This is a genomic window from Shewanella sp. 0m-6 (assembly GCF_052977325.1).
Genome location: NZ_JBRIMD010000024.1, coordinates 1 through 57,671 on the forward strand (window position 1 = coordinate 1; position 57,671 = coordinate 57,671).

41 protein-coding genes, 1 tRNA gene and 1 pseudogene (1 of these 43 running past the window's edge) are annotated in these 57,671 nt (G+C 42.7%); 30 read left to right on the forward strand and 13 right to left on the reverse strand.

From position 1 onward, the window contains the following. Positions 1-106: 106 nt before the first annotated feature. Positions 107-191: transfer RNA gene (locus ACVBJC_RS15980), tRNA-Tyr, on the reverse strand. Between the two features lie 389 nt (positions 192-580). On the opposite strand from ACVBJC_RS15980, the gene ACVBJC_RS15985 reads away from it, so the two are divergent. The 3 genes from ACVBJC_RS15985 (at position 581) to ACVBJC_RS15995 (ending at position 3,840) form a co-directional block, all read left to right on the forward strand. Beyond that, the gene (locus ACVBJC_RS15985; protein ID WP_447161954.1) at positions 581-1,171 is read left to right on the forward strand and encodes a VC2046/SO_2500 family protein; all 591 of its coding nucleotides are present in this window, start codon (positions 581-583) and stop codon (positions 1,169-1,171) included. 74 nt (positions 1,172-1,245) lie between these two features. Next, positions 1,246-1,533 (forward strand): DUF406 family protein, encoded by a 288-nt coding sequence (locus ACVBJC_RS15990; RefSeq protein ID WP_447161953.1) that lies wholly within the window; start codon positions 1,246-1,248, stop codon positions 1,531-1,533. Positions 1,534-1,671: 138 nt separating this feature from the next. Next, positions 1,672-3,840: a sensor domain-containing phosphodiesterase gene (locus ACVBJC_RS15995; RefSeq protein ID WP_447161952.1), complete on the forward strand. Its 2,169-nt coding sequence runs from the start codon at positions 1,672-1,674 to the stop codon at positions 3,838-3,840. Between the two features lie 6 nt (positions 3,841-3,846). Here the strand turns inward: ACVBJC_RS15995 and ACVBJC_RS16000 are convergent, their stop codons facing one another. Further along, complete coding sequence (locus ACVBJC_RS16000) at positions 3,847-4,326, reverse strand: YchJ family protein (protein ID WP_447161951.1); 480 nt, start codon at positions 4,324-4,326, stop codon at positions 3,847-3,849. 23 nt (positions 4,327-4,349) lie between these two features. After that, the gene (locus ACVBJC_RS16005; protein ID WP_447161950.1) at positions 4,350-4,934 is read right to left on the reverse strand and encodes a YybH family protein; all 585 of its coding nucleotides are present in this window, start codon (positions 4,932-4,934) and stop codon (positions 4,350-4,352) included. A 165-nt stretch (positions 4,935-5,099) separates the two neighbouring features. Between ACVBJC_RS16005 and smrA the strand changes: the two genes are divergently transcribed. Beyond that, on the forward strand, positions 5,100-5,690 hold the full coding sequence (gene smrA, locus ACVBJC_RS16010; protein WP_447161949.1) for a DNA endonuclease SmrA: 591 nt from the start codon (positions 5,100-5,102) through the stop codon (positions 5,688-5,690). Positions 5,691-5,796: 106 nt separating this feature from the next. On the opposite strand, the pseudogene ACVBJC_RS16015 reads toward smrA, so the two are convergent. Next, positions 5,797-5,976 (reverse strand): annotated as a pseudogene (locus ACVBJC_RS16015) (M2 family metallopeptidase); the annotation flags it as partial. A 356-nt stretch (positions 5,977-6,332) separates the two neighbouring features. Between ACVBJC_RS16015 and ACVBJC_RS16020 the strand changes: the two are divergent. After that, positions 6,333-6,980, forward strand: a complete 648-nt coding sequence (locus ACVBJC_RS16020; protein ID WP_447161948.1) for a TetR/AcrR family transcriptional regulator — start codon at positions 6,333-6,335, stop codon at positions 6,978-6,980. 5 nt (positions 6,981-6,985) lie between these two features. Beyond that, entirely contained in the window at positions 6,986-9,268 is a 2,283-nt protein-coding gene (locus tag ACVBJC_RS16025) for an acyl-CoA dehydrogenase (RefSeq protein WP_447161947.1), read from the forward strand. A gap of 265 nt (positions 9,269-9,533) precedes the next feature. Here ACVBJC_RS16025 and ACVBJC_RS16030 read toward each other — a convergent pair whose 3' ends face one another. The 3 genes from ACVBJC_RS16030 to ACVBJC_RS16040 form a co-directional block, all read right to left on the reverse strand. Then, on the reverse strand, positions 9,534-11,660 hold the full coding sequence (locus tag ACVBJC_RS16030; RefSeq protein ID WP_447161946.1) for a hypothetical protein: 2,127 nt from the start codon (positions 11,658-11,660) through the stop codon (positions 9,534-9,536). A 362-nt stretch (positions 11,661-12,022) separates the two neighbouring features. Beyond that, positions 12,023-13,462 (reverse strand): pyruvate kinase, encoded by a 1,440-nt coding sequence (gene pyk, locus ACVBJC_RS16035; protein WP_447161945.1) that lies wholly within the window; start codon positions 13,460-13,462, stop codon positions 12,023-12,025. A gap of 184 nt (positions 13,463-13,646) precedes the next feature. Beyond that, positions 13,647-14,501, reverse strand: coding sequence for a MurR/RpiR family transcriptional regulator (locus ACVBJC_RS16040; RefSeq protein WP_447161944.1), 855 nt, complete (start codon positions 14,499-14,501; stop codon positions 13,647-13,649). Between the two features lie 315 nt (positions 14,502-14,816). Between ACVBJC_RS16040 and zwf the strand changes: the two genes are divergently transcribed. From zwf to ACVBJC_RS16060, 4 genes are read left to right on the forward strand one after another with little or no spacing between them, the layout of a single operon-like run. Then, complete coding sequence (gene zwf / locus ACVBJC_RS16045; RefSeq protein ID WP_447161955.1) at positions 14,817-16,289, forward strand: glucose-6-phosphate dehydrogenase; 1,473 nt, start codon at positions 14,817-14,819, stop codon at positions 16,287-16,289. Between the two features lie 10 nt (positions 16,290-16,299). Continuing rightward, complete coding sequence (pgl, locus tag ACVBJC_RS16050; protein ID WP_447161943.1) at positions 16,300-17,004, forward strand: 6-phosphogluconolactonase; 705 nt, start codon at positions 16,300-16,302, stop codon at positions 17,002-17,004. 10 nt (positions 17,005-17,014) lie between these two features. Then, on the forward strand, positions 17,015-18,841 hold the full coding sequence (edd, locus tag ACVBJC_RS16055; RefSeq protein ID WP_447161942.1) for a phosphogluconate dehydratase: 1,827 nt from the start codon (positions 17,015-17,017) through the stop codon (positions 18,839-18,841). 21 nt (positions 18,842-18,862) lie between these two features. Then, on the forward strand, positions 18,863-19,510 hold the full coding sequence (locus ACVBJC_RS16060; protein ID WP_447161941.1) for a bifunctional 4-hydroxy-2-oxoglutarate aldolase/2-dehydro-3-deoxy-phosphogluconate aldolase: 648 nt from the start codon (positions 18,863-18,865) through the stop codon (positions 19,508-19,510). Positions 19,511-19,589: 79 nt separating this feature from the next. Here ACVBJC_RS16060 and eco read toward each other — a convergent pair whose 3' ends face one another. Further along, positions 19,590-20,183: a serine protease inhibitor ecotin gene (gene eco, locus ACVBJC_RS16065; RefSeq protein ID WP_447161940.1), complete on the reverse strand. Its 594-nt coding sequence runs from the start codon at positions 20,181-20,183 to the stop codon at positions 19,590-19,592. 841 nt (positions 20,184-21,024) lie between these two features. On the opposite strand from eco, the gene dmeF reads away from it, so the two are divergent. From dmeF to ACVBJC_RS16085, 4 genes are all read left to right on the forward strand, one after another. After that, on the forward strand, positions 21,025-22,059 hold the full coding sequence (gene dmeF / locus ACVBJC_RS16070) for a CDF family Co(II)/Ni(II) efflux transporter DmeF (RefSeq protein WP_447161939.1): 1,035 nt from the start codon (positions 21,025-21,027) through the stop codon (positions 22,057-22,059). A 26-nt stretch (positions 22,060-22,085) separates the two neighbouring features. Then, a complete protein-coding gene (locus ACVBJC_RS16075) occupies positions 22,086-22,505 on the forward strand; it encodes a MarR family winged helix-turn-helix transcriptional regulator (protein WP_447161938.1) in 420 nt (139 codons plus the stop codon). 590 nt (positions 22,506-23,095) lie between these two features. Then, a complete protein-coding gene (locus ACVBJC_RS16080; RefSeq protein WP_447161937.1) occupies positions 23,096-24,715 on the forward strand; it encodes a phosphoethanolamine transferase in 1,620 nt (539 codons plus the stop codon). 92 nt (positions 24,716-24,807) lie between these two features. Then, positions 24,808-25,860, forward strand: a complete 1,053-nt coding sequence (locus tag ACVBJC_RS16085; RefSeq protein ID WP_447161936.1) for a GGDEF domain-containing protein — start codon at positions 24,808-24,810, stop codon at positions 25,858-25,860. A gap of 175 nt (positions 25,861-26,035) precedes the next feature. On the opposite strand, the gene ACVBJC_RS16090 is transcribed toward ACVBJC_RS16085, so the two are convergent. Then, on the reverse strand, positions 26,036-28,738 hold the full coding sequence (locus tag ACVBJC_RS16090) for a bifunctional acetate--CoA ligase family protein/GNAT family N-acetyltransferase (protein ID WP_447161935.1): 2,703 nt from the start codon (positions 28,736-28,738) through the stop codon (positions 26,036-26,038). Between the two features lie 381 nt (positions 28,739-29,119). Here ACVBJC_RS16090 and ACVBJC_RS16095 point away from each other — a divergent pair, with 381 nt between their 5' ends. The 4 genes from ACVBJC_RS16095 (at position 29,120) to ACVBJC_RS16110 (ending at position 35,779) form a co-directional block, all read left to right on the forward strand. Further along, positions 29,120-30,010, forward strand: a complete 891-nt coding sequence (locus ACVBJC_RS16095) for a LysR family transcriptional regulator (protein ID WP_447161934.1) — start codon at positions 29,120-29,122, stop codon at positions 30,008-30,010. Positions 30,011-30,100: 90 nt separating this feature from the next. Next, the gene (locus ACVBJC_RS16100) at positions 30,101-31,204 is read left to right on the forward strand and encodes an efflux RND transporter periplasmic adaptor subunit (protein WP_447161933.1); all 1,104 of its coding nucleotides are present in this window, start codon (positions 30,101-30,103) and stop codon (positions 31,202-31,204) included. A gap of 8 nt (positions 31,205-31,212) precedes the next feature. After that, a complete protein-coding gene (locus ACVBJC_RS16105; protein ID WP_447161932.1) occupies positions 31,213-34,287 on the forward strand; it encodes an efflux RND transporter permease subunit in 3,075 nt (1,024 codons plus the stop codon). A gap of 1 nt (position 34,288) precedes the next feature. Further along, positions 34,289-35,779, forward strand: coding sequence for an efflux transporter outer membrane subunit (locus ACVBJC_RS16110; protein WP_447161931.1), 1,491 nt, complete (start codon positions 34,289-34,291; stop codon positions 35,777-35,779). A 112-nt stretch (positions 35,780-35,891) separates the two neighbouring features. Here the strand turns inward: ACVBJC_RS16110 and yegS are convergent, their stop codons facing one another. Further along, positions 35,892-36,836, reverse strand: coding sequence for a lipid kinase YegS (yegS, locus tag ACVBJC_RS16115; protein WP_447161930.1), 945 nt, complete (start codon positions 36,834-36,836; stop codon positions 35,892-35,894). A 331-nt stretch (positions 36,837-37,167) separates the two neighbouring features. Here yegS and ACVBJC_RS16120 point away from each other — a divergent pair, with 331 nt between their 5' ends. The 5 genes from ACVBJC_RS16120 (at position 37,168) to prpF (ending at position 44,713) form a co-directional block, all read left to right on the forward strand. Beyond that, the gene (locus ACVBJC_RS16120) at positions 37,168-37,842 is read left to right on the forward strand and encodes a GntR family transcriptional regulator (protein ID WP_447161929.1); all 675 of its coding nucleotides are present in this window, start codon (positions 37,168-37,170) and stop codon (positions 37,840-37,842) included. A gap of 113 nt (positions 37,843-37,955) precedes the next feature. Continuing rightward, positions 37,956-38,834 carry a methylisocitrate lyase gene (gene prpB / locus ACVBJC_RS16125; RefSeq protein WP_447161928.1) on the forward strand — a complete coding sequence of 293 codons (879 nt, stop codon included), beginning with the start codon at positions 37,956-37,958 and terminating at the stop codon, positions 38,832-38,834. A 163-nt stretch (positions 38,835-38,997) separates the two neighbouring features. Then, a complete protein-coding gene (gene prpC, locus ACVBJC_RS16130; protein ID WP_447161927.1) occupies positions 38,998-40,167 on the forward strand; it encodes a bifunctional 2-methylcitrate synthase/citrate synthase in 1,170 nt (389 codons plus the stop codon). Between the two features lie 302 nt (positions 40,168-40,469). Continuing rightward, positions 40,470-43,106, forward strand: coding sequence for a Fe/S-dependent 2-methylisocitrate dehydratase AcnD (gene acnD, locus ACVBJC_RS16135; RefSeq protein ID WP_447161926.1), 2,637 nt, complete (start codon positions 40,470-40,472; stop codon positions 43,104-43,106). 359 nt (positions 43,107-43,465) lie between these two features. Next, positions 43,466-44,713, forward strand: a complete 1,248-nt coding sequence (gene prpF, locus ACVBJC_RS16140; RefSeq protein ID WP_447161925.1) for a 2-methylaconitate cis-trans isomerase PrpF — start codon at positions 43,466-43,468, stop codon at positions 44,711-44,713. Positions 44,714-44,875: 162 nt separating this feature from the next. Here prpF and ACVBJC_RS16145 read toward each other — a convergent pair whose 3' ends face one another. Then, entirely contained in the window at positions 44,876-45,532 is a 657-nt protein-coding gene (locus ACVBJC_RS16145) for a hypothetical protein (RefSeq protein WP_447161924.1), read from the reverse strand. A gap of 341 nt (positions 45,533-45,873) precedes the next feature. Between ACVBJC_RS16145 and ACVBJC_RS16150 the strand changes: the two genes are divergently transcribed. From ACVBJC_RS16150 to ACVBJC_RS16175, 6 genes are all read left to right on the forward strand, one after another. After that, positions 45,874-46,176, forward strand: a complete 303-nt coding sequence (locus tag ACVBJC_RS16150; RefSeq protein WP_447161923.1) for a YkgJ family cysteine cluster protein — start codon at positions 45,874-45,876, stop codon at positions 46,174-46,176. A gap of 901 nt (positions 46,177-47,077) precedes the next feature. After that, positions 47,078-47,911, forward strand: coding sequence for a class I SAM-dependent methyltransferase (locus ACVBJC_RS16155; RefSeq protein WP_447161922.1), 834 nt, complete (start codon positions 47,078-47,080; stop codon positions 47,909-47,911). Then, complete coding sequence (locus tag ACVBJC_RS16160) at positions 47,908-49,005, forward strand: HNH endonuclease (RefSeq protein WP_447161921.1); 1,098 nt, start codon at positions 47,908-47,910, stop codon at positions 49,003-49,005. Before ACVBJC_RS16155 ends, ACVBJC_RS16160 begins: the two co-directional genes overlap by 4 nt. 527 nt (positions 49,006-49,532) lie before the next feature. After that, the gene (locus tag ACVBJC_RS16165; RefSeq protein WP_447161920.1) at positions 49,533-51,638 is read left to right on the forward strand and encodes a hypothetical protein; all 2,106 of its coding nucleotides are present in this window, start codon (positions 49,533-49,535) and stop codon (positions 51,636-51,638) included. A gap of 497 nt (positions 51,639-52,135) precedes the next feature. Then, positions 52,136-52,639, forward strand: a complete 504-nt coding sequence (locus ACVBJC_RS16170) for a hypothetical protein (protein WP_447161919.1) — start codon at positions 52,136-52,138, stop codon at positions 52,637-52,639. Between the two features lie 170 nt (positions 52,640-52,809). After that, positions 52,810-53,583 (forward strand): hypothetical protein, encoded by a 774-nt coding sequence (locus ACVBJC_RS16175; RefSeq protein WP_447161918.1) that lies wholly within the window; start codon positions 52,810-52,812, stop codon positions 53,581-53,583. A gap of 557 nt (positions 53,584-54,140) precedes the next feature. Here the strand turns inward: ACVBJC_RS16175 and ACVBJC_RS16180 are convergent. Next, the gene (locus tag ACVBJC_RS16180) at positions 54,141-55,811 is read right to left on the reverse strand and encodes a glutathione synthase (protein WP_447161917.1); all 1,671 of its coding nucleotides are present in this window, start codon (positions 55,809-55,811) and stop codon (positions 54,141-54,143) included. A 767-nt stretch (positions 55,812-56,578) separates the two neighbouring features. Between ACVBJC_RS16180 and ACVBJC_RS16185 the strand changes: the two genes are divergently transcribed. Next, complete coding sequence (locus ACVBJC_RS16185) at positions 56,579-57,130, forward strand: DUF1090 family protein (protein WP_447161916.1); 552 nt, start codon at positions 56,579-56,581, stop codon at positions 57,128-57,130. Between the two features lie 172 nt (positions 57,131-57,302). Here ACVBJC_RS16185 and ACVBJC_RS16190 read toward each other — a convergent pair whose 3' ends face one another. Beyond that, positions 57,303-57,671, reverse strand: the 3' portion of a protein-coding gene (locus ACVBJC_RS16190; protein ID WP_447161915.1) for an AI-2E family transporter. It continues 714 nt past the right edge of the window; 369 of the gene's 1,083 nt are visible here — the last part of the coding sequence; the start codon falls outside the window, past its right edge — the gene reads right to left on this strand; it ends in the stop codon at positions 57,303-57,305.

Below are 57,671 nucleotides of genomic sequence, written 5' to 3' on the forward strand. Positions count from 1 at the left end.
GAGAAGGATTCGAACCTTCGAAGGCTGAGCCGTCAGATTTACAGTCTGATCCCTTTGGCCACTCGGGAACCCCTCCACGAATATCTTTCTATAAATTGTGCGCAAATGGTGGAGGGAGAAGGATTCGAACCTTCGAAGGCTGAGCCGTCAGATTTACAGTCTGATCCCTTTGGCCACTCGGGAACCCCTCCTCAATTGCGGCGGCAATAGTAGTCAGAAATATTTCTCCTGTAAAGCCAAAATATGAAATAAACCCTAAAGAACTGACTGTTTGGTTAATTAACTGACAACGAGTTGTTTTGCGGATGTATTCTTGCTCAATATGATTATTAATTAGCTCGCTACCAAAACAATCGCTATGAGTTTAAAAACGTATTAGCAAATAAGCAGGGGCAGCAATGAACTAAAGGTAGTTAGTAGTCATGTAACAGCAGTTGAAAAAATAGGCACGATGGGCCTATGACTGAGAGGGGTATCGTACAACGAAGAGTGTTGCTCATGTTTAATGTAATGAATTAGAAGCTCAATGAGCTTACAAGCTGATTGATGAGAAACAAGTAAACCAAAGGCACGATAGATAGTGATTAATGTCATTGAATATCAAAAAATGCCTAAAGTAATGACTCATGTAGTCGATAAAGTTTTAACAATATATTTCAGTGGTTTATTTTTGTGCAAAATGAGTGTTATGCAGGTAACTAGTGCGTTAGTTAACGAATCACAACTTGGTTCGAGGCTAAATCATGCCATCGGTTCAAACCGACGGGGTGAGTTTGGATTATTGCTGTCCATGTTATCTGCCGATGCTCGTGATATGGCGCAATTTCAAACCGATGCGCATCAATCTAGCGATCTTAGAGCTAAATTTGAGCTGCCTGAGCAACAAACACTACTCGCGCGTCTTGATATTGATGACGTCATTGTCGATAACAGTCACGTTCACCAATCAAGTGGTGCGATGGCCTTTCGCCTGGCTAATGTATTGAATGAAGAAGCATTAGTTATTCGAAGAAATGAAGCATTAGAGTTAGAAGAGGTTTTGGCCAATTGTGAGGTGACTACTCGTAATAGATACCAACAAGTCAACTCAAAGGCTAATATTACGTTGACGCATTTTGTCGATCAATTAGTTATGCAACGACAAATGAGTGAATTTATTGCTCAAGCTTGATGATGATCCTGCTCTATTTTGAATTGCTGATATATAATCATTAATTCATATTATCTTAGTAGAGACAAATCAAGATGAAAAATATTCAAAAGGCGCAGTCAAATTTGGTTAATGACACTTGTACAGACTGTGGTAGCTTTGTGGATGTGGGTGCAGTTATCGATGAGTACGATACAGTACTAGAGTTAGAGTTAAACGGTGAAAATTGTGAGCAATTGGCTGAAGAAGTGATTGCAAAAGCACAACAGCGCTTCGAAGGCGTAACTTTTGAAAAGCAGTTACAAGGCCAGAGCGTGAAAATCAACCTAACATTCTCTTTTAGTGCTGAAAAAATGATATTTCAATTAGAAAATGGCTTGTAATAGCTGTAGTTAAACTTGCTGATATTACGTTAAATCGTGTAACCTAGTACCCTATATTTAGTAGCCTATAAAAATAATTTTTTTGCTTTATATTTAAAGCCATTGGTAAGCAATTTGTTTGCCTCACTAGGATGACATGTGAAGAAACATCAATTTCAGCAATTGTTGGAGTACATTGTTAATTCAGAAGCAAAGCAGTTAGGAGATTTTAAAGCCACTGCAGACATTGCCGCTGAGTTACTCTCTCAACAGCTTAATGTTTCAAGTGTAGTGATTTCTGCATTGTCGGCAGAGACAAATACATTAGAGCAAGTTACACGCCTGAGTATGTTGCCTAATGTAGCCACTGACATCCGCCCTAAACCACAATCTTGTTCTAACTTTATTCTTCAGCTCAAAGATGAGCGCCATATCTCTTCAGAAAATGCGCTTGATGATAGTCGACTGGTTGAACTTAAGCCCTATTACCAAGCTCTGGGTATTGTGTCAGTTTTAGAAGTGGCGATTCGAATCAATGGGCATTTAGAAGGCACGTTAAGTCTTGAGCGTACTGAAATCTCAGAGCCATGGCATGATACTGAAATTCAGCTTTGCTCTCAGGTTGCAGACCAACTGGCACTCACACTCGCTACCCAATACGGCTATGACAAAGATGAGCGGTTAACGCTTTTTTTGTCAGCCGCAGAACAATCTGATCAAATTATGATGGTCGTTAATTTAGCAACCGACTGCATTGAGTACGTCAATAAGGCGCACGAGGCAGTAACCAAGGTACCTAAAGATCGCATTCTGGGACGTAAGATTCATTTTTTAGATTTTTTTAAGCAATATCCCGCGTTATCAGATGCTGTGTTGAAAAAAGCCCGTATTGGAGAGAGCTCTGAAGAAGAGGTCAGTCTTGAGCGCCATGACGGTACATCTTACTGGATGCGCTTTTCTGTAAAACGGTTTATCTCTGACAGAGGCAATCATTTTGCATTGGTTAATGCAGAAAACTGCACTGAACAGCACAATCATCAAACCGAGTTGCTCCGTTTAGCCTGGCGCTGTGGACTAACAGGTCTTTATAACCGTACGCATTTTAGCAAAGTACTTAAGAAAGCTCGTGCAGGGCATTTAATACTTATCGATCTTCGAGGCTTTAAGCGCTTTAACGATACTTATGGTCACGCTAATGGCGATATCATGTTAATCGAAGTCGCAAGACGAATGCGCCATTTTGCTGAGATTAACCAGATCTCTGATGTCGCTCGGATTGGCAGTGATGAGTTTGGTCTTTTATTTGAAACTGATCTCGATGAAGTACTTATCGAACAGTTAACAGAACGATTATACAAACAACTTGAAGCTCCGATTACCATAGGCATTGAGCAGATAGAGCCCAAACCCGCGTTAGCACGTGTTGCACTAGCCTCAATTGAACAGCAGTTGTCCTCTTTAACGTGTGCAGATATCGCGCTTCAATATGCGAAAAAAAAGCAAGGTAATGCCATACAGGTATTTAACTCAGCATTGCTGAATGCTTTTAAAGAAGATGCTCAGATAGAAAGAGACCTTGCCGTTGCGATTAAAGGTCGACAATTTGAGCTTTATTACCAACCGTTGAAAGACTTAAAGAAACAATCCTATATCGGCGCTGAAGCATTAATTCGTTGGCACCACCCAAAGAAAGGTGTGCTGTATCCTGGGGCTTTTATTGATATTGCAGAACAAACAGGGCTTATTAACGACATAGGTTCCTGGGTGTTAGAAGCGGCTTGTAAACAACTCAATTTATGGCAACGTCATCAAATAGATATCTCGATGCACGTAAATGTATCGGCGAGACAGTTTTTTAGTGGCTCACTATTTGAGCAAGTTTGGGAGTTGGTAACACGTTATAGGCTAAAACCGAATAGCCTGATCCTTGAGATCACCGAAACAGAGTTAATGGAAGATATTCGCTCAGCGACTAATTTATGTCATGAACTGGCAGAATTAGGCGTCGGTCTCGCTATAGATGACTTTGGCACTGGTTATAGCTCTATGCGCTATCTGAAGCAATTTCCGATTAGTAAACTTAAAATTGACCGTTCATTTATATCCGATCTGTCGGTGAGCCATGAGAGCCGTGAAATCGTCAGTGCGATTATCGCAATGGCATCGGCATTAAATATTTCGCTCACCGCCGAAGGCGTTGAAACAAAAGAGCAAGAGCAGTTTCTCGCTAAACACCTGTGTCATCAGGCTCAAGGGTTCTTATATAGCCCTGCGTTACGTGTCTCTGAGTTTGGCCAATTTTTGGAAAAAGCAGCCGCAGTTCATTAAAGCGGATTATTTACCACAGCACTGCTTAAACTTCTTACCACTTTGGCAGATACACTTGTCATTGCGTTTCGGAAAGACCACATCTTTGTGCTCACCTTGCGTGTAATACCATTTCTCATTCTGTTTGATAAAGCTTGAGCATTCATGAATGGCATCCAGTTCATCATCCAATTGATACCAAGCCTGAAAGGTTACTTTACCCTGACTGTCATGTTGCTGACTTGCAGCAATCTCTAAGCCCAACCATTGAGGTAGCGGCTCTTGTGCAAGGTTTTGTACTGTAAGCCCATTTAAATAATCGACATGGTGGGTTGCGATTAAATAATCAAATTGCTTTAGATAAAAAGCACTAAATCTTGAGCGCATTAATTGTTCTGGGCTCTGTGCAATTTGCGTTTTTAGGTGAAGTGGCTGGCAACAATCTTGATATACGTTGCCTGAACAGCAAGGGCACAGTTTATCGGTGTCTGAATTAAGGTTTGTCATGGTCATTGATTGTAAGTTACTGGTTACTGTTGGTTGTTGATATTGGTTATTGAGTTTTGGCTTAATGCTGGAAATTGGCGACCATAATAAAGGTTTGGACTTGGCTTGGCATTATAATAAAACGAAGCTTCGGCGCGGTTGTTGGTATCAACAGTCAAATACCACTTACCGTCACTTTTCTTGTTGGATACTCCAACAAACTTACCTGCAAATTCACTGCTTGGCTCTTCGTTATCAATGGGGGGGTGAAAACGAATCAGATAGTAACCGACATCTGTAGCACTCGCCCCTTCGATGTTACGTTCGATCACTCTAAAATCGACTTCAATTTTGGCATTCTTATGCTTAATCTTGCCAAAAAAAGTTTGGTAAAGGGCAACAATATTATCGCGTCCTAAAGTAATTTCTTCATCTTGGCTTTCGGGGATGTAGCAGGCATCTTCAGAGTAGATAGACTCCATGATACTTGCATCAAGTTCATTAAAAGCTTCACTAAATTGCCCATAGACGGCGTTAAGTGCTTCGTTATCATCTGCTAAGGCGACTTGGAAGAAACTAAGGTAAAGAGTACAGGTAAATGTGAGTGCTGTTGCAACTTTTTTAAGCATGTATTTGGGCGAAATAATAATATAATGAGTATCACTATAATAGATGGTTACTGTGAACTAAAGTACTAGATCTTTACAAGATGTGTAGAATTGGACTGCAAATCAAATCTGCATCTTCACGAGCCTATGTCAGTGTGTTAGGTGAACGCAGTAAATGGGGGATTTATGGGTGAAGAGGAAATGAATCTTTTTCTTCAAGAGATGACAGGTGTTCAGCCACTTAAAAATAATACCAATGCGACAATTGTTGAACAAAAGGTATCTACGCAGGCTCAAGATGCTCGGCGTAAACAGCTTGAAATGAGCGAGCAGTTGGCTAAGTTAACCACAGATATCAATGGGATTGAGCCTATCGCATCGGACGCTATAGTCGAATTTAAACGAGATGGTGTTCAAGAAGCCGTATTTCAACGCTTAAGTCGGGGAGGTTACCCGATTAAACGCGAGATTGAGCTGCAACAGCTAAAGGTAAAACAGGCGAGGGAAGTGTTATACCTGCAATTGCAGCACAGCAGGGATCGTGGTGAGCGCAGCATTATCGTGATCCATGGTAAAGGGGTTAACACCAAACCTATCCCCGCTTTGACTAAGTCTTTTGTTGTGGCTTGGCTTGCGCAGATTGATGAGGTATTAGCATTTCACACAGCCCAAAACCATCATGGTGGTACAGGAGCGCTTTATGTGATGCTGGCTAAATCTGAACAGCAACGAATTGAAACCAAAGAGGCTAATCATAAAGGGGTTAATATCCGCTAGCATTGATTCACTTTCTCGAGAAAAAAGCCATTTTGATGTGAGATAAAATGGTTTTTATTGATCGTGATCTAATACTTTGTCGTGCTTTTAAAAATCTAATTAATCATTAGCAACCACATTGACGGTTAGCGATAGTATTTTGCTCATCTAGCCAGGTTTGCAGTGGGGCAAAGTAATCGAGTACCGCCTTGGGGTCCATTTCTTGAATACCAGTAACAGCTGCCAACGCTTTTGGCCATGGCTTACTCTGACCCATTTCTAGCATGGTGTTCAGTTTGGCTCTCGCTTCTGCACTCTTATCGACTTATATCGGTGCGGTATTACTGTCTGTGTTGTTATAGGCTGCGGTGCTTAGAGTTAATGCTATCAATGCAGAAAACTTAGAAAACTTAGAAAACTTAGAAAACTTAGAAAACTTTGATTACATCGATACCTTTGAAGCTTTCGCTAAGGTCATAACCATCGTTGAAATCCCTTGTTGTTTTTGTGTTGTTTATTTTCTTATTTTGTTGCCAATTAACAGAGGAACAGAATTACCAATTCAATAAGCAGTCTGTTTTTACGATTAAGGGGATTTCGTTTGACAATAAGCAAGCGAATGTTTAATTTAAACGAGTGTTTAAAATAGAAAAAGGCAACGGAATGGCAAATCGCTCCGATACGAAAACAAGAATACTGGATGCAGCGGAAAAATTATTTGCAGAAAGAGGATTTTCAGAAACCTCGCTAAGACTAATTACAAGCAAAGCTGAAGTAAACCTTGCATCTGTTAATTATCATTTTGGCTCAAAAAAAGAGCTGATCAGAGCGGTATTAGCACGTTACCTCGATGTATTTATGCCTGCAGCAGCAGACGCTATTGTTTTGGTTCGTAAAAATAATGCGAATGCATCATTGGATGATATTTTTTCAACGTTAGTTGCACCACTTCTCGATCTTAATGCGCTGAGAAACGAAGGTACCACCACATTTCTTCAGTTGTTGGGTCGTGGTTACATTGAGAGTCAGGGACACCTTCGTTGGTTCATTACTACGCATTACGGCGAGTATCTAGGGCTGTTTGTTAAAGCCGTGGCTGAGAGCGCCCCTCATATTCCTCCCGCAGAGATGTTTTGGCGATTACACTTTACCTTAGGTACGGTTGTTTTCACCATGGCCTCAGCCGATGCGTTAACAGAAATTGCAGAAGCTGATTTTGGGGAGCACAATGATATAGAAGCAGTTATTAGAAAAGTTATTCCGTATTTATCTGCCGGGGTATCGGTCCCACTTACTAAGGATGTAATGTAAAAATTATGGCTACGACATTATTAATACTATTGATTGGCGCAATAGTTGTTGTATTCAGTGTTAAAAATATCAGGATACAGTTAGTAACTCGTCCTGTATTTAGCTTTTTTAAAAAAGTACTACCACCGCTTTCTAATACAGAAAAAGAAGCGATGGAAGCAGGCGATGTATGGTGGGAAGGGGAGCTATTTAAAGGCAAACCTAACTGGCAAGTTCTGCATAGCTACGGTAAGCCGACACTGAGCTCTGAAGAGCAGGACTTTATCGACAATCAGGTAATGACAGCGTTAACCATGATTGACGATTACAACATCGTTAATGAAAGAAAAGATCTGCCACCAGAGCTATGGGACTACTTCAAGAAAGAAGGTTTCTTTGCGCTGATCATCCCAAAAAAGTATGGCGGTAAGGCGTTTTCAGCTTACGCCAACTCTACAATCGTCAGCAAAATAGCCAGTCGCAGTGTGAGTGCTGCAGTAACGGTTATGGTTCCTAACTCACTCGGTCCGGGAGAACTATTAACCCATTATGGCACCAGTGAGCAAAAAGATTTTTGGCTACCGCAACTAGCTGATGGCCGTGCTATTCCTTGTTTTGCATTAACGGGCCCAGAAGCGGGCAGTGATGCAGGCGCCATTCCAGACTCTGGCATTGTGTGTCGCCAACAGTTTAATGGTGAAGAAACACTAGGCTTAAAACTTAACTGGAATAAGCGCTATATTACGCTAGCGCCAGTTGCTGATGTATTGGGGCTTGCATTTCAAATGTATGATCCTGATGGTCTGCTTGGCGAGACAAAAGAGATTGGTATAACCTGCGCTCTGATCCCAACCGATCATGCTGGTGTTGAAATTGGTCGCCGCCACAACCCATTAAATATGGCGTTTATGAATGGCACCACCAGTGGTGAAGATGTGTTTATTCCACTGGATTGGATTATTGGTGGTCCTCAATATGCGGGTCGTGGCTGGAGAATGTTGGTTGAATGCTTATCGGCTGGCCGCGGGATCTCATTACCTGCGCTCTCAACAGCATCAGGTCATATGGCAACCAAGACGACAACAGCATACAGTTTTGTTCGTCAGCAATTTGGTATCGAAATCGGCCATTTTGAAGGGGTACAAGAGGCGTTAGCACGGATTATTGCCAATACTTATCAGCTTGAAGCAGCAAGGCGTTTAACCACAACGGGCATTGACTTAAAAGTTAAGCCTTCTGTGGTCACGGCGATTGCAAAATATCACATGACTGAACTTGGACGTAAGGTCATTGATGATGCGATGGATATTCAATCAGGTAAAGGGATCCAGCTTGGTCCTAAGAATTATTTAGGCTACGGTTACATGGCGCTCCCTATCTCTATTACGGTAGAAGGGGCCAATATTTTAACCAGAAGCTTGATGATCTTCGGTCAAGGCGCAACACGTTGTCATCCATACGTGTTGGCAGAGATGGAAGCCGCTGGCATGGAAGATACCAATGAAGGTCTTGAGCGTTTCGACGATCTACTATTAGGCCACATCGGTTATGCGATCCGTAATGCTTTCAGTGCATTTGCTAATGCGCTAACGGGTAGTCGCCTTTCTCAATCACCCGTAAGTGGTGAAACAAAGCAGTATTATAAAGATATGAACCGTTTATCAGCAGGCTTAGCCCTGATGACTGACGTTTCTATGCTTATTTTAGGCGGCGATTTAAAACGTAAAGAAATGCTTAGTGCCCGAATGGGTGACGTATTAAGCCAGCTATATCTTGGTTCTGCAACCTTAAAGTTATTTGAAGATAATGGTCGTCAGTTTGATGATTTACCTGCAGTTCGCCATGTTATGGCAACGCGTTTGCACTTAGCAGCAAAAGCATTAGATGAAGCGATCCGTAACTTCCCTAACCGTGGTGTAGCCCTATTACTGCGCGCGTTAATCTTTCCGCTTGGAAATCGCTTTAAAAACGCAAGCGATAAGCTATCAATCGATCTGGTTAACTCGATGAGTAAACCTTGTCCTGCGCGTGAGCGGTTAACCTTCTTGTGTCCAGATTTTGATGGTGACACTGGCGGTATTGCAGAAGTTGAGAAAGCATTTATTGCCAAGCATTCATGCAAAGCTCTGTATAAGAAACTTAAGCAAGCACAAAGGGATGGCAGTTTACCTGCAAAACTACAACCTATTGCCTTATTTGACTCGGCGCTCGAGATCTCCTTGATTAGTTCTGATGAACATCAACAATTAGTTAAGGCGAATGAGTTACGCTTAGCGGCAATCAACGTGGATGACTTTGAGACTCTTTAGTTGAGACTCTTTAGTTGAGACTCTTTAGTTGAGAGTTGAGAGTTGAATGTTGATGTATTCGGTTAGCACTAGCATTTATTGTTAATGAGCTGCCTAATAAAATGCCGCCTTACTATGTACGTAAACGAGTACTTAGTAAGGCGGCATTTTTGTCTTTTAAAAAAGGCTGTGTGCTTTTTGATTGGTAATAATTGAACGCGCTCTATTTCACCGCTATTAACCGTATTTTTTTCTATTTCCTGTTGAGGTCTAAATTCCTCTCTTATTAAAAATATCGGCTTCTAAACGTATTTAACTCTGTGCCTGCTATCGGGGTAAGGGCGTTATCTATCGTGATGAGTTGTTGATACTCTTCTGGCAAGAATTTCTTTATTCTTGCTACCCTAGCGTAATGACTGGCACGAAATTTTGGGTAGAGCGAGATAAGTTTTGGCAAACTCTCGTGTAACTGACCATTTTCAGAGCTAAGCTCTAATAGTAAGTCGAGGGCATCTAATCCATATTTATCTGAATTTAATTTAAAATTGTTGTCGACTAAAAATTGGATAGCTTGTGGTGAGTGTAAAGCCGCAGCCATAAATACATCATTTCCTGATTGGTCTATTATCGAAAAATCAAAACCTTGATGTAATAAGTCTTGCCATTTCTCAATTGGAAGAGCTTTGAGTGAGAGTAAATTTGATGGCATTTTAGGAGAAATTCTTACATTCCATGCTGACAGGAATTCGATATCGACATGAAGCATATAATGAAATAGGGCATCTGTTTGTGATTGTGTCAGTGGGGTTTGCTCATTGTATTCAAGCGCTTGCTCTGTTTTTCCGTCTGCTAATAAACGTTTGAACCTATCACTAGAGTCTGAATTTAATGGCGCACGTTTATAGTTAAGTTCAAGCTCTTGCCAAATACCGACAAGTACAGGATCAATTTCATGTAGTCGTTCTTTTATGTGCTCGGGATCCTTCTTTATCTCATCAATGATGTCATAGGCCCTATCCCTTCCTTCAAAACTTTGTTCAGCAAGTAACTGCTGCTTTACTGATGCGCATTGCTCTGACTTTCGCTTCATTGTCATTTGTTTATTTTTTGCTTCAACAATGGCAAGCGAGATAACGGAGTCATCTACCTCACGCTGTTTTACATTAAAGCTTTTATCTATGAGGGGGATGCTATTAAGAAGCGATTTTAACTTAGCATTAGAAACCATGTCGCTATGAAAGAAACCTTTGGGCGGCGGGCTAAAGCTTATGCCTGTGCCGTTCAGGCTAATACTACCGTGGGCTTTATAACCTTGAACTTTCAGGTAACTCAGCGTGTCGAGCATTTTATTTGCATCGGATTTGAGTTTAATGTACTCAGCATCACTACGGGGCAAATTCAATATGGCTATGTCCATTGCTGTTAATATGCCTGGCTCATTAATCGGTTTAACACCGTATTTGTTGAGTAACGCTAATGCATCAACATTAAAATTAGCGACTGCAATATCAGCTAGATTTTCATAGGTATCGAATTGCCCTTGAGCAAAAATAGGAAAGTCAGTTAATGATTGTGTTTGCTCAAGCAACGGAAATAAGTATTCGGTCGCCATATTATTTTTTAATGCCACCGCGACTTCGTTGACAGTAAATGATTGCAAGGTCACTACTTGCTTATATTCTTCTAGGTTAAGGTATTCAGCAGTTAAGATAAATAGAATTGATGGTGATAAAACTGGACTGTCGCGAATAGAAAGCGGAGATGCTAAATAGGTCGTAAAATTGTCGTTATTATCAAGTAGGGCATAGATATCTGCTTTGTTTATATCTTGCGCTAAGGATATCGACATACCCAGCCCATGTTGTTCATTCTCTAATGGCTTTAGCGCTGTAACCAACACATCAATAGTATCGACATTAACCCCTTCAATGACCGACATTCCACTCCAGTCTTTTAAAATGGAGCTAGCTCGAGTGATAGAGTACTTGTTGTTTTCGATATTGATTTTAGCTTCAATTAGCAAGTCCTGATAACTATCGTAGAATGTTTGGTATTGACTCTGAAAGGAAAGCAGTTCGCGTTCAGTTTTACCTTGCCTCAACTCTTGTTCTAGTGCTGCAATTATCCCACTGTGGACATCAGTAACTTGCTCACTAAAGTTGTGGAATCGTCTTTGGCATTGAGCGTGCGCAGAAGAAAGTTGCTGTAGCTTAGTTTTTTGAAAGGTTTTATTCGAAAGGGGGGCTTTAATCGTTTGCTGCTGAACAGTTATTTCATTAATGCTCACCGGTGTGTAAATTGTTGGGCTAATATTTTGTGCCAGTTTTTTCTCGCTGCTATCACGGCTATAAACATAATAGCCGCCGATGATGCTTATCGCGACACATGAGATAACCAGTAATTTCCATTTCATTATTCAACTTATTCCTTGTTGGCTTACTATCTGTGATTTGCTACCTGTGATTTGCTACCTGTGATTTGCTATCGATAGCCGATAGCCGATAGCTAATATCGATAAAGCGGCTGAAGCTGAGGTTTAACTTGAAAAAACAGCTAGGCACTAGCATTCATCGCCTTGTCTTGACCGATAACTTTCTAGAGCTTATTTCACCAGTATAAATAATCAGCTGAGATTTATCCGCTATCCTACAGCTAAAGATTGATTATTCAATGGTTTTACTTTGAGAGGAATAAAAAAAGCTACTATTAACAAATAGTAGCTTTTTATTTATTGCGTCCATACCTTAGAGCGGCATGTCAGAATAGAAGAGGGCTTTAACCTACAACAACAACCTTGCTAGTGTTAGTGCCACCCACAGTTTCCATTGCGTCACCCTTAGTCATCATCGCCATGTCACCTTTTACTAGGTAACCCGCTTGAGAAAGTGTCTCTAGTGCTTTTTGTGCAACAGTTTCTGGCGCGTGTGCAGTTGAATCAAAGTACACAGGCTGAACACCACGGAAAAGTGCCATTTTAGCGAGTGTTGATTCGTGACGTGATAATGCAAAGATAGGTAGCGCAGAGCTGATGCGAGACATCATTTGCGGCGTCGCACCAGATTCAGTTAAAGCGATAATCGCTTTAATACCTTCAAGGTGGTTAGCAGCATACATAGTTGATAGCGCAACAGTTTCTTCGATGGTAGTAAACTGCTGATCAAGTCTGTGCTTAGAAACCTGCACACTAGGATGTGATTCAGCACCTAAACATACCTCTGCCATTGCTTTTACGGTTTCTTCTGGGAAGTCACCAGCAGCGGTTTCAGCACTGAGCATAACAGCATCTGTACCATCAAGTACTGCGTTCGCAACGTCCATAACCTCAGCGCGAGTTGGCATAGGGCTAGAGATCATTGACTCCATCATCTGAGTTGCGGTGATGACAGGCTTGTTCAGTTGACGTGAGCGGCTGATTAGACGCTTTTGAACTGCTACAAGAGCAGGGTCGCCAATTTCAACACCTAAGTCACCACGTGCAACCATCACTGCATCAGATGCAATAATTACATCATCCATAGCTTCATCAGTGGCTACGGCTTCAGCACGTTCTACTTTAGAAACGATAAGCGCGTTGCTACCAGCTTTACGTGCTAGATCACGTGCGTAGTTTAGGTCTGCTCCACTTCTTGGGAACGATACCGCAAGGTAATCAACACCAATCTCTGCGGCAGTAACGATGTCTAGCTTATCTTTTTCAGTAAGGGCTGCGGCCGATAAGCCACCGCCTTGCTTGTTGATACCTTTATTATTAGATAAAGGACCTGCGACGGTAACGATAGTATGAACCTTGTTACCTTCAACTTTTTCAACGCGCAACTGAACTCGGCCGTCATCAAGCATTAAGATGTCACCAAGACTCACGTCTTGCGGTAACTCTTTATAATCGATACCGACTTGTGTCTCGTCACCTTCGCCTTTACCAAGATCGCCATCAAGAGTATAAGCTTGACCAAGCTCTAACATAACCTTTTGGTTGTCTTTGAAAGTTGAAATACGAATTTTTGGACCTTGAAGATCGCCTAAAACCGCAACATGAACGCCGAGCTCTTTTGCAATAGCTCGTGTATCGTTTGCGCGTTTTTTATGATCTTCTGGTGCACCGTGAGAGAAGTTTAAGCGAACAACGTTAGCGCCAGCAGCAATAATGCGGCGTAAGTTGTCATCACGGTCGGTGGCTGGACCCAAAGTTGTTACAATTTTGGTTCTGCGGAACATGACATACTCCGTTAAGTTTTAAAAAATTCTGATTCTATATTACCAGACAATACCCGTTAATGTAGTAAAATTACGAACAAAATGATCTAACTCAAGTTTTTAATTTTGTGACCTGTTGCAACAATAATTTAGAAATCGGCAATTTAACTTAGGTTAAATTGCCGCAAATTATGTAGAAAGTCAGTTACAGAACTGGATCTTTGTCTATTCTTGATTCTTTTAACACTTCCTTTACTCGCTTCAAGTTTTCACGGAAACGAGGGCCTCTTCTGAGGGTAAATCCTGTTGCTAGCACATCTATTATAACTAATTGTGCCAAACGAGAAGCCATAGGTAAGTACATATCTGTATCTTCAGGCACTTCCATTGTTACTGGAAGTGTACAAACCGTTGATAACGGTGAGTTACGGGCAGTAATACCGATAACTGCAGCACCGTTTTCGCGAGCTAGTTTAGCGATGTCGATAAGCGACTTTGTACGGCCTGTGTGCGAGATAAGCACCACTACATCGCCTTCATTACTGTTTATACAGCTCATGCGCTGCATTAGAACATCGTCGAAACTGATGACCGGAACATTAAAGCGGAAGAATTTATTTTGTGCATCATGAGCAACGGATGCCGATGCCCCAAGACCAAAAAACGAAATAGTTTTTGCTTGCGTTAGAATATCTACAGCCTTATTAATCGCAGTGGTGTCGATACTTTGCCTGGCAGTATCTAAAGAGGCCATAGAAGATTCAAATATCTTGGTCGTATAAGAATCGGGACTGTCGTCCTCTTCTACATGGCGGCTGACATAAGGAGTACCATTAGCAAGGCTTTGCGCTAGGTGGAGTTTAAAGTCTGGAAAACCTTTAGTATCAAGGCGACGGCAGAAGCGGTTAACCGTAGGTTCACTCACATCAGCCATTTTAGCCAAAGTGGCGATACTTGAGTGAATAGCCGTTTGTGGCGAAGACAAAATAACTTCTGCAACTTTACGTTCAGATTTACTAAAATGGGTAAGGCTTTTTTGCACCTTTTCGAGGGTATTCATATGCGTACGTCCACTCAATAGTAATGTAGTTTTATTATATTTTGTTAAAGCTTTTAAGTTGTCGTTTTTAAACCGTGATTTCCGGAGCGTTTACGCCGACATTAATTTATAATGACAACAGGTACAAACACGATAAATTTTAGTAATTTTATCACAAAAGCATATCAGATTATGGGCTAACATACCTAATATGCTAACTTGAAGTTTATTATAGAATTTAGATGCAATTACTTTTTTGTGTTGTTATATTACAACAAACGTGTGAATTCTCATCAAAAATGGTGGGGCACAGTGTCAAAAGGAGATTTTGAAGCTATGGGCATAACGACACCAAAAGCCAAAGCTTGTGATTTTGTTCTATTTGGTACCAAGGGGGATCTTGCTAAGCGTAAGTTACTTCCTTCTTTATACCAGCTTGATAAAGCAAACTTACTGAATGTCGATACGAAGATCCTCGGCGTTGCAAAAGATGACTTCAGTCAGGAAGAGTATCGCGAGTTAGTCATCACCGCATTAAAGACATTTGTTAAAGACGAACTCTGTGAAGAAACAGTGAATCGTTTCTTGAACCGTTGTCACTATATCGGCACTAACTTCACGGTTGCTGATGGTTACCAAGCATTCCATGATATTTTAGAGCCTGAGAAGCGCGTCATGGTGAGTTACTTCGCAACACCGCCAGCCATCTTCGGCGATATTTGTCGTTGCCTCCATGAACAAAATCTTATCTTCCCAGACTCTCGTGTTGTTTTAGAAAAGCCAATCGGCTCCGATCTAGCAAGTTCTCGCATCATTAACGACCAAGTCTCTGCTTACTTCGAAGAAAACCAAGTTTATCGTATCGACCATTACCTAGGTAAAGAAACGGTACAGAATTTACTTGCACTTCGCTTTGCTAACTCTTTGTTTGCCTCTAAGTGGGATAACCGTACTATCGACCATGTGCAACTCACTGTTGCTGAAGAAGTGGGTATCGAAGGTCGTTGGGGGTATTTCGACAAAGCCGGTCAGATGCGCGACATGATCCAAAACCATTTATTACAGGTGTTGACGCTTGTTGCAATGGACCCGCCAGTTAACTTAGATGCTGATAACATCCGTGATGAAAAAGTAAAAGTACTTAAGTCACTGCGTCCAATTAACGCTGACAACATTTATGAGAACACGGTTCGGGGCCAATATAGCTCAGGCTTCCTAAAAGGCGCGCCAGTACCTGGTTACTTAGAAGAAGAGGGCGCAAATGTTCAGTCTAATGCTGAAACCTTTGTTGCACTTCGCGTGGATATTGATAACTGGCGTTGGGCAGGCGTGCCATTTTACTTGCGTAGTGGCAAGCGCATGCCATTTAAGAGCTCTGAAATTGTGGTGTACTTTAAAAATCCACCCCACAACCTTTACAGCTCTAATTACCGTAACCTACCACCCAACAAGCTTACTATTCGATTGCAGCCTCATGAAGGGGTTGAAATTCAGATGTTGAATAAGGTGCCTGGCCTAGGTGAAAAGCAACGTTTGCAAACCACCAAGTTAGATTTAAGTTTCTCTGAAACCTTTAAAAATGAACGCATTGCTGATGCATATGAACGTTTATTACTCGAAGCGATGTTAGGTAATCAGGCATTATTTGTGCGCCGTGATGAAGTTGAGCAGGCCTGGAGCTGGGTCGACGGCATCATTCAAGCATGGGAAGAGACTGACGAAAAACCAAAGCCTTATCCTGCTGGAACATGGGGACCGGTGGCATCGGTCGCGCTTATCACTAAAGATGGCCGTTCTTGGGACGAGTAAGGGAGAACCAATGATTCAAGAAACTGTTTTCAAATCATTTGACAATAAAGAAGCACTCGAAGCGCAGCTGGCTGAACGCATTGCTAATCAATTGCAAGAAGCTGTTGATGCTCGAGGCAAAGCGAGTCTTATTGTCTCTGGTGGTTCAACTCCGCTTAAGTTATTTGAATTGCTCAGCAAGAAAGGTATTGATTGGAGTGATGTTTACATCACTCTAGCTGACGAGCGCTGGGTGAGTGCCGAACATGGTGATTCAAACGAGCGCCTTGTTCGCAATAATTTACTAAAAAATAGAGCCGCGAATGCGAAATTTCGTGGCTTGAAAAATATGTATTCTTCGCCAGAAGAAGGCTGCGCCATGGCGATTGAGCAGCTTGGTAGTTTCCCTAAGCCATTCGATGTTGTTGTATTAGGCATGGGTAATGACGGCCATACCTGCTCTTGGTTTCCTTGTGCCGCAAAAGCAGAACTTGACAACGCATTAACGACAACTGACTTATGTGTTGCCGTTAAGCCGGGCAATGCACCTCATTCAAGGATCTCGTTGTCGAAGTCTGCCATTTTAGCGAGTCGTCAAATTTATTTACATATCGTTGGTGAGCAAAAATTAGATGTTTACCGACAAGCACTAGCAAGCGATGACAGTCGTGAAATGCCGATTAGAGCCGTACTCGATCAGCATAAAACGCCTGTTGATGTTTACTGGAGCGCTTAAAGGAGTAATTATGCACAGCGTTGTACAATCTGTTACAGACAGAATTATTGAACGAAGCAAAGATTCTCGCGCTAAATACCTAGCGGCGCTCGATGATGCTAAAAATAAAGGTGTCCACCGCAGTGCGTTAAGTTGTGGTAACTTGGCGCACGGTTTTGCTGCATGTAACCCTGCCGATAAGTCAGCTATCAAGCAATTGAACAAGGCTAATATCGGTATCATCACTTCTTACAACGACATGTTGTCAGCGCACCAACCTTATGCTGCGTATCCTGACTTGTTGAAACAAGCATGTAATGAAGTGGGCAGTGTTGCTCAAGTCGCTGGCGGCGTGCCTGCTATGTGTGACGGCGTTACACAGGGCCAACCGGGTATGGAACTGAGTTTGCTAAGCCGTGAAGTGATTGCCATGGGCACCGCTGTGGGCTTATCTCACAATATGTTCGATGGAGCATTGTTGCTGGGTATTTGTGACAAGATTGTGCCAGGTCTATTAATTGGCGCACTGAGCTTTGGTCATTTGCCAATGCTATTTGTGCCAGCAGGCCCAATGAAGTCAGGGATCCCAAACAAAGAAAAAGCGCGTATTCGTCAGCAATACACCCAAGGTGAAGTCGACAGAGCTGCACTTTTAGATGCAGAATCTAAGTCATACCATAGCGCAGGTACCTGTACTTTCTATGGTACTGCTAATAGTAACCAATTAATGCTTGAGGTTATGGGGCTGCAGCTACCAGGTTCATCTTTCGTTAATCCAGATGATCCACTACGCGAAGTCTTAAGCAAAACGGCTGCTAAGCAGGTATGTCGTTTAACCGAAATGGGGACCCAGTACACGCCTATCGGTAAAGTGGTTTCTGAGAAATCAGTCGTTAACGGTATTGTGGCGTTATTAGCTACGGGTGGCTCAACTAACCTTACCATGCATATCGTTGCTGCAGCGCGCGCAGCTGGCATCATCGTAAACTGGGATGATTTCTCAGAGCTTTCAGATGCCGTTCCACTTCTTGCACGTGTTTACCCCAATGGTCACGCTGACATCAACCATTTCCACGCAGCGGGTGGTATGGCGTTCTTGATTAAAGAACTGTTAGAGGGCGGTTTGCTACATGAAGATGTCGATACTGTGGCAGGCTTTGGTCTTAAGCGTTACACCCAAGAGCCGCAGGTTCGTGATGGCGAGTTAACTTGGGTCGATGGCCAACAAACAAGCTTAGATGATGAAGTGCTAACGAGCCTAGATAAGCCTTTTCAAAATAATGGTGGCCTTAAACTGCTTAAAGGTAACCTTGGCCGCGCGGTGATTAAAGTCTCTGCAGTACAAGAACAACACCGAATTGTTGAAGCGCCAGCTGTCGTTATTGACGATCAAAACAAACTTGAAGCCATCTTTAAAGCCGGCAACTTAGATAAAGATTGCGTAGTTGTCGTTAAAGGCCAGGGTCCTAAAGCGATTGGTATGCCTGAACTGCATAAGCTCACGCCAATCTTAGGAACGCTTCAAGATCGAGGGTTTAAAGTTGCGTTGTTAACTGACGGTCGTATGTCAGGCGCATCAGGTAAAGTACCTGCAGCTATCCACTTAACGCCAGAAGCGTTAGACGGTGGTTTAATTGCTAAGATCCATAACGGTGATTTAGTTCGAGTAAACGCCACAACGGGAGAGCTAACCCTACTCGTTGATGAGGCTGAACTTAACGCCAGAACGGCTGAAAAAGTTGACCTTCATAAGAGCAGCTACGGTATGGGACGAGAGTTATTCGGTGCCCTTCGTTCAAATTTAAGTAGCCCCGAAACTGGTGCTCGTTGCACGAGTGCAATTGATGAAAACTATTAATGTTTAAGGAAGAGTAACGCAATGCTTGAGAATAACTGGTCAATACAGCCACAAGATATTTTTAAACGCAGCCCTATTGTTCCTGTCATGGTGATCAATAAGATTGAACATGCCGTACCGTTAGCGAAGGCGCTTGTTGCCGGTGGTATTTCTGTGCTTGAAGTCACTCTACGCACTGACTGTGCGTTAGAAGCGATCACTAAAATTGCACAAGAAGTTCCAGAAGCATTAGTGGGTGCTGGTACTATTCTAAATAAGGCGCAGCTTGAGCAAGCGGTTAATGCAGGCGCACAGTTTGTGATTACACCAGGTGCGACAACTGAACTGTTAGAAGCTGCAATGGAAGGGACAACACCATTGATCCCTGGGGTTGCTAGTATCTCTGAAGTGATGAAAGGCATGGCACTGGGTTATACAAACTTTAAGTTTTTCCCAGCTGAAGCTTCTGGCGGTGTGAATGCACTTAAAGCCTTTTCAGGCCCATTAGCCGACATTCGTTTCTGCCCAACGGGTGGCATTACGCCAAGTAGTTATAAAGACTATTTAGCACTTAAAAATGTCGATTGTATCGGTGGCAGCTGGATTGCGCCAACGGATGCGATGGAGCAAGGCGACTGGGAGCGGATCACCGCTTTATGTAAAGAAGCCATTGGTGCATTAAAAGCGTAATTGGTTCTGAAATATTAAAAAAGCTACCAAATTGGTAGCTTTTTTGTTTTCAGCGTTGGAATAAGCCTTAAAACAGAAATTACTTGGTATTACCTGAGTAGTTAAACTGAGACTCTACCTTCCAAACACGGTAACGTACCTGGGTATTTTCTGGTAGATAAAATACTTTCGGTAAACGGCTATCGTATTTAACCATTAAGTCAGCATTGATCTTTAAGAACTTCTCGGTTTTTGCTTGCTCAAAGCAGGCCATCATAGTGCTTGGGCCTTCAGAGATCTTATCAACTTGATAGTAGCTATATCCCCACCCTTTCACTGTATGCTGTTTCAATTCACCCACTAAACGATGTTGATTACAATCAACCATTTGGGTTTGGCCAATTTCAATCTCCACCCTGTAGTCAGCTTCATTATCTAGCTTTGGTAATGTCAAAATATGCTGCTCTTGGCCAGTTGCTGGCTTAGGATACATTTTAGTTTCACTGGTAGCCCCTGTGTCAGGATTGCTGTAATCACTGGCGCTATAAATCTGTGCACTGATCATATTTTGATTGACTCCAGATGGATGAGTTGGGCTGGTTGCACTGGCATTAAATGAAAAAGTAGCAAAAACTAAAGATGAGGCTAAAAGAGTACGGCCAAAGCGTTGGTTTAAGGTAGTCAGTAAGGTCATACATTCTCCAAAAGAATAGGTGTTGTGTGTCTAATACATCTATAAACGGGCTGGTTTATAAAAAGGGTTAAAAAATAATATTTTTATTAAATGACAATAAAACCATTCTCAACGGTGTGAACAAAACTTGAATTCAACCCCATAGCGGGATGGAATATTACTTTTTATAGCCAGCTTGAAACGAGATAGGTTAATGGATTACAAATGTGTTGATAATTTATCGGCCAGAGCTTTTGTTGTTAGTCGAGCAAGTTCCATAAAGGCGAGGCTTGAGGGAAGAGTCTGAAGCTGATCACATGCTGGCTTTTTTTATTGTATTTTGGGATCTAAAGGCGTAAGTTTAGTTTGAGTGTCAAAATAGTCGATTGCCGAACTAGTTGATTATCGAGCTAATTGATTGTCGAACTAGTTGGTTGCCGAACTAGTTGAAGGTCAAGGTAGATGGTTGTCAAAATACTTATCAATCAAATTAATTGGCGATCAAAATAATCGGCAGACAAAGTGGGTGAAGGTCTAAATACTTCGAAGACTTATAGTTAGTAGTTAGTAGTTAGTAGTTAGTAGTTAGTAGTTAGTAGTTAGTAGTTAGTAGGTCATGTGATATGGCCCTAAGACTATTATGTGCTGATGAGGTACAGCGGTCAGTCTAAACGGGTGCGTAAGCATAATGACTATGCATGATGTCTATTTATACTGTCTGTGCATGAGGACTTATCATGATAGCTATGCATGTTTATACATAATTGAAGCCGGTAGGGCAGCAAAATACACATTTAAACAAAAGTATAAGCTCAGCGAACAAGCTTGAGGTCGTCAACAAAGTAAAAGGTAGAGGGTTGTTATGGGAAACGTTAAGCAGACAGTCATTAATTGTCCTCATAAGCAGGGTTTTTCTACCCACAATAGTGCAGGGGAGCGCAATACTGCCTATGTTCTAGTGCTAACGATAGTGACAATGTTAGCTGAGATTATTGCCGGCACCCTATACGGCTCTATGGCCTTGCTTGCTGATGGTTGGCATATGGGGACGCATGCTGCAGCGTTCATGATCACCTTATTTGCTTATCGATATGCCCGCAAACATGCTAATTCAGCAGAGTTTTCATACGGGACAGGTAAGGTGAGCGTACTGGGCGGCTACACCAGTGCAATAGCGCTAGGTCTCGTGGCGCTTGTTATGCTGGTTGAGTCTGGTGTGCGACTATTTAACCCTCATGAAATATTTTTTAACCAAGCCATTTTAGTTGCAGTGATCGGACTAATAGTGAATATCGTAAGTGTGTTTTTATTAAAAGACCATCACGGCCATGCTCACAGCCACAGCCATGCTCACAGCCACAGCCATGCTCACGGTCTTGCTCACAGTCATCATCATGACACTAGCGATGACGCAGGTGATCAGCATGAACACACTCATGATAAAAGTGAAGTGAAGCATAACCCAAGTCATGACCATAATTTACGAGCAGCATATTTTCATGTACTTGCTGATGCGTTAACGTCACTACTTGCGATTGTTGCCTTGTTAATGGGTAAGTACTTTGGATTGAATTGGCTCGACCCATTAATGGGGATTGTTGGCGCCATCATCATTAGCCGTTGGGCTTGGGGGTTATTAAAGCAAACTGGTCCCATTTTGTTGGACGCGAGTATTGAACAGACGTATATCGAACAGATAAAACACACCCTTGAGCAAGAGCAGGCTCAGGTTGTCGATTTGCATATTTGGAAAATCAGCGCCGACCATTATGCAGCGAGTATGGTCATACATTGTGACTGCAATAACAACGTCGGTTATTTTAGGCAAAAGCTGTCAGATTTCGAGCGTTTATCCCATATCACTATTGAAGTTAATCCGCTGACTCAGGCACAATAAGCGCCTAATTATTAGGAACTAATTATATGAATAACCAAGATGATAATTTAAATCATGCCATGATCGAATTTTACGAGAAGTTATCATCTTGGGAAATGGCTGTAGTCAAAGATAAAGGCTTTAGTTTACCTCAAGTTCACACGGTTGAAATTTTGGGCTTAAATGGTCCAATGCGAATGAAAGAACTCGCACAAAAGATTGGTATTACCACTGGGACATTAACTGTTCAAATCGATAAAATGGTTGATGCTGGCCTAGTTATTCGAGTCCCACATGCAAATGACCGACGCTCAATATTAGTTGAGCTGACTGAAAGTGGACGCGAAATGTTCGAAGAGCACGATAAACTTCACATACAGCTTACTCAAGACTTAACGGCTAAGTTTGATGCTACCGAGCGCGCTCAGTTATTACATTTTTTAGAAAGAATTAACCGAGAATTCTAGACAATAAGTTTAGCTGTATTAGTGGCTATACAAATATGACTCGCGAGCGGGTCATAATCAATTACACCTTCGCGCGTTACCACATGCTAATTATCTTTTACTATACCCAAACGACTTGAACATGCTCATTTCAGAGGCCTTGCGCGAGTTCAATTCTAGGCGTATTAGCGTAGGAATGGTAACTCCCTTTTAATCTAGTGCAACAACGAAGTGGGCTTGCGCAAAGCCTTCTTCGATGGGTTTTAATGCACTTTCTGCTGCGTTATTGATCTTGCTAAGGCAACAACCATTAACTGCAATCAACGCCTTGCTTAAAGCGCATTAAATTCCCACTGAACCCTGCATCTTCAGGTGGCTTGGGTATAAATAAGCTTGATCCCCAGTCGAACTTACCCAATCAAAACCTGTCTACTAGTCATTAGTTTCTTTTGCTGTTACAAATGATACGTTTTTTGCGAAAATGTATCATATATTTGTCTTGTACGCTTTGAGTGATATGCCTCAGCTGCTAGTATAGAGGATATCTGTCGACAACAGGCTCCAGGCAAGGAAAGCCCTCAGCATTCAAAAAATTTAAGTGAGTAAACTAGGTGCTAGCACGTCTTAAAAATTTAAATAGTATTCAATTCACTGCCATACTTTCGATTTACTACGTATGCGTGTTCAATATTCCTCTTTTTCAAATTATTAAACAGGGCGTAGACAAACAAGCAGATGCTAATATGGCATTTATTGCCAGTATGCCTTTATTTCTGTTTTTTGCTCTATCATTTTTATTTAGCATCTTTAGCGTAAAGTATCTGGCTAAGCCGTTTTTTATTATTCTGACTTTAATGTCATCGAGTGTATTTTTTGCAGCATTTCAATACGGCGTGGTGTTTGACTATGGCATGATTGAAAATACATTTCAGACTAACCAATCTGAAGCCGCTACCTACCTTAATTGGGCATCGGTCGTTAATTTTGTCGTAACAGGCGTGATCCCTTCACTGTTTATCTATAAAGCCAATATTCAGTACAAGCCTATAACGAAAGAACTGTTGCATAAGGTGATATTTATGTTGTCTATGCTGGCGGGCATAGTGGTCATTGCGATGTTTTATTATCAAAACTATGTCGCATTTGGACGTAATAACGACATTATGAAGCGTTATATCATTCCAACTTATTTTATTGGCTCAACAGTTAAATATATAAAAGTTAACTACCTACAAGAGCCGCTTGTGTACAAGCAGATAGGCTTAGATGCTAAAAACACCACAGATAAAACCAAGCCAAATTTAGTTGTTTTAGTAGTAGGGGAAACTGCCCGAGCAGCTAATTATTCTTATTATGGTTACGATAAGCCTACCAATGTACACACTCAAGATCAGGGCTTAGTCGTGTTTAAAGACACGCACTCATGCGGTACTGCCACCGCAGTATCTTTACCATGCATGTTTTCTAGAATGGATCGTGTTAATTATGATTCGCGCCGAGAAAAAGCCCAAGACAGTGTCATCGATGTGTTAAATCATGCGGGGGTCCAGCTCGAGTGGCTCGACAATGACAGCGGCTGTAAAGGTGTTTGCCAGAATATCGAACACGTCGTTATCGATCATGATAGCGACCCCAAACTATGTAATGGCGAGTATTGCTACGATCAAGTTTTACTAAATGCGCTGGGTAAGCGGCTTAAAACCATTAAAGATGAAGATACGTTATTAGTGTTACACATCATTGGTTCTCATGGGCCAACGTATTATCTACGTTATCCAGAGGAACACCGTCATTTTGTGCCAGATTGTCAACGTAGCGATATTCAAAACTGTAGTCACGAAGAGCTAGTCAACACTTATGACAATACTATTTTATATACCGACTTTATTCTTTCAGAAGTTGTTAATAAGCTAAAAGCATCAAGTGCAGAGTTTGACACCGCAATGCTCTATATATCAGATCATGGTGAGTCATTAGGAGAAAAAGGAATGTATCTTCACGGTACACCTTTCTCATTTGCGCCTGAAGAGCAAACCAAAGTACCTTTCCTGGGCTGGTTCTCAGCAGGTTTTTCAAAACAAAATCACTTAGACCTTGCTTGCTTAGCGCAGGAAGCTAGCAAGGGCGGTTTTTCTCACGATAATTTATTCGATAGCTTGCTTGGTTTGATGAATGTAAGCAGCGAGGTTTATCGGCCTAAAGCTGATATCTTTTCAAGTTGTAGAAAATAAAATCAAAATTATTGATAAAAGGGGATGGCAACATCCTCTTTTTTGTTTAAAGTATTGATAAGTAAAGTTATCAAGATGGAGTGACTTATACAATGGATATGGCGCAGCATATATCAGAAACAGAACTATCAGCTAAGATTTTACGTCATGCAGTGCCTAAGATGTCTGAACTCAAAGTTCCAGTCACTCCGGAAAATTACGCTGTTTGGTATGAATACTATAAAGGGATTAACCTTGACTTAAAGCGTGCGATTGACGGCTTATTAAGTACCAACGTCAGCTTTACTCCAGATGTAAGTCATAGTTTGTATAAAAAGTATATCTTAGTTAACTCGCCAGAAGTGATTGAAAACGTCCAATTAGAAACTCAAGTACTGATAAATAGTTTACTGGCCAAAATAGCCAACATGAGTAAGGGCACATCACAATTTTCTACTTCATTAACTGACTTTAATAATGCATTAAAACAAGATCCCGATCCTATCGTTATGCAAAAATTGGTCGATAGCTTCAGTAGTGAACTCGATGAGATCATTGCAGCTAACAGTGAAATGGACAAAAGTTTAACAAGCATAAGTGAAGAGGTCGTGGCCCTTAAAACGGAGATGGTCGAGCTTCGATCCGTGGCTATGACCGATGAGCTAACGTCGTTGAATAATCGCCGTGCATTCGATAAAGAAGTGATCAGTCATATTGATAGCTTCAATCATACTAATTTTGAAAGTAGCCTATTGGTGGTCGATATTGACTACTTCAAAAGGTTTAACGATGTACATGGTCATTTAATTGGTGACAAAGTTCTGGCTTACGTTGCTCAAGCATTAAAGAACAGCGTTAAAGGAGATGATTTCGTTGCACGTTATGGCGGCGAAGAGTTTGTTATCTTGTTATCAAATACAAGACTCGAAGACGCAAGTATCGTAGCCGAGAATTTAAGGCGAAAGATCGCCGAGCGTAATCTTACGATTGGTAAAGATAAAAAGTTACCCCTTGGCAATATTACCGTCTCGGTTGGCGTAGCATCATTAAAGGCTGAAGATGATAAAGACAGTTACTTTATACGGGCTGATGAAGCCTTATACCGGGCTAAATCAGCGGGTCGAAACTGTGTCATTGCTGAAAGAGTTGTAGAAACTCCAATTTAGTTTGAACATGATTTAGTTTGAACATGATTGAGTTTGAAAAAGATTGAGTTTGAAAAAGATTGAGTACATGGTTTGAGATTTGACCAGCTTAAAGCTTGAAAGCTAAAAATGAAAAAGGCCGTTAAGATGAAATCTTAACGGCCTTTTTGTGATTGGCTCAGTTATACCAATTGTATTAATTGGGGGGGGATTTTAAATCCATATGCATGTTAATCAAGCGGTCTTCCATATCAAAAGTGACAGTAAAGCCAAGACGTTTAGCTAAGCTGGCCATATTTCTATTCTCAAACATGGTAAAGCCAGTCAGCACAAGGGTGTCGTTATCTTTGTAATACTTGATCAGTTTTTCAAGTAGCAGTTTTCCTAGGCCTTGTCCCTGGTAGTTACTGCGCACCGCCATGGCAAACTCAGCTTCGGTATTGTCAGGATCGATAGAGGCTCTTATCGCGCCTAAGGTCGTTTCTTCGCCCGCAGCATCTATCGAGGTGGCTATAAAGGCCATCTCGCGGGCGTAATCAATCTGGGTTAATACAGCCATCTCTTCATGGGTCATTTTAGAGCGCACACCAAAATAACGCTTATAGCGATCTTCATCTGACAGGGAGTTATCAAAAGCGAGATGTTTGGGTTCATCCTCCGGTAAAATCGGTCTTAACATCACTTTGCTGCCATTTTTAAGGGTGGCTATCTGCTCAAGTTCTTTTGGATAAGGTGAAATAGCCAGTCTAGAGGCGTTATCTATGGGTTCTTGTTGCAGCCCAATATTCACATCTAATAAGGTGATTTGTTCTCCAGCGCACAATACAGGGTTCAGATCTAGGGTAGCGATTTCGGGGCAATCTATGATGAGGTGAGAGATTTGCGTTAGCATAATACACAGTGCGTGCATATTTAAGCCCAGTGGCAAATGTCGATCACGAAGCTTTTGTGTTTTTAGCGCCTGGATCACCATATAGCGAGCCAATGTCATATTCAGTGGTGGCAGGGCAACGACCGCATCTTTAGTGGGTGCCCATTCAGAGCCACCTTCGCCAAGTAAAATTGCAGGCCCAAACACTGGATCATTGGCAACTGCGACGCGGATCTCTTGAGCCCCAGCAGTAAGAGCCATCTTCTGCACGATTAACCCCTCGATTTTCGCCTCAGGATTGAGTGAGATCACGCGCTCTATCATGGCCTTTGCTGCCAGTTCAACCTCAAGATCAGAGGTTAAGTTCAGCATCACGCCGTGCACGTCAGATTTATGGTGAATACTCGGTGATTGCACTTTTAGCGCGATGGGGTAACCCGCTTGGTTGGCAAATTCAACCGCCTGCTCAGGTGTGCTGGCAAACCAGGTGTCGATAGTCTTGAGCCCATAAGCATTTAAGATAGCGCTCGACTCATGGGTCTCTAGTATTGTCTTTCCTTGGTTTAACGCCTGTTGTAACCTGTCTCGCGCAAATGTTGCATCGGCTGGAATATTATTAGGGATAGATTGCGGAACTTCCTGCAACAACTTTTGATTGCGGCGATACTCCACCATGTGCATAAAAGCGCCCACGGCACCTTCTGGCGTCCGGTAAGTTGGGATCCGTGATTTTGAAAAGTGCTTACGGGCTTCATAAGCCGAGTCTTCGCCACTCCAATTGGTTAAAATATTGATCCGGTGACGATTCGGGTGTTCTGAAATTGTTTTAGCAATAGCTTCAGCTATCTCAACACTTTCCCCTAAAGCTGAAGGAGAATGAAGGACTAAAATGGCGTCGAGATCGTCACTATCCATTAAGATCTCAAGTGATTTAGCATAACGCACAGCGTCTGAGTCACCGCCAATATCAACTGGGTTTTGTCCAGACCAGCTCTTTGGTAAAAGTGTATTCAACCGCTGGCAGATCTCAGTAGATAAAGGAGGCAGTTTCCCGCCACCCAATATCAGTTCATCAAGGGCAAGTACAGCAGGGCCGCCGCCATTACTGATGATCCCAAGTCGCTCCCCTTGTAATGGTCTTGAGTGCGCTAAAGTTTCTACTGCGGCAAACAGTTCAATAAGATCATTCACTCGCAGCATACCGGCACGCCTAAAGGCTGCCTCATACACAGCATCATTGCCCGACAGGCCACCAGTATGCAGTTGTGCGGCACTAGTACCCTCTATGCTTCGGCCTGACTTAATCACGATTATTGGCTTATTACGCGATGCAGCGCGAGCGGCTGATAAGAAATGACGCTTTTCATTAACCGAATCGATATAGAGCAAGATTGCATCGGTTTTAGCGTCACGGCCTAAATAATCTAACAGTTCATCAAAGTTAATATCGTTGGCATCACCGAGGGAAATAAATGATGAAAAACCAATGCCTTTATTATTTGCCCAATCGAGCACTGTGGTACAGATAGCGGCAGATTGGGATACAAATGCGATTTTTCCGGGCAGGGCGGCAGTGTGAGCAAGGCTCGCGTTTAACCCTATGTTGGGCAATATCATGCCTAAACTGTTTGGGCCTAAGATCCGCATGCCGTATCGAACTGCAAATTGCTGCATCTGACTTAAGAGACTGACGCCATCCTCGTTAAACTCATCGGCCATACCCGATGCCATGACAATGGCGACTTTGCAACCAAACTGAGCCAAGGTCTCAATAACGCCAGGTACGCTTTTTGCAGCAGTGCAGATAATGGCTAAATCGGGTTTAAGTGGCAGTGATTGAATATTGGGATAAGCGAGCACGCCCATAACGGCTTCATATTTTGGTGTCACTGGCATGATAGGGCCGGAAAACCCACCGGAGAGCAGATTTTTCATCAATACATTACCGGCTCGCTTAGGTTTGTTTGACGCCCCAATAATGGCAACCGATGTAGGTTTGAAGAGTGTATGAAGAGTACGTTGGCTCATGAACTTATCCGATAAGTCAGTATGTTATGAGTGTACATGAGCCGTAAGGTTTTACCATAGTAGAATGGTCGAATTCATTCGCTACAAAGATTAATTTCCCCCTTGTCATTCCTGCCAGTTAATAACGCTAGCAAGTCACTACGCTCTTGTTCTTAGCGCTTGATTTTATGTGAACCATCATATTTTATTGCTGGTTGGTATTAACATCGTGGATCATACCAATGCTCAATATTATTGATGCCAATATCACCGCGACCAATTTTGTGGACTAGGCCACATGGGTAGACACAAAATTATGAGCTGAAGTGAAAAACCGCTACAGTTTTGCCGTATAGCTTGACTGGATTTTGCCATTTTATTGAAAATTGATGAGGTTATTCAATGCGTATAGAAGATCTAAAATTGTTCACTATTGTGGTTAAGCTAGGTAGCTTTACCGCAGCAGCCACCGCACTTGATCTGCCTCGTGCTAATGTCAGCCGCCGCATAGGTGATCTAGAAAAGTCTCTTAATGCGCAGCTTTTTTTCCGCACAACGCGTCAATTACGCTTGACCCAGCATGGCGAAACGTATTATCACGACCTGTTAGGTGTACTTGATGGCTTTGAACAAGCTAAGAATAAATTGCTCGATCTCGATGAAAAACCTGTAGGCAAGGTTAAAGTCGGATTTTTACCCGAGAGTGATGAAGCACTTCAGCCCGCATTGGCCAAATTTCAACTCCTGTACCCGGATATTGAGCTGGATCTGCGTTTTACAAATAACTACGTTAACGATATTTACAATCAAGGTTTAGACTTTGTATTGCATGCCGGAAAAATAAAAGATTCAGGGTTTATTGCCCGAAAAATCTTAAGTTTAGGGCGAGGCATGTATGCCAGCCCTGAATATATTGCCAAGCATGGCGCGCCGACGACGTTAGCACAATTGTCTGCTCATCAAACGATCTGTTATCGCTGGCCAGATGGGACATTAGATGATAACTGGGATTTAATCAGTGAGACGATTAAGGTTAATTGCCGTTTAAGCGCTAATCATATGGGATTAGTTCGTCGGGCGATAGTAGGCGGTCAAGGGATTGGTTTTATGCCTCCTTTGTTTGCTCTTGCTGCTATAGAAAGTCAAAACTTGGTTAGGATTTTGCCCGAGTATGAGTCAAAGAAAGAGGACGTATGGCTTATCTATCCAGACCGAAAAGGCATTAGTTTACCGACTCGATTATTGATTGATTTTTTATTACAAGAAATTCCTGAACGCGCATCTTTGTCATGATTTTCATGACAGTTTGGTGCGGTATCGCTAGATTATCTCAATAAGTTAAACACTTACACTTCCTCCCAATATCAGTATTGGGAGAAAGAGATGCAGATCTCAACTAAAACAATTAGCAAATTTGCTATCACACCATTGGCCTTATGCTTGCTCAGCGGATGCAGCCAAGCACCCGCTCAAACCACAACTATCACCAGTAAAATTGAACGTCCTGTTCAAATTATGCAGCTTAACGAGTCACAATTAAGCCAAGTCAAACAATTCTCAGGCGTACTAGAAGCGACTCAAACCGCGTATCTAGCATTTAAAGTTGCTGGCACTATTGAAGCCATTTTAGTTAACAGTGGCGATAGTGTGTTGCAAGGGCAATTACTCGCAACACTTGAGCCCCATGACTACCAAGTCAATGTGGCAGAACTCAACGCCCGCTTAGAAGAAGCAAAAGCGGCCCACCAACTTGCAAGCGCAGAGCTTAAGCGTGTTCAGCAAGCTATAGCAGATGACGCCATTTCTGCAGTGAACTTAGATAGAACGCAAAGTGGATATAAGCGCAGCTTAGCAATGGTCGAAGTGGTGAACCAGAATCTGCAAAAAGCGAAAGATGCCTTACGTTATACCGAGCTCAGAGCCCCCTTTGACGGAGTGATAGGCTCAAAGAGTCAGCAAGCTTTTGAACAAACAGCGCCTGGTAACCCATTATTTTCGTTACATCAGCTTGGTGCAATGAAGGCGGTGGTTGATGTTCCAGAGAATTTAATGGCAAAGCTCAATAACAGTACGCTTGCAGAGGTGCGTTGGCATGGTAGTGATAAGGTGATAAAGGCAAAAATTGGGGCAATAGACACATTAGCCGATCCCATAAAACAAACCTACAAAGTTGAATTTGTGCTTAATCACGCAACAACCGCACTGCCAGGCAAAGCGGTACAAGTTGATGTGGCCTTTAAGCATCAGCTTAATCGTTTTTGTGTTCCTTATGCCGCAATTGTGGCTGACGGCAAAAACAACAACCTCTATGTCATTAAATCGCACCGAGCCGTACTCATGCCTGTGAATATTACGTCATTACAAAGTCACAGCGCTTGTTTGACTGGAGAGCTAACAAGAGGTGACCAAATTATCACTGCTGGAGTGCACTATATTGCGCCCGATCAGCTTATATCTAACACCATCATCAAGCCATTTAGTTATTAGGAGTCATGATGAATTTAGCTGAATTTGCCATAAAACAGCGAGTGTTTGTGCTGTTCTTTAGTGTGTTATGCGTGATTGTTGGTTTGGTGTCTTACTTTGAGTTAGGCAAACTAGAAGATCCATCATTTACGGTAAAAAGCGCTGTAGTGGTTACCCTCTATCCGGGCGCGTCTGCCAAAGAGATTGAACTGCAGGTAACGGATAAAATCGAAACGAAACTGCAAGAGATGGGCTCGATGCGGAAATTGCGCTCGTTATCTCGTCCGGGCAGTTCAATGATTTTTATTGATCTTAAGGAATCAACGGACTCAAAAGATCTTCCCCAAGAGTGGGATCTTCTGCGACGTAAAATTGCTGATGTGAAACTCTCTCTACCAGCAACGGCACAAATAAGCATTGTTCAAGATGAATTTTCAGAAGTGTATGGCATGTTATTTAGCGTTTATGGCGACAAGACTCAACCTGAAGCGTTACGTCAGTACGCGAAAGAGCTACAACGACGCTTAAAAACCGTAGACGGTATTAAAAAGATTGAACTTCACGGCGTGCAAAATCAAGCGGTGTATATTGATTTACCCGAAGAGCGCTTAGCCCATTATGGTTTGTCATCCATTCAAGTGATTAACCAACTCTCAACTCAAAACTTAACGTTTGACAGTGGTAGTTTTGCCGCTAATGACGAGCGTATTCGTGTCGATCAAAGTAGTGCATTTAAATCTGTCGATGATATTAAAAACCTCATCATTAAAGGCGGTATCGGGCCGTACAGCACAGGTTTGTTACGCCTAGGAGATATTGCCGATGTCAGTTTAGGTTACCAAAGCCCTGTAACCACACTAAGCCGTTTTAATGGTAAAGAAGCGATTACATTAGCAGTCAGCCCCGTTGAAGGGATTAATGTGGTCAGTTTGGGAGAAAGCCTGACCCAAGTGATTGAAAATTACCAACAAGAGTTACCACTTGGTATTGAAATTGGCACCATCGCATTCCAACCCGATGAAGTGGCTAAATCGATACAAGACTTTGTGATTAATTTGCTAGAAAGCGTGGCGATTGTATTTGCCGTGCTACTGGTGTTTATGGGCTTTAAAAGCGCAACCATAGTGGGCAGTAGTTTACTGTTTACTATCTTATTAACGCTTATCTACATGTATCTCGCCGGAGTGGATTTGCAGCGGGTGTCTTTAGGCACCTTCATTTTGGCCTTAGGTATGCTGGTAGACAATGCAATTGTTATTACCGATCTATTTGTGGTGAAACTTAATCAGGGCGTTGAGCGCACCAAAGCCGCCATTCAGTCGGTAAAAGAAACATCAAAGCCGCTATTTGCTGCCACTGTGATTGCGATTATGGGGTCAAGCCCTGTGTTGTTCTCACAAACAGACGCTGGGGAGTTCGCAAGTTCGGTGTTCTTGATTATCTGTTCATCGTTACTTTTTTCATGGCTGGTGGCGGTAACACTCACGCCCTTGCTATGTTGGCTATGGATAACCCCGAGTCATAAACATAATCAATCAGCGCCAAAACCTAGCCGATACCAGCGTGCGGTGGCTTGGACTGTTCAGTATCCGGTTAAAGCCATATCAATGGTAATGCCGTTGTTACTTATCACCGCGATGGCCGTGCCGTATGTTGCTATCAATTTTATTCCAAGCTCTGACAGACCTATGATGTTTCTTGATTACTGGCTACCTAATGGCAGCAAGATAGAACAAACATCATCAGATATGAAAAAAATTGAAGGTTGGTTAATTCAACAACCAGAAGTTAGCAGCATCTCTAGTTATGTCGGTGCGAGCGCACCTCGATTCTCGGTAACGGTTGAGCCTGAGCCATATGATCCAAGCTATGGTCAAATTGTGATTAACGTCGAAGATTATGAGGCTATTGCAGAGCTCACTAAACGTGGCGATCTCTGGCTTGCTAAGCAGTTTCCTAATTCTGAACCAAGATTTAGGGCGTTAAAATTAGCCACTAAAGATAAGTTTAGTATTGAAGCAAGATTTACCGGTCCAGATCCTCAAGTGTTACATCAGCTATCGGATCAAGCGCAGCTGATTTTAGCCGACAATCCTAATATTAAATATGTGCGTGATGACTGGCGTCAGCTCAGTAAAGTGATTGAACCTGTCATTAATCAAGAACAAGCAAGGCGAGCAGGTATAAACCGTACGGATATATCGTTGGCAATTAAACGAGCTACCGACGGTATGACAATCGGTATTATCAATCAAGGCGATCAACTGATCCCAATTAGCTTTAGAAGTGCAGACAGTGACTTAAGTCATCTACAAACCTTGCAAGTACGTTCACTGTTAGGCGTTCACAGTGTACCACTGGGGCAGGTGGTTGATGAGTTTGAGCTTAAATTTGAAGAGAGCATGATTTGGCGTCGCAACCGGGTACCGACCATTACCGCCCAAGCGGATGTATTTGATATCACTCCAGCGCAGGCACGTAATCAAGTCAAAGCTCAAATTGAGGCGATTGAACTGCCTGCAGGCTATTCATTTGAATGGGGTGGTGAGTACTATGATGAAGATCGTGCAATCTCTGACACGTTAAACCAAATGCCTAAAGCATTGTTGATGATGGTGGTGATCATGGTGGCGATGTTCAACGGCTTTAAGCAGCCGGCCATTATTCTAATTACGCTTCCTTTAGCGGCAATTGGTGCAACTTGGACTTTACTATTACTTGATAAACCCTTTGGTTTTATGGCGCTTATTGGTGCTATTACTTTAGCAGGCATGATCATCAAAAATGGCATTGTGTTGATGGATCAAATTGAACTTGAGCGCGCTGCTCATAAACCTCTTAAAGAGGCGGTAAAAGCGGCGACGCTAAATCGTACTATGGCGATATCAATGGGAGCACTGACCACGGCGCTAGGCATGATCCCCCTCTTAAGTGACAGGTTGTTTGATCAAATGGCGGCAACCATTATTGGTGGCCTAGCTGCTGCAACTGTGCTGTCGTTGTTTATTATGCCGGCGTTTTACTGTTTGTTTTATCGCAACAGTGAACTTAACTGCCAACACGTTTCCACGCCATTAACTCAAGCTGTTTTGGAGCAAAAATAATATGAAACTTTTACCTCTTGCACCAATAGCGATTGCGTTAATGCTCTCAGGCTGCGCCGTTGGCCCAGACTATCAAGCACCAACTAGCCATTTAGACAGTGAATATTTAAACCAAGGTGTTCAAGGTATCATCACAGGTAAGCAGCAACGCAGTGAAAATAGTGCGTGGTGGCAGCAGTTTAATGATCCAATACTGAATCAACTGGTCATCGACGCACAAAACCAAGCTATACCGATTAAAATTGCCGCGCAGCGGGTCAAGATGGCGCAATCTTATCAACAAGCGATAGAGTCTTTTAACGTGCCAACCGTCAATTTAGGGGCTGGGTTTGGCAATGCGCAAATCAGTGAAAATGATCCATTGTTAGGCAGTGCCATTACCGCGACTCATCCCATGACGGGAGAATCCTTAGGTCTAGTTGATGACAATAACAGTGCCTTTTTTGCGGGAGCAACCATTGCCTGGGAGGTTGATCTATTTGGCCGGATCGACAGACAAGCCAATGCAGCCGCTATTCGTAAAGATCAGGTGGTGATTATGCGTGAGGGCTTAACCACATTGATAACATCAGATGTGATCCACAATTATTTGCAAATGCGAGGCGCACAGGAACGACAGCAAATAGCGTTGCAGACCATAGCAGATCAACAACATACTCTGGATCTGGTTAAGTTGATGGTTAAGAGCGGCTACGGCTCAAAGCTTGATGAAGCGCAGGCAAAGGCGATGTTAGCAGCCACGCAATCGGTGCTACCACAACTCGAGATAGCTGAGAACGTGCATAAGCAGCGTTTAGCCATTTTATTAGGGGAAACGCCCAAACAAGCACAGCAAAGGTTCGCTAAGGTTATGCCGTTGCCCAACTTTAAAGGGGTGATCCCAACAGGCTTGCCTGCTGAGCTGTTAAATCGTCGCCCTGATATTAAGATAGCAGAGCGCGAAATGGCAGCATTGAACGAAGAGCGCGCAGCATCGATTGCAGCTCAATACCCGAAAGTGTTTTTAACGGGCTCGCCAGGTGTGCTGGCAAAAGATTTTGATGATTTATTTAGCAGTGACTCCGTCGCCTGGCTTGGCGCTGTGGGGGTGAGTTGGAATGTATTTGATGGTGGCCGCGGCGACGCCATCGTAGACATGCAAAATGCACGTTTTGATGCCAGTGTATTAAGTTATCAGTACGCGGTAATCGCCGCATTTGGTGAGGTTGAAACGCTATTGCAAGGGTATGGTCACAGTCAACAATATGTGCAGTTAGTGATAGAGGCTGAACAAGAAACGACTAATGCGGTTAATAAAGCCAAGTCATTGTACAAAGCCGGCCTCAGTGATTACTTGTCTATTTTGGATGCTCAGCGGCAGCAAAATATGCTAAAAGATCGAGTCGTTGCCGCAAAACTGCAAACGGCGCACATGACCATTGGCCTGCATAAAGCGCTAGGGGGTAACTGGCAAGTGACAAATAAAACCTTGCTGACAGGCAGCCCTAATTAGCAAAAATCCGTAAATGGCTCGAGGTTTAAGCAATAAAAGCAGTGCTAGGCACTGCTTTATTGTTTTAATTCGTTCAGGCATTCAGGCATTCAGGCATTCAGGCATTCAGATGTTAGTCTTGAATCAAAACGGGGCAATTTTCAGGACAAACAAGCTTTATCGCTTTAGGTAAGACCTTTATGTGATGAAGCAAATAAGAAGTCGGCTCGCCGTCAAGGTTTACAGGCAAAGACTGTGTTGAGGTTAAGGTTATTTCAGTCACTTGCATTCGATTAACGTATTTGTCATCAACATGCTTCCCATCAACATCCTTGGCATTAACTAACGGTTGTTTTAGTTCATCGATAACTTGCTTAAGCGCAGATGTAGGAAAATGTTTAATTAACAACACATCTAACAGACCGTCATTGAGTAAGGCGTTAGGTGCTAGATTTTGTCCACCCCCCGCTAAGCGGCCGTTACAAATGGCGCCGAGTAACCCCTCACCATTGAGATCAACTTTGTCACCGTTTGCCAGTGTCGCAGAGACTTGTCCCTGATAAGGCGTAAAGTTAAGTGCTTGCACTAATCCAGAGAGAAAGTAGGCCTGGCCACCAAGTAGGTCTTTTAATTCAACAGGCGTATCAACTGTAACTTGCGCGCCAAAACCTGCTGATGCGACATTGATAAAGTGGCGTTCATTTGCTTTCGCCATATCAATTGCAACAGCATTGCCATTAACGGCAAGAGCTAATGCACTTTCTATCTCAGAGGGGATCAAACAGGCGCTTGCAAAATCATCAGCGGTGCCTAAAGGTAAAATCGCTAATTCTATAGCGGGATCGGCAGGGCTAAGTTGAACAATTGCTTCAGCGACTTCATTAACGGTTCCGTCTCCGCCCCCCGCAATTACGCGCGTAATACCTAGGTTACTGGCTTCTTTTACAAATCGCTTAACATCACCGCCTTCCCAGGTACAGCGCACTTCTACTTTGTGACCTTGAGCGCGAAGCGCTAAAACGGTTTCTCTGATCTGTGGTAATCCGGCTTTTTTGCCATTAAGGATTAACATTATCATTATTCGCTCCCTGTTTGCGGCTAATGCAGTGTGCTCAATTTGCTACCACTGTACAGCATGCCTAACAGGTTGTGCAGCATAAGTTTTATACGTTTGGTCAGTTTTTTGCCTACTAAGTCTAATGATAAAACGCCAACAGAGCCTGTGTAAAATCGACTTGTTTTTAAGGTGACTCTGTAACGATTTCTCGCCATATATTTAGCCAGTCATAGATAATTGGCTGTTAGGCTTTACTCTGACTTTGTCGACAATTTGTTGGTTTACTGTTGACTATTTATTGTTATCTGGCTAGATTGTCGACAATCCATTAAAAACTAATATTGTATTTTCGATGACATTTTTCAACGAACAGCCCGTTACCAGTGCAGACAAAACCTTCTTTCAGCTACGTAAAGCGATTGTAGAGGGCGAGATTGTGCAGGGCTCAAAGCTGAGTGAAACCGAGTTGTCGACAAAATACAGCGTCAGCCGCGCAGTGATCCGCGAAGCGATTAATCGTCTAGAGGCCAGTCATTTAGTTGAGCGCAGAGCCAATGTGGGCGCAAGGGTAGTGAGTTTAACTGCTGAGGGGTTACTTGAGCTTTATCAAGTGAGAGAGTCCCTTGAAGGGATGGCAGCAAGGTTAGCGGCATTAAACATGACCGATCAAGAGATTGATGATTTGCAATCTTTGCTCAATAGCCACTTTGAGAAAGTCCAATCAGCAGGCAGTTATTACCAAGAAGCGGGCGACGTCGATTTTCACTATCGCATCATATTAGGCAGTAAGAATAAACATTTAATCTCGATGCTTATTGATGGCATTTATCATTTAGTGCGCATGTATCGCGTGCAACTGGGTATGACAGGCCCACGTGTTACCACCGCCTTTGATGAACATAAACACATAGTGCAAGCCATCTGTAACCGAGACGCCGAGCTTGCCGAGATGCTGATGCGTCGGCATATTTTATATTCAAAATCGAGTATTGAAAACAAACTCGCTAATGATTTATCAAAACCATAAAAAAATCAACAATTGACAGTTAAAATATCATTATAAATTTTGCCGTGCTTGAGCTAAGCCCTAAGCCCAGTAAAGACCACAGCACAGCAAGCGATAAACAAAAGGAACAGCACATGAGCGCAGGAAAGAAGTTTCGTGAAGCACTAGCGGCAAATAAGCCCCTTCAAATCGTTGGTACCATCAATGCTTATTCGGCGATGATGGCTAAAAAGATTGGTCATCAGGCGATTTACTTGTCTGGCGGTGGCGTGGCCAACGCATCATACGGCTTACCCGATCTTGGCATGACATCACTAAACGACGTGATTGTTGATGTGCAGCGTATTACTTCTGCTTGTGACTTACCTTTGCTGGTGGATATCGACACCGGCTGGGGCGGCGCGTTCAATATTGCTAAAACCATTCGCGACATGGAAAAGGCCGGCGCAGCAGCAGTACACATGGAAGATCAAGTAGCACAAAAGCGTTGTGGCCACCGTCCAAATAAAGAGATTGTGTCGACCCAAGAGATGGTTGATCGCATAAAAGCGGCAGTCGATGCCCGTACTGATCCTGATTTTTTCATCATGGCCCGCACTGACTCATTTGCTCAAGAAGGGTTAGAGTCGGCGATTGCACGTGCTAAAGCTTATGTCGCGGCAGGTGCTGATGGCATTTTTGCCGAAGCGGTAAAAACCGAAGAGCACTACCGCGCGTTCGCCGATGCGCTAGATGTTCCAATTCTCGCCAATATCACCGAGTTTGGCCAAACCGAGTTATGGAACAAAGAGCAACTGGGCGAGTGGGGCGCATCTATGGTGCTGTATCCACTGAGCGCCTTTAGAGCAATGAACAAAGCGGCTGAGATGGTTTACAGCTCCATTTTAGAAAATGGCGATCAAAAGGCGGTTGTGGATTCAATGCAAACTCGAATGGATCTTTATGACTACCTGGGTTATCACGATTACGAGCAAAAACTAGATAGCCTGTTTGCAGAAGGTAAAAACCTGTAAACAAGAGAAAGTCGCGGTCAACATGCCGCGACGCGCATACCTTACAACTTGTGTTTGGGCACGTAGTTAAGTGTCACAGTCATAAGCAAAAAATTATAAAAAATGCGGGGCAAGACGTTAACGTTTTAGCCACCAGCAATACAAATTGAAAAGGAAGACAGTCATGGTTGATACAAAAACATCGGAAAAACAAGCGGTTGATAAACAGGCAGTAAATAAAAACCTAAGCGGAGCGGGCCTACGTGGTCAAAGCGCAGGTGAAACCTCACTTTGTACCGTGGGCAAGTCGGGTTCGGGCTTAACGTATTGTGGTTACGACATATCAGATCTCGCCGATAACGCAACATTTGAAGAAGTGGCTTACTTGTTGTTTAACGGCGAGCTTCCTAATCAAATACAGCTTGATCACTATAAAACGGAGCTATTTGCTCAGCGTGATCTTCCAAAGGCATTAAAAGAAGTGCTACAACGCATTCCTGCCGATGCTCACCCAATGGATGTAATGCGTACCGGCTGTTCATTCTTAGGTAATCTTGAGCCTGAAAATGACTTTAGCGAGCAAAACAAAGCAGCAAACCGTTTGCTGGCCGCGTTTCCAGCCATCATGTGCTACTGGTACAAGTTCTCTCATGAAGGCGTTGAAATTGACTGCGTAACCGATGAAGACTCAATCGGTGGACACTTTTTGCACCTGCTTAATGGCAAAGCGCCATCTGAGCAACATCGCAGCGTAATGGATGTATCACTCATTCTGTACGCAGAGCATGAGTTTAATGCTTCAACCTTTACGGCGCGGGTTTGTGCGTCAACCTTATCAGATATGTTCTCGTGTATTACTGGGGCAATCGGTACGCTCCGTGGCCCACTGCATGGCGGTGCTAATGAAGCGGCTATGGATATGATCCAAAAGTTTAGCTCGCCAGAAGATGCAAAAATCCAAATGGCTGGCATGCTTGAGCGCAAAGAAAAAATCATGGGATTTGGTCATGCGATTTACCGCACCTCAGATCCACGTAACGTGATCATTAAAGGCTGGTCAGAAAAGCTAGCTAACGAGTTTGGCGACACCTCACTTTACGATATCTCAGTCGCTTGTGAAGAGTTTATGTGGGACAGCAAGAAGCTGTTCTGTAACGCCGATTTCTTCCACGCATCGGCTTACCATTTTATGGGCATTCCAACTAAGTTATTTACGCCTATCTTTGTCTGCTCACGCCTTACTGGCTGGGCAGCGCACGTGATGGAGCAGCGCGCTAACAACCGTATTATCCGCCCAAGCGCAGACTATACCGGTAGCGAGCCACGTACGGTCACACCTATCAGTGAAAGATAGAAGCTAGAACTCAGGACCTAGGACTTAGAACTCAGGACTTAGAGCTCAGGACTTAGAGCTCAGGACCTAGAACTCAGGACTTAGAGCTCAGGACTTAGAACTCAGGACCTAGGACCTAGGACCTAAAAGCGAAGCGCCCTAGCACCTTATCTTAGCTTTTGACTGTATAGCAGGGCGCAGCCCGCTCTAGCCGCGAAGCGTCCTAGCAGTGAGCCTGCGAACGCTCTAGCACCTAGAACCTAGCACCTAGTACCTAGAAGCGAAGCGCCCTCGAACCTGTACGAATTAAATTGGAATGCATCATGACTGATATCAACACCCAATACCGAAAACCCTTGCCAGGCATAGAATTAGACTATTTTGATACTGAGGCCGCCGTTAATGCCATCAGCCCTGGCGCTTATGCCAAACTACCGTACAGTTCGCGTGTCTATGCCGAGAACCTAGTGCGCCGCTGCTCACCTGACACATTAACCGATTGCCTAACACAGATCATCGAGCGTAGACGCGATCTTGATTTTCCTTGGTATCCTGCACGCGTGGTGTGCCACGATATTCTTGGTCAAACCGCGCTGGTGGATTTGGCAGGTCTACGTGATGCCATTGCTGAAAAGGGCGGCGACCCATCAAAAGTAAACCCCGTGGTACCGACACAGCTGATTGTCGATCACTCGTTAGCCGTTGAACACGCTGGTTTTGAAAAAGACGCGTTTGAGAAAAACCGCGCCATTGAAGATAGACGTAATGAAGATCGTTTTCACTTTATCAACTGGACCAAAACGGCGTTTGAAAATATTGATGTGATCCAGCCGGGTAACGGCATTATGCATCAAATTAACCTAGAGAAAATGTCACCTGTGGTGCAGTCCCGTGACGGCGTAGCCTTTCCCGATACCTTAGTCGGAACCGACAGCCACACGCCACATGTCGATGCGCTGGGCGTCATTGCTATCGGCGTGGGTGGACTAGAAGCGGAAAGCGTTATGCTAGGTCGTCCATCTTATATGCGTCTTCCAGATATCGTGGGGGTTGAGCTGGTAGGCAAACACCAAAGTGGCATTACCGCAACCGATATCGTGCTGGCGATTACCGAGTTTTTGCGTAATGAAAAAGTGGTATCGACGTACCTTGAGTTCTTTGGTGAAGGTGCAGCTAACCTCACCTTAGGCGATAGAGCAACGATTTCAAACATGACACCAGAGTTTGGCGCCACGGCTGCCATGTTCTACATCGATGACAAAACCATTGATTACCTCAAGCTGACCGGACGTGACGACAAACAAGTGAAACTTGTGGAAACCTACGCCAAACAGGCAGGACTTTGGGCCGATACCCTTGAAAATGTTGAATATGAACGCGTGCTGCGTTTCGATATATCAAGCGTTGGGCGTAACATTGCTGGTCCATCAAACCCGCATCGCCGCGTTGCTACTGCAGACCTTGCCGCTAAAGGCATAAGTGGTGAACTTGAGGATATGACGGGTGACAAAGCAGGCTTAATGCCTGACGGCGCCTGTATTATTGCCGCGATCACCAGTTGTACCAACACCTCTAATCCGCGCAATGTGATTGCCGCAGGGTTACTTGCACGTAACGCGAATGCAAAAGGATTGACGCGTAAGCCGTGGGTAAAAACCTCATTGGCACCGGGGTCAAAAGCGGTGCAACTGTATTTAGAAGACGCCAACTTGCTTACAGAGCTTGAGCAACTGGGCTTTGGCATTGTCGGTTTTGCCTGTACCACTTGTAACGGCATGAGCGGCGCGCTTGATCCGAAAATTCAGCAAGAAGTCATCGACCGTGATTTGTACGCAACTGCGGTACTTTCTGGTAATCGTAACTTCGACGGTCGAATTCACCCTTACGCCAAGCAAGCTTTCTTAGCGTCACCGCCATTGGTGGTTGCCTACGCTATTGCTGGCACAATTCGTTTTGATATTGAAAAGGATGCACTGGGCCAAGACAATGACGGCAACGATATTTTACTTAACGATCTTTGGCCATCAGATGAAGAGATTGATGCGGTGATCGCAAAAAGTGTAAAGCCGGAGCAATTCCGTAAAGTATACGAGCCGATGTTCGACCTTAAAGTCGACTATGGCGACGATAACCAGCAGAAGGTTAATCCTCAGTACGAGTGGCGACCACAAAGTACTTACATTCGCCGCCCGCCTTATTGGGAAGGCGCACTCGCAGGCGAGCGCACTATGAAGGGAATGCGGCCGCTTGCAGTACTGGGCGACAACATCACCACCGATCATCTGTCGCCATCTAATGCAATTATGCTCGACAGTGCTGCTGGCGCGTATTTAGATAAAATGGGTTTACCAGAAGTCGACTTTAACTCCTATGCGACTCACCGCGGCGACCATTTAACCGCCCAGCGCGCTACCTTTGCTAATCCAAAACTGTTTAATGAAATGGTCACTAAGCTTGGTAGCAATGGTGAAGTTGAAGTTAAGCAAGGCTCTTACGCACGTATAGAGCCAGAAGGCATTGAGTCACGCATGTGGGAAGCGATTGAAACTTACATGGCGCGCAAGCAGCCACTTATCATTATTGCAGGTGCCGATTACGGTCAAGGCTCGAGTCGAGACTGGGCCGCAAAAGGAGTACGCCTTGCAGGAGTTGAAGTGATTGTTGCCGAAGGTTTTGAGCGAATACACCGCACTAACTTAGTCGGCATGGGCGTATTGCCGCTTGAGTTTACCAATGGCGCTAATCGTCACACCTATCAGATTGATGGCACAGAAACCTACGATGTGCTGGGTGAACGCACGCCGGGCGCATTGCTAACGGTGATCATGACCCGCAGCAATGGCGAAGTGGTTGAGATCCCGGTTAAGTGTCGCCTCGATACCGCAGAAGAGGTATCAATCTATGACGCGGGCGGCATACTCCAGCGTTTCGCCCAAGACTTTTTGGAGTCCTCAACATGAGCCTTCAGCGAAATAAATAGAGAGTCTTCAACAGAGCCTTCAGCGAATGAGAGAGTAAGAAGTCTTCGGCTAATTAAAAGTTGGAGCAATGGTTTAGCTACAGAGGTAGGAAACGATATTGCAATGTAGATGAGACGCCGCAAGTACATCCTTGTAGGCTCTGCGGTGGCATCTAAGCCAAAAAAGCCACCGAAGCTCATCTACTCAGCAATATCGTCGACTAAATTTAACGCTTTCTACTTTGGCCATGCTAGTTAGTGCGGGACCGAATGAAAGCATGTCTCAAAAGAGTCATGGCTGATTTCGGACTCGTTTGTTAGTGAAATAACCAGCTATCAAGCATTCAAACGGTAAAACACATGACCACATCAACTGAATCAAAACCAAGCAAAGCATTTGCCCCGCAAATTAAAGTCGCAGCCACCTACATGCGTGGCGGTACCAGTAAAGGGGTATTTTTTAACTTAACAGACTTACCAAAAGAGGCGCAGGTCGCAGGTGCTGCCCGTGATGCATTGCTACTTAGAGTGATAGGCAGCCCCGATCCTTACGGCAAACAAACCGACGGCATGGGCGGTGCAACGTCAAGCACTAGCAAAACAGTTATCCTTGCCAAGAGCGAACGCGAAGATCACGATGTCGATTACCTATTTGGTCAAGTCGCTATCGACCGTCCTTTTGTCGACTGGAGTGGTAACTGCGGTAATTTAACTGCTGCAGTGGGGTCATTTGCCATCAGTAATGAGCTCGTTGATAGAAGCCGAATACCAGAAAATGGCATTGCCGTTGTGCGAATTTGGCAAAAAAATATCGGTAAAACCATCATAGCTCATGTACCCATCACCCACGGAAAAGTGCAAGAGACTGGTGATTTTGAACTTGATGGTGTCACGTTCCCCGCAGCTGAGGTGCAAGTTGAGTTTATCGACCCCGCCGATGGCGACGGCGCAATGTTCCCAACCGGCAACTTAATCGACAACTTAATGGTGCCAACTGATGTGGTACCAAGTGGTGTTTTGCAAGCCACGATGATTAACGCGGGGATCCCGACGGTATTTATCAATGCTGCTGAACTGGGTTACACAGGTGCAGAGCTACAAGATGCGATTAACGGTGACGACACAGTATTAGCCATGTTTGAAACCATACGTGCCCATGGCGCAGTGCAGATGGGGCTGATTAACCACATAGATGAAGCGGCGAGTCGACAGCATACGCCTAAGGTCGCCATTGTTGCTGACCCTATCGATTACACCTCATCAAGTGGTAAAGCCATTTCAAAAGAGGTGATAGATTTAAACGTACGAGCACTGTCTATGGGCAAACTGCATCACGCCATGATGGGCACTGCTGCCGTCGCTATAGGCACAGCAGCCGCGATTCCCGGTACGTTAGTGAGTATTGCCGCAGGTGAGGGTAAGCGCGTTGCAGTAGCTGCTAGAGTCAATAAAGGCTTTGTCACCTTTGGGCATCCTTCAGGTACACTTAAAGTGGGCGCACAGGCGAGCCTGATTGATGGACAATGGAAAGTTAACAAAGCCGTCATGAGCCGCAGCGCGCGCGTACTGATGGAAGGATGGGTAAGGGTGCCGGGAGATACCTTTTAACGTTGAGGATGGATTTCATGAGTGGAGCTCTGAAATATCTATCTCAGATTCAAGCAAAGGCGTCGGGCTCAATTGAAAGTTTCTGATTGAAAGCCATGATTTAAAGCAATGATTAAAAGCCATCATTCGAGTCTTCTCAATGATGGCTTTTGTATATTAAGCTCACTTTGCCGCAACCTCAGCATTGGTGTCACCCATATAGAACGTGGTGTTAAAAGGATTTTTAAATACAAAATGCCTATCGGTTATCCAAGTAAATTCGCTAATAAAGTAAAGGTAGTTACCGGTTGAACTTTCGTCAGCAGGCTTGGCATTCTCTGACATTGTTACCCATTGGTTATCTACCTTTTTTTGTATAAATGAACTTGGCTCTTGTCCATTGTAGTAGCCAGAAAGTCTGTACTTACCATCCGGAGAGTAAATTCGTAGTTCTGGCGTTTCATCAATGTAACGACCATCGACCATAGATATTACCGTGTCAGATTCATGGCCACATGTAAAATACAGGCTCTGCTCTTGAGGGTAGTACGCATTGAATAAGCATTCATCATCGAAATGCTCAAGTTTAATAATACGCTCTGCGTTGCTATTTTTTATCTCTAAATAACCGTCTAGCACTAAGCGACCAGAAAGAGAGGCCATTAATTGTTTTTGGTCAGTAATTTTTTCAATCGAGGGTTGTGGGTAAGGCTTACGTTTGGTCATTTCATTATGATACGCCTCTTCTGAGATGGTCATAATGTTGACTGTTAGCTCGTTGGCAAAGCTTGTAGAAATACTCGCGATAAACAGCGAGGTGATTGCGATAATAGCCTTCATTTATTAGTTTCTAATCAATAACGTTAATATTATCAATCGATTATGCCATAAGTGATACAAGTGTCTATCGGATTAACTAACGGTATCTAAAAATGAGATGCATGACTACGTTTAAGCGTAGCGACCTGATTTCATGTTGTAACCTGTAAAATTCATATTAAAAGCTAAGCTGACACTCGATATGAGTGCTAGCTCATAGCGATAAAACAACTCACACCAAGCAAAGTAAACTTAAATAAGGCCGTTAGTAGAGCGGTTATAAGAACGAGAAAGAGCAAATAAGTCGTGAAAACTGCAGTTTTAGCGTATCCTAGCAGCCATTAAATTTAATACTGCTGTTTATGAACATTGACGTAAAAGATATATCCGATCCCGTGATCAACACCGAGATCACCTGCTCAAATTGCCAAGCGTGTTGCTGCCGTTTAGAAGTCATGATAGTGACCGATACTGGCGTACCAGATGAGCATATCAGTGTCGACGAATATGGCGCCGAAACCATGTTACGCCTTGATGACGGTTGGTGCTCTGCAGTTGATAGAGACACCTTAATGTGCACTATCTACGAAAACCGCCCATGGATCTGCCGACTGTTTGAAATGGGATCTTACGAGTGCATCAGTGAACGTAAAGACCAAGTCTGAGCTAATACATATTAGCGACTAGGCTTAAGCATTAACATTTAGCAGTAACCTTCAGCAATAACATTTTTCTTTTGCATAAAACTCATTTAGAACGAGTGAATGGTTATGCCAGCTAATGTAAACCCAGATAACTAATGTAAACCCAGATAACTAATGTAAACCCAGATAACTAATGCAAAACAAGATAACTAGTTTAAAATCAGATGCTTAAGGGTATGCGTTTGAGCTTAGATAAGTGAAGCCTAAATGTTTGAGTTCAGATGTTTGAGCTTAGATGTTTGAGCTTAGATAATTGGAGCTTAGATGTTTGAGTTCTGCCAATGATAGTGGCCATCGCAACAATACAAAATACGCGACGGCCATTGCTGACTAGTTAATAAACGATGACGGCACTTTCTTGGCCGTTTTTGCGGCTTTCTTCTCTTTAGCAGTTAAAAGCGGTTTCTTTTTAACGTTCTTTTTACTGTCTTGTCCTTTACTCATGATACTTACCACCTAATGTAAAGTAATGAACCTAAAGTTGTCTTTTCATCAACTAAAGGCTTTTTGTTTCTCAAAATAGCTTTGTATAGCGTAAAACTCTTAAGTAACTACTCCAGTATGTTCCTATTGCAGAGCAATAGATAGCGATACATTCCCCGCCAAAAATTCCGACTCTTTAGCGATAAATCTCGGCTTGTTATCACACCTCAAGAATTTCGTGAGTTTGATCAAACTAAATAGATATAAAGTCATGAACCGATTATTCTTTTTGCTAACGTAATGTGCTAATTTGATTGCAGTAATTATCGGTGCAATGAATCTTGAACCTTTCTAGATTAACCTCGATTCGTACCAAGATTGATTCAGAAGTGATGACCTAACAAACGAGCTTAAGCGAGTAACACAAGGGAATGTGCTAGTGATCTCAGAGCAAAAACAACGCAACACAACTAACTTCTATAACATGCATGCGGCTAAACTTGCTGAGCAGTATGACTCTAAAACCTTTAAAGAAGTCCATGCTAGTTGGTTTCATCACTTAGCCGATATCTTCGTGTCTCACAGAAAATCCAATCAAACGCCGTTACAAGCCTCATTAAGTGAGCAAGCCTGCTTAACTCATATGAGAGGTAATGTAAGAGTTAATGTGTTAGATATTGGCGCGGGCTCAGGCCGAGATGTTAAATACTTCGCAGAGCAGGCATCCGAGCAGCAAGCCGTAACTGTGTATGCTGTCGAGCCCGCACATGAACTGGCTGCAATAGGCCAAAAACTTATTCAAAGCCTTAACGTCACGTGGTTACAGGATTCATTACCAGAGCTTAACGCGCTCGCCACATTAGATACGTTAGCTAAAACGGATGCGCTAGTTACAACAGGGCTGCGTTTTAAGCTGATCCTACTGAGCGCCGTATGGATGCACATCCCTGCATCAGAGCGTTTACAATCCTTGAATCGATTAACACAACTACTAGAACCTACAGGCAAGCTGATCATCACACTACGCCATGGCCCAAGTGGCGATGAGCGAGAGATGCATCAAGTGAGTATTGCAGAGCTTGCAACAATGAGCGCTAAAGTGGGGCTGACAATAATCGATAGTGTTACGGCAGAACAAGACAAGTTAGGACGAGCCGAGGTGCATTGGGAAACCGTTGTTTTACAAAGATCGACTATCACCAAGGAGCCCCCAACAGGCGAGGTTGTTTCACTAAGTGATAACGCTAACGCCTTATTAGGTGAAAATGTATGAGATTAGATTTTGCACCTCAAGTAGATGCTCAACTGCAAGTTGATTTCATTACCTATTTACAGCGTTTATTGGTGGAAGGCGATTTTGTCGCTACATACAAATTTGCACTGCTACACGCACTTGCTGATATCTGTATAGAGCGACCACTACACAGTGATGTGACAGCAAACCTGCACGATACATTAGACAGCGTTATTACCATCGATGAGTTAGTAGTGAAGTTCATCGAGCTATATTGGCAACACTCGCTGCCTTATCACGGCGTTGATAATAACCCCTTTATTCTTTTACAAAATTCCGGCGAACAATCTGCATTGGTCAGAGATTTAGCGGCATTTCGTCAGCAAGGCATACGCACGCTTAATCAGCTAAAACAAAATGCTGGCTGGAACAAACTGGTGAGTAAAACCCGCAATACATTTAAACAAGGGCCGCTTTGGCGTTTACAGCTTCTTTCGGGTAAAGAGGAATGCTTTTACTACAGGCACGATAAGTCTCAAAAGTATATTGTACTTAAACCAGGTATCGCCTTTTGTTTTAGACGTTTTTACGACCTTGTTGTATCGCTTTCAAGAACGCACTGGACACAAAAGGTCAGCGCCTTTCCTGCAAACTATGCGGTACTTGGTGGTAAAGGCAACTTGTCAGATTTTTTATTTGGTAGCGACCGGAGCTCGATTATTAGTGCAAGACCCGTATTTGAACAGATCCAGCAAGGAAAGTGCTTCTACTGTAATAAGCCGCTAAAAGAGAGCGAACATAACAAGGCCGAGGTCGATCATTTTATCCCGTGGGCGAGATACCCCAACGATCTAGGGCATAATTTTGTACTAGCGCATCGCAGTTGCAACAATGCCAAACGCGACCACCTAGCAGCGCAAGAGCACAAAGATCGCTGGCATGAACAAAACATCATTCAAAATGAAAAACTGATCACAACAGAACTCAGCAACTACTTTGTGTGTGAAAGTGGCCGCTCAGAGGCGATTGCCGCATGGGCTTATCAGTTAGCGCTGCAAAGTGAATCATCTTTGTGGCTGGCGGGTAAGCAATTTGAAGCTGCGATTAATGATGACAAGGTTCAGCTGACTTAGTTGGGTTTAGAGGTCGATGAAAGTTGGCGAAGAACATAGGGATAATTCACGTGAAGCGGTTAGCTTTAGAATGTTAATGCCCCAAAGTTGGTTAGCCTTCAAATGAAGATTGATTACATTTATTTTTGGGTTGGTGTTATCAAGTAGAGTGTTTGAACTTGTAGCTTCATGGCTATCAATCGCCTGCAGCGGGCGTATGTGCAGACACTGCTGAAGCTCGCCTCAAGTACGTCCGTGTAGACTCAACGAAAACATCCCTGTTTTCGACGGCTTCAGCCGAATCTACACTGGGTAATTGGTGCCTTCATTTGGGCCGTATAAGTTTGATTGCTAGCTTGGAAATGCCCCATTATGAGTCTCAACAGTATGGACTCTGATTTATTTGACTCTTAATTTGACATACTTTTCCTCATGAGAGTAATTGTAGAAGAACCATAATAGGTGGAAGTAAACGCAACAGATTTCATCTGTAAAATCAGATACTATAAGAAAATCAGTATATATTTAGCAGCCTTTGTAAGGATCGTATGAAAGAGCAGAATAAATCAGAACATAGATTTACCATGACAACTTCAGATTCAAGGACTTTGGGAACTATTGATAGTCAAAACCCAGAGGCTGTAGATATTGGTCGTAAGATTCATGACTCCCTACAAGCGCTTCCACAAAGAATTGCACAAGATGTACTTAAAGATGTACAGGCTAAAATTGATTCAGGGGAAGCTTCAGAAGCAATATCTTTATTAATCGAGAACAACTTCTTCTTATCAAAGCTTAAAGATAGGAAAGTTTTGGATATCATTGGGTCAATCGATAGCGCTGGACTAGATAAAGAATCTAGAAAGAGACACCTAAATCTAGGACTTGCGTTCTCTTCACATTTGGGAGAATTAGACCAAGCTGTACATTACATTGAACGACTAGAAAGTGAGTTTTCAGATAGCTTAACTGATTGGGTCTTAGATGCTTTTATTGTTGAAAAAGCAAGGCATGCGAAGCAACAAGAAAAAAGAAACCTAGCGGTTATATTGTATAAGGGTCTAATCAATAAAGATAACGTCAATGCTGGCCATTTAGCCGTTACTTATCAAGACTTAGCTTCTCTATCCTGTGCAGATGAAGACAAAGGTTATTATCGTAAATTAAGTGCTGATAAGTATCTTGAGACAGGTAACAAGAAAGCAGCTATTGCTAACTTGTTAGCACTGTCGAAAATACAGGCCAAGAGTAATCCGACTATTGCTTTAGAAACATTGGAAACCTGTATAAAGCTAGTATCTTCAGGTGATTTACTTGAACGTCATGGTAAAGCTAGTCTGTTACAGGATAAAGCGAATTACCTATATAGGCAGGGAAAGAAGAAAGAGGCATTAGACACAATAGAAGAGGCTTTTGAACTAGATGAGGGTATTTTCGGTGCTGAAATAAGCCTACATGCCTCATATAGTTTAGCATCTTTATATGCAAATGAGTTGGGCATTAATGACAAAGCTAGCCTTTATAAGCAAAGTGCTATTGGTATCGCTTCAGGCATCACAGATAAGTTATTCATCCTACAAACCAAAGTAGCGGAGTTCTATGAAACTAATGAACAGATAAGTAAGTCTCTTTTAGATGAAATCTTGAACTTTGGGAATTCTGGTCTTATAGGTACTGTCTTACTAAAAGAATCTATTAAATCATCTAACTCTACATCAGATACCTTTGAACTGTTGGATGATGCTCTTACTCATTTGGAAAAAAGAGATGATCGAGGCCTAATTGATTTGGTTCACTTTCAATTTGGTCTGGTTTATCACAAGCAAGACCTTAAAAATTATGCGGAAGAAAGTTACTTAAAGTCGTTGGAGACTAATCCATTCAATTATTCAGCAGCAAATAACCTTGCAGTCCTTTATATGGAAGGTGATAACTGGGTCAAAGCGGAAAATTTCTTAAAGAAAAGAATTGAGCTACTAGGCGAGCTTCCAAACCTTTGTTATATCTGCGGTAAGGCACTTCAGAAACAACATAAATATCTTGAGGCTTTGGAATACTTAAATAAATCGACTTCAGAGATTGAGGAGTTAAAAGATTTAAAAGAAGAATGTATTGCAAATATTCCAAAAGCAGTAATAGCGACAGACTTTAAGCCCGAGTTGTTTGTGCAAATAACTAGTGATGATATTCTGGCTGCACTGAAAGAGTTTTCAGAAGCGATATCGAAAAATTCTAGGATGCATTTTTGGACTTTTGATAAGTCTAATGGCAAATATAAATGGAGTTCTAGGCCCGAAGAGATAGCGAAACAATTACTCATCCAATCTCTGTCAGCAAAGTTTGGTAAGGACAACATAGAAATCTTACCAGAACAGCGTGCTGGAGCGGGTTTTATAGACTTATACTTGTTATTTGGCGGATTAAAAGTTGTTGTAGAGCTTAAGATGTGTGGTAATGGTTACACAAGTTCATATGCCATATCTGGTGAAGATCAGATCATACATTATCAAGAGAATACTGGTTCAAATTTAGGATACTTAGTGGTATTCGATAGTAGAGCGAGGGACTATGCTAAAGGGTTTAAAGATCTTCAGGTGGTTGGGAATAAAACAATTTATTCAATCGCGGTTGATGTGCGTAACAATGTCAAATAGTACTTTTGTAGTGGGTGAGTTAATTTGGCCACTAGAGTAGAGATTTTGTAATACCCTTGGTAATTCGTGAGGTGCTAATTTAGGGGGCAACTAGGAAATATCCATAGGTGTGTCAGCTAGTCCCTACGCTGACACGGTTCTGCCCCTTTATTAGCTAGAGTAAAAGCTTATTCTCATTCTGTTTATACGCGTTTGCCTTACCAAAACTTATCCGTAGGAATGTATGCATCTAGAGCTTCTGGTGATACTGTTTTTTGTAAGCTCTGCATCCCAATTATGTTGCTAACTAACTGATTATAGTATGTTACTATAAAGGCAAGGCTGTGTTCTAGAGAACGAAAAATGGCGGTGAAAAATTTAGTCGAATTCAAATATTTGAAAGAGATCTCGCTGAAGCATTATTATGCTATCAAAATGTTCATGTGATAGCCCCGATAAATAACAGCTACTAGAAAGTAGGAAATACTCATAAAATACTGATTAGGAAGTAAAGTTTCATGAAAACCCTCGATATACCTAGAGCTAAGAAGTTATTGGTGTTTTCAATCCTTTTAGGGTTTGCTCTAAGCCTTCTACTTGGATGGATTACCGATAATAGAACATGGTATATCCTGTCATTTCTATCCGGTCCATTCGTTGTTCCAATTCTATGGGGATTTATTGAGGGGTATGTTGGAAAAATCAAAATAAAAAGCTTGGAAGGAAAGCTTTGTTCATCATTATATTTAATAGTTGCGATCTTACTTCTACTATCGGGTATAGGTTTAGTTACCTCTCAGTCATACAACTACTTACGATTTGGAAATTGGGAAATAATTTCAGTTGTAGATGGCCTAGCTTTGATAGAATTTAACTGGGCAGTTGATCCTAAAGACTGGCTTGGTGTTTGGAACATCTTATCTAAAATCCCTTTATCTCTTATTCTTTGTTTATCATCTTTTTACGCATTCCATCTATCTGATACGTGCAAAAATCTTAATAGAAAAAGGACAATGAAATGAGCTATAACTTTGCCACACCTAAGTTAATCGGTGAATTACTAAATTAGCTGCGCACTTCTACTTACAGGTTACGAGAAAATTTTACTTATGAACACCGTGGTTTTCCGAGAGGGTTACATTGGCAATAAGCCAAACTCACCACAATTGGGCTCCTGAGGCATTGAGAATCAATGGAATACTATATAATTACAGCCGCTTCTTGTTTTATTATTGGTTGCTATGCTGCTTACCGCTTTCTTCTATCTGTTGATAAGTCTAAATATGAAAGTGAAGTGATGAGACTTTCAAAGATAGATAAAGACGCTGAATTCAACTTTTGGCCTGGAATTATGTACGATAGAATTTCAAAGGGTCGCAATAAACAACACCCATATTTATCTGCTATTGATAAATTGTATATTTCAAAAGTTGATAACCATCTTGAAATATATGGCGCACGCACACGAACAGGGGAAATTGAATTAGACCCTAATCCATTGTACTTACCACTTGAAGATATCGATGCCAGTGAATTGGCTAAAATGGGTTCATATCTGGTTGATTTAGCACATAACATTGACCCTGATTTAATCGGTGAAGTGAGAGAAGATACAGAATATGATCCTGAAAATACTAGTGTCCAATATTTAACTGAGGAGCAGAACAATATGGAGGTACAATTAGTCCAGAAAGTAATAATAATTTGTAAGTCTCTAGAATGCTTAACAGATGATATTAATGACGAGTATAGTCAAAACAGAATTATTGAACGTATAGAAAAAGCTAAAGAATATTTGGAGGGTATAACCGATGAACTCTATTTCGGAGCAGCAACTCATCAAATAGTCAATATTCTTTATAAAGCAAGAATGTTCAATGAGGCTCAGGAGCTTTTTGATAAGGTATCTGACGATTTATTACGTGAGGAAATAAAGGCTGATAATCCAAATCTCGAAATCTCATAACAAGGCGCTACATGTTGGGATGTGGTAAAGAAATCTCCTATTATGTAAAAAACGCATATAAAGTGACACCTTCATCACGGCCAAGAATTTTGCGTTACCGCATATCTGATAGCCATACTTTCCCTAATGGCAGTCGTTGCTTTCAAAGCTTAAGCTCTAACCAATTTCTGTCCAGAAATGAGTTTGTAACATCTGAGGCAGCTAATTCAGATAGATGAATAATCAGATGTCGATGCGGTTGTGGGCTTAGGTTTCAAGGATGAAACCGCAGAGCGGCCAAGGACGGCTTTATAGCGTCCCACAGAAGTAGTGACATGTGAGCTTACTACGAGCTGTTGCCTTTCTTCGTGGCCTCTGTGTCCAAATAACATCTGTGTTTAACGGCCAGTTCGCTATCCCTAGCTCTCGCTTAGTTGCACATGGCTTCGCCATATTCGCCGTGGTAAATGGCTATTGTTCATTAATTAGTTAGAACTCCTTACTTCAAGAAAATAGCCAATTTGTGTTGGCTATTTTCTTTTATCACTATCTCTATTTTCAATTGCTAATCACTAAACTCAGTCACTAAAAACCAGCGAATCTAATACTCCCATGCCGCTGTGCACGCCGCCTTCTGTGGTGCGGGCTGATTTACTTCTGATCAAGTAACCTGCGTAGGCTTTTTTGTCGGTCGCTTGTTCGTTTAAGATTTTCTCGTCTAAATTTTTAGTGGCTACTATTTCAACGTCTACTTTTTCAACAGATAATTTTTTTACATCAATCGCTGCAGCGCCGTCGATATGAACGGTGAACATGCCTATTTCGCTGATTAAGTCATCGACTTGATGTAACTCACCTTTGCGAACGGTTAACGCGGTTGTGGGTCTTGCTGTTGGGTGCAATCTTCGCATAAGTGACCAGGCTTGATATTCGCTGGGGCTGAGTTCCATCAGCTTTGGCTGTATATCATCACTAAATATGCAGTGGCCGCCACCTTCGCCTTGGTTTTTAAGTACCCAATCATCAACGCTGCTTTGAGATATTAAGGCTGTGCTGTCTTTGGTGACCGGGCGCATTTCGCCAAGTAAGCCTTTAACAGTTGTGGCCTCATCTAGGGTTAAACCAAATTGGGTGAGGGCATCGGGCGCCATAGATGACAGTAACATCTGTACCCGTTTGCTGCTGGCAAGCTGTTGGCTTACGGTGGCGTTTACGGCTACTCGGTGTTTTTCGATAAAAATTCGAGTTTGCATTAATGCTTCGCAGCATACGCGGCTGATGATGTCATTGGCATGATAATCACTATACTGATAGCCCGCGCGCAGGTATACGGTATCGATGGGGCCGACACCTTCTAATAACAATCTGTGATTTTTACCGGTTGAGAGTTTGTCGTGCAATTCGCGAAAAGTATGTCTGACCGTTCTAATCCCTTTAGCTTGTAGTGCATCTTCAAGCAGATGTTGGTCGTACACGTTGTCTTCGTTTTCTTGTACCACCATCAAAAATACCGGCGGGGTATTTTCAATGCTATCGATAACGTTATCGTTAACGCTATTTGTAAACTCGTGTTTAATCTTAAACGTCGCGTTGGCAATACCTTGAGATAAGCGTTCTATGGCCTGGTTTGCGACAAGTTCAGTGCCTTGATGGCTTGACCACTGCTTAAATTCATCTGGCCATTGCTGTTGTAGGTATTTATGTAATTCATGGACTCTTTGACCAAATGGTCCCATACCTGCGGCGATGCCGTTGAACTCAATGAGCTTAGGCCCTAAAGCGGCATCATCCATAAAGTCACTGCGCATAATTAATAGCGGCAATCGTTTAGCGCTGCTTTCATTGGTACTTATTTCATTAGCGCTATTTCCACTAGTAGCGTCGCTGTGCTTGTCGGCATTATTTGAATCACGATTTTTAGAACGGCTATGGCAACAGTTATTAGCGTTATCGGGGTCATGGATTGCATCATGCATCTCGAGTAAGGCTTTAAAGAAAGGCTCGCCTGAGGTGATTGGCGCGATAGCATGACTTAAAAATTGATGATCTTCTGATGCGAAGTGAACTAACTTACCTAGCAGGTTGACCGAAGCGACTAAGTGTTGAAAACGTTCACGGCTAATGGCGGTTGGCGTAAAGCTAAATGCGGTGTGAGACGCTGAATAAGGCGTAGTTTTAATTACCATGCCATGGGTTATCGCCCATTCTATAGCGTCTTGTGAAGCTTGTTTGGTCGTGTTGTTAATCATGTTTGCCACCCGTAAGGTTTTTGATTTTAGCTGTGAGTACGCCGAATTTAGACATTCGTGCGTGCATTTACTTTGGCACGTTAAGCTGAGATGTGTATTTTAAATTGCTGCAGTGATGTCAGTTTAAAAGAACAGTTTAAAATTTGCATACACCGATAGATAAATCAATACATACAGCGATAGATAAATCAATACATACACAGATAGATAAACATGGGCACATAAGGATAGAGTATCAAGGCATACACTGACGTCATGCAGGCGTACTACACAGGTGCAATACCGCCGTTATAAATCCACCTCATACACAGGTGAAATAGGCTAGCGCAGTACACTAGAGCATTACCCTAGAACAGTACTCTGGCGTGGTACATTGGCGCAATACTCAAACCTGTACATCCGATATATAAGTTTACTCTGTAGGTGTTTTAGTAGGTGTTTTAGCTCTGACTTTTATTTTGATATATTTCGGCCTATATCGAAATGTAGGTTTGTGGTGTTAACTTGTCAAACTAAATTTCGATAAACGTGGAATTGATTGTAATCAGTAAAGTGCTTTGTTTCGGTTGATACTTTTGTCAGAGAGAGTAAGTTAATGATACACAGCAGTTTGTATTATCATTTGGCATTTTTATCTGCACAATCATCTGCTATTTGGCTGTAAATCAGCTGTTATGTTTAACTCTTGGCTCAAGTTTTTAGCGCTGTTTAACAAGAAGTTTTCGCTACTAAATGGACGTTTGGTAATGCAGTGTCTATAAAACAGTATGAGTAATTTTTTTTATTACAAACCAAGTTGTCGATATCGTACTAGGGAAATTTTTATGAAAAACAAAACATCTAGTTTATTTTTAGGTTTTACAATGAGTTGTAGCGTACTAACCTTTGGTCTTGCCTCTGCTCAAGCAGCCCCTGCTGAGAACTGTGCTAATTTGGTCGGTTGTGCTGAGAGAAGTTGTAAGATTGAAGCCTTAATTGTGAATGCAAAAGCTAAAGGCTACGACAAAATGGTGGCTCAGTTGCAGTCTTCGCTTGAGCTTGTTAAAGCGAATTGTACTGATAAAGGCCTTAAGAGTGATTTACACACAGAAATTGCAGCAGTGCAATTGCAACTTGAAAGCTATCAGGATGAATTAAAAGCCGCAAAAGCGGCAAATAAGCTCGAGCTATCTTATAAGTATGCGCAAAAAGTCCTAGCTGAAAAATACAAGTTAGCGCAGCTCAAGCAAGAGCTAGCAAGAATGAGCAACACAGAAGTAACGAAAGAAGTAACTGATCAGGCTACAGAAGATGCTAATCAAATAATTGAAGCTTTTTAAACTTAAGCCTTTAAAATCTGAGCGTCTAAAGCTTAAGCTGCCCTGTAAAAATATGCCCCTTAATACAAGGGGTATATTTTTACAGGGCAGTGTTAAGATAAAGGCCTGCTTCAACTCCCATCCTAAATAATCTACCTAAAGAAAGCTGTAGACTACAGCTTACCTTGCGGATTTATTCTTTATCTTGTTGATCGATAAAGTCCTTAAACTCAATCTCATATAAGCGGGCTAACACTAAGGTGACCGCAAAGATGATTGGGCCATAGACTAAGCCTATTAGACCAAACAGCTGTAAACCACCGAGCAGTGAGAAAAATAGCAGTAGGGTGCTCATCCCTGTATTACCTTGCATAAGCCAGGGTCTGAGAAAGTTATCAATTGAGCCAATCACCACTACACCCCAAACAATCAAAAATAGCGCCCATTGCCAGTCACCGGTGATGAATAAATAAATCGAGGCTGGCAGCCAGATCATCGCGGTGCCCACAAACGGAATAAAGGATGCAAATGCCATCATGGTGCCCCAAAATAACCCCGAGAA

Coding starts and splice junctions, on each gene's coding strand:
- ACVBJC_RS16085 (WP_447161936.1), top strand. CDS start 24,808: ATGGATATGGCGCAGCATATATCAGAAACAGAACTATCAGCTAAGATT.
- edd (WP_447161942.1), top strand. CDS start 17,015: ATGCACAGCGTTGTACAATCTGTTACAGACAGAATTATTGAACGAAGC.
- ACVBJC_RS16020 (WP_447161948.1), top strand. CDS start 6,333: ATGGCAAATCGCTCCGATACGAAAACAAGAATACTGGATGCAGCGGAA.
- prpC (WP_447161927.1), top strand. CDS start 38,998: ATGGTTGATACAAAAACATCGGAAAAACAAGCGGTTGATAAACAGGCA.
- acnD (WP_447161926.1), top strand. CDS start 40,470: ATGACTGATATCAACACCCAATACCGAAAACCCTTGCCAGGCATAGAA.
- ACVBJC_RS16185 (WP_447161916.1), top strand. CDS start 56,579: ATGAGTAATTTTTTTTATTACAAACCAAGTTGTCGATATCGTACTAGG.
- yegS (WP_447161930.1), bottom strand. CDS start 36,836: ATGATAATGTTAATCCTTAATGGCAAAAAAGCCGGATTACCACAGATC.
- ACVBJC_RS16170 (WP_447161919.1), top strand. CDS start 52,136: ATGAAAACCCTCGATATACCTAGAGCTAAGAAGTTATTGGTGTTTTCA.
- ACVBJC_RS16165 (WP_447161920.1), top strand. CDS start 49,533: ATGAAAGAGCAGAATAAATCAGAACATAGATTTACCATGACAACTTCA.
- pyk (WP_447161945.1), bottom strand. CDS start 13,462: ATGTTCCGCAGAACCAAAATTGTAACAACTTTGGGTCCAGCCACCGAC.
- ACVBJC_RS16145 (WP_447161924.1), bottom strand. CDS start 45,532: ATGAAGGCTATTATCGCAATCACCTCGCTGTTTATCGCGAGTATTTCT.
- ACVBJC_RS15990 (WP_447161953.1), top strand. CDS start 1,246: ATGAAAAATATTCAAAAGGCGCAGTCAAATTTGGTTAATGACACTTGT.
- ACVBJC_RS16090 (WP_447161935.1), bottom strand. CDS start 28,738: ATGAGCCAACGTACTCTTCATACACTCTTCAAACCTACATCGGTTGCC.
- dmeF (WP_447161939.1), top strand. CDS start 21,025: ATGGGAAACGTTAAGCAGACAGTCATTAATTGTCCTCATAAGCAGGGT.
- ACVBJC_RS16000 (WP_447161951.1), bottom strand. CDS start 4,326: ATGACAAACCTTAATTCAGACACCGATAAACTGTGCCCTTGCTGTTCA.
- ACVBJC_RS16095 (WP_447161934.1), top strand. CDS start 29,120: ATGCGTATAGAAGATCTAAAATTGTTCACTATTGTGGTTAAGCTAGGT.
- ACVBJC_RS16180 (WP_447161917.1), bottom strand. CDS start 55,811: ATGATTAACAACACGACCAAACAAGCTTCACAAGACGCTATAGAATGG.
- ACVBJC_RS16100 (WP_447161933.1), top strand. CDS start 30,101: ATGCAGATCTCAACTAAAACAATTAGCAAATTTGCTATCACACCATTG.
- ACVBJC_RS16150 (WP_447161923.1), top strand. CDS start 45,874: ATGAACATTGACGTAAAAGATATATCCGATCCCGTGATCAACACCGAG.
- ACVBJC_RS16040 (WP_447161944.1), bottom strand. CDS start 14,501: ATGAATACCCTCGAAAAGGTGCAAAAAAGCCTTACCCATTTTAGTAAA.
- ACVBJC_RS16075 (WP_447161938.1), top strand. CDS start 22,086: ATGAATAACCAAGATGATAATTTAAATCATGCCATGATCGAATTTTAC.
- ACVBJC_RS16030 (WP_447161946.1), bottom strand. CDS start 11,660: ATGAAATGGAAATTACTGGTTATCTCATGTGTCGCGATAAGCATCATC.
- ACVBJC_RS16160 (WP_447161921.1), top strand. CDS start 47,908: ATGAGATTAGATTTTGCACCTCAAGTAGATGCTCAACTGCAAGTTGAT.
- ACVBJC_RS16060 (WP_447161941.1), top strand. CDS start 18,863: ATGCTTGAGAATAACTGGTCAATACAGCCACAAGATATTTTTAAACGC.
- prpF (WP_447161925.1), top strand. CDS start 43,466: ATGACCACATCAACTGAATCAAAACCAAGCAAAGCATTTGCCCCGCAA.
- ACVBJC_RS16005 (WP_447161950.1), bottom strand. CDS start 4,934: ATGCTTAAAAAAGTTGCAACAGCACTCACATTTACCTGTACTCTTTAC.
- prpB (WP_447161928.1), top strand. CDS start 37,956: ATGAGCGCAGGAAAGAAGTTTCGTGAAGCACTAGCGGCAAATAAGCCC.
- ACVBJC_RS16025 (WP_447161947.1), top strand. CDS start 6,986: ATGGCTACGACATTATTAATACTATTGATTGGCGCAATAGTTGTTGTA.
- ACVBJC_RS16175 (WP_447161918.1), top strand. CDS start 52,810: ATGGAATACTATATAATTACAGCCGCTTCTTGTTTTATTATTGGTTGC.
- eco (WP_447161940.1), bottom strand. CDS start 20,183: ATGACCTTACTGACTACCTTAAACCAACGCTTTGGCCGTACTCTTTTA.
- ACVBJC_RS16105 (WP_447161932.1), top strand. CDS start 31,213: ATGAATTTAGCTGAATTTGCCATAAAACAGCGAGTGTTTGTGCTGTTC.
- zwf (WP_447161955.1), top strand. CDS start 14,817: ATGGGCATAACGACACCAAAAGCCAAAGCTTGTGATTTTGTTCTATTT.
- ACVBJC_RS16110 (WP_447161931.1), top strand. CDS start 34,289: ATGAAACTTTTACCTCTTGCACCAATAGCGATTGCGTTAATGCTCTCA.
- pgl (WP_447161943.1), top strand. CDS start 16,300: ATGATTCAAGAAACTGTTTTCAAATCATTTGACAATAAAGAAGCACTC.
- smrA (WP_447161949.1), top strand. CDS start 5,100: ATGGGTGAAGAGGAAATGAATCTTTTTCTTCAAGAGATGACAGGTGTT.
- ACVBJC_RS16120 (WP_447161929.1), top strand. CDS start 37,168: ATGACATTTTTCAACGAACAGCCCGTTACCAGTGCAGACAAAACCTTC.